Raw genomic sequence first — 53820 nt, forward strand, 5'->3', positions numbered from 1 at the left:
CCGCCTGCGAAGTCCAGGGCCTGCCGGTGCGCACGACGATCTCCGAGTACGCTCCGGGCCAGGTCGAGCTGACCCTGGAACATCGTTTCGACGTCATGCAGGCCATCGACGAAGGCGTGCGCTACAAGCGCCTGGTAAAGGGCGTGGCGAACAAGCACGGGCTGCAGGCCTGCTTCATGGCCAAGCCGTTCGGCGACTGCGCCGGCTCCGGCATGCACCTGCATGTCAGCCTGGCCGACGAGCAGGGCAACAACCTCTACGCCAGCGAAGACATTCACGGCACTCCACTGCTGCGCCACTCCATCGGCGGCATGATGGCGCGCCTGCTGGATTCCCTGGCGATCTTCTGCCCCAACGCCAACTCCTTCCGCCGATTCCAGGCCAACAGCTATGCGCCGCTGGCCAAGAGCTGGGGAGTGAACAACCGCACCGTGTCGTTCCGCGTACCTGGCGGTCCGGCGAAAAGCCGGCACATCGAGCACCGCATCTGCGGCGCCGACGCCAACCCGTACCTGGCGGCAGCGGCGATCCTCGCGGCGATCCACGAAGGTATCCGCGAGCAGATCGATCCGGGCGCGCCCATCGTCGGCAACGGCTACGAGCAGGCCACCGAGTTCCTACCCACCGACTGGCTTACCGCACTGCGCGCTCTGGAGGCTTCGACCTGGGCCCGCGAGGCGCTGGGCGAGGAATTCCTCAAGGTGTTCCTGGCGATCAAGTGGGAGGAGTACCGCCAGTTCATGGGCGAAGTCGGCGAGCAGGACTGGCGCTGGTATCTGCATCACGCGTGATTCGTGCGGCAATACGGCGGATAACCGCGAGCGGTTATTCGCCGCCACCCCTCCCACGGTTCGCAGCCCCCACTGACACACGACAGCCTTACGAAAAATTTACCCTGTCAGACTGAAGAATCTGGTCTTTTCTTGGTCTGTAATTGCACGGGGCGCAGACGCGTCTCGTGGTCAAAGCGGCGCCGCCGGTACTGCCTGCCGGCCGCCGTCCTCTCTCAGGCAGGGAGAATCCGTAGACAATGAGCACTCCCGTCGTACTGATCACCGGCGCTGCCGGTGGCCTCGGAAAAGCCATCGCCAAACGTTTCGCCCAAAGCCACTGGCGCATCGCCGCAACCGACGTGGACAAAGCCGGCCTGCATGCGCTCAACGCCCAGGTGCCGCTGGACGCCACCGCCGTAGGCGACCTGCGACGCGCCGACAACTGCCACAGCCTGATGTCCGACATCCTCGCCCGCACGGGCCGCCTCGACGCCCTGGTGAACGCTGCCGGCGTCTGGCGCGAAGGCCCGGTGGAGGACTTCAACGAAGACGACTTCGACCTGGTGATGGGCGTGAACCTCAAGGCCGCGTTCTACATGTGCCAGGCGGCGACGCCTTACCTCAAGGAGAACCGCGGCTGCATCGTCAACATCTCCAGCGACTCCGGCCGTCAGGCCTATCGCGGCTCCGCAGCCTACTGCGCGAGCAAGGCGGCGCTGACCATGCTCACCCGAACCCTGGCACTGGAACTGGCCGAGTCCGGCGTGCGGGTCAACGCCATCTCGCCTGCCGACATCGCCACGCCGATGCTCGACTACCAGGCCGAACGCTATGGCCAGGGTAATCCGGCGGCATACAAACTCGAACTGCTGAAGGACTATCCACAGGGCACGGTGGCGCGCTTCATCCGCCCGGAAGAAGTCGCCGAGCTGGTCTGGTACCTGTGCAAGCCGGAATCCGAAGCCATCACCGGCGCAGACCTGGCAATCGACTTCGGCCTCTCCGCCGGGCGCTGAGCCGGCAGGCGAATGGACGGGCGGCCTTGGGTCGCCCATTTTCATTTCGGGCGTTGATCGGACGACGGAAATACCATTGGTAAATGGCCCACTAGTGCCTGGCGCCAATCGGCGGTATAGAAAAAACTGTGTCGCCTGCCGCACTTTGGTTGTCCAGAGTTAGGCCCTTTCCTTTTCCCAAGACAATTCCGAAGAGAATTCCATGGAACCTGGCAACCACCAGCTCAGCATGACCGTCCTGATGACCCCCGACATGGCCAACTTCTCCGGCAATGTCCACGGTGGCACCCTGCTCAAGTACCTCGACGAAGTCGCCTACGCCTGCGCCAGCCGCTACGCCGGCTACTACGTGGTAACCCTGTCGGTGGACCAGGTGATCTTCCGCGAACCGATCCATGTCGGCGAACTGGTCACCTTCCTCGCCTCGGTGAACTACACCGGCCGCACCTCCATGGAGATCGGCGTGAAAGTGGTCACCGAGAACATCCGCGAAAAGTCGGTGCGTCACACCAACAGCTGCTTCTTCACCATGGTGGCGCTGGATGACGAGCGCAAACCGATCGTCGTGCCGCAGCTCGATCCGCAAACCAAGGACGAGAAACGCCGCTTCGCACAGGCACGACAGCGTCGGCAGATTCGCCAGGAGCTGGAACAGCGCTACAAAGAGCTTCGCGACGAATGACGGACGTTCGCGACATTTCCTGAAAAGAAATGTCGCGTGCCGTGGAAATTCCTTAATGCGTCAACAGGTTACCCTTGCGTGAAAGCAAGGTAGGAATTGATTACTACGCCTAAACTTTTCACACGCGGGTTTGCCCCCGTGACCCACCGTCGAGCGACCCGGTGCTGATGCGCAGTCCGGTCGCTCCCTGAGTGCCCGGAGCCCAGACCATGCATCACACCCCGCTACTGACCACCCTAGCCGTAGGCTTCGTACTGGCCTTCGTCCTTGGCGCCCTGGCCAACCGCCTTCGCATCTCGCCGCTGGTGGGCTACCTGCTCGCCGGCGTGCTGGCCGGCCCCTTCACTCCCGGCTATGTCGCCGACCAGGCGCTGTCCGTGGAGATCGCCGAACTGGGCGTGATCCTGCTGATGTTCGGCGTCGGCCTGCACTTCTCGCTGAAAGACCTGCTGTCGGTCAAAGCCATCGCCATCCCCGGCGCGGTGGTGCAGATCGGCGTTGCCACCCTGCTCGGGCTTGGTCTCGCCTGGATGATGGGCTGGAACTTCGGCGGCGGCCTGGTCTTCGGCCTCGCGCTGTCAGTGGCCAGTACCGTGGTACTGCTGCGCGCGCTGGAGCAGCGCCAGCTGATCGACACCAAGCGCGGACGCATCGCCATCGGCTGGCTGATCGTCGAAGACCTCGCCATGGTCCTCACACTCGTGCTACTGCCGGCGCTGGCCGGCTCGCTGGGCGGCACCTCAGACGGTGGCGACGGCGGCCTGCTGATGCCGATCCTGCTGACCCTGGGCAAGGTCGCCGCCTTCGTCGCGGTGATGATCCTTGGGGGCCGCCGCTTTGTCCCCTGGGTACTGGAGCGCGTGGCCAAGACCGGCTCGCGCGAACTGTTCACCCTGGCCGTGCTGGCCATCGCCCTGGGCATCGCCTACGGCTCGGCGGTGATCTTCGGCGTGTCCTTCGCCCTCGGCGCCTTCTTCGCCGGGATGATCCTCAACGAGTCCGAGCTCAGCCACGAGGCCGCCGAGAACTCGCTGCCGCTGCGCGACGCCTTCGCCGTCCTGTTCTTCGTCTCCGTCGGCATGCTGTTCAACCCGGCCATCCTGATCCACGAGCCGCTGCCGGTGCTGGCGACCTTCCTGGTGATCGTCTTCGGCAAGTCGGTCGCGGCCTATGTCATCGTGCGGATGTTCGGCCACCCCAACAGCACCGCGCTGACCATCGCCGCAAGCCTGGCGCAGATCGGCGAGTTCTCCTTCATCCTGGTCGGCCTGGGCGTGACCCTGAACCTGCTGCCCGAAGCCGGTCGTGACCTGGTACTGGCCGGCGCGATCCTGTCGATCCTGGTCAACCCGCTGCTGTTCATCGCCATCGACCGCCTGCAGGCGCGCCAGGCGCAGAAGGCCGAAGCCGAGCCCGGTGTCGTTCAGGTAGAAGCGCCGGACCTGCCGCCACCGGTGCTGGAGCAGAACCATGCGATCCTCATCGGCCACGGCCGCGTCGGCGCGCTGGTCAGCGAGCGCCTGCGCAAGGACAAGGTTCCGGTGGTGGTCATCGAGGACAAGCGCGAGAAGGCCGCCGAGCTGCGCGAGCACGGTCTCTGCGTAGTGGTCGGTAACGCCGCCAATCCCGAGGTGCTGAACCAGGCCAATATCACCTCGGCGCGCTGGCTGCTGATCGCCATCCCCAACGGCTTCGAGGCCGGGACGATTTCCAGCCACGCGCGAGCGATCAACCCGAACCTGGACATCATCGCTCGCGCCCACTTCGACGCCGAGGTGGATTACCTGGAGCAGAACGGTGCCAACCTGGTGATCATGGGCGAGCGGGAAATCGCCCGCGGCATGGTCGAGCGGGTCGAACGCGAGGAGGCCAGCGCGGCACCTGGCGACGACCACCTGCCGCAGTCGGCCTGACGCCATGCTGCGCCGGCTCTACGACTGGACCATGCGCCTGGCGGGGCATCCGCGGGCGGAGCTGGCGCTGGGCGGGGTGACCTTCGCCGAGAGTTCGTTCTTCCCCATTCCGCCGGACGCGCTGCTGGTGCCCATGGTCCTGGCCAACCGGGCCAAAGCCTGGCGCTATGCGGCGATCTGCATCGTCAGTTCGGTGCTCGGCGGCATCGCCGGCTACTTCATCGGCCTGCTGCTGTTCGAGACGGTGGGCCAGGCGATCCTGGCCTTCTACGGCCTGCAGGAAAACTTCGCCGAGGTCGCCGACCGCTACAACGAACTGGGCTGGCTGATGGTCCTGCTGGGCGGCGGCTTCACACCGCTGCCTTACAAACTGATCACCCTGACCAGCGGGGTGACCCAACTGGACCTGGTGCTGTTCATCGCGCTAAGCGTGGTGGCGCGCACCCTGCGCTTCGCGGCCACCTGCGCCCTGCTGTTCTGGGCAGGGCCCGCACTGCGCGAGGCCATCGAGAAACGCCTGGGCCTGGCGTTCGGCCTGCTCACGGCGATGGTGGTCGGTGGGTTGCTGCTGGGCAAGTACATGCTCTGAGGCAGGGCTCTTTGTAGGAGCGAGCTTGCTCGCGAACCGCCCAGCGCCAGAGCTGGCGGATAATCGGTTCGCGAGCAAGCTCGCTCCTACAGTTCAGCCCTCTCGAATCAGCCCAGCTTCACTGCCTCGAACTTCACCCGCGGGTGGGCGATGCGATCCTGGGCGCGCACCAGTTCCAACTCGTAGCTGCCGCAGGCCTGGGTTTCCAGCAGCACCTCATGCACGGCGGCGGCGCAGAATTCAAAGGCTGTGCGCAGGTCATCGCCCAGCAGCAGACGGGCGAGGAACAACCCGGAAGTCAGATCGCCCACGCCCACCGGCTGGCGCGGGAAGGCCAGCAGCGGGCGGCGCAGGTGCCAGGTCTCATCGAGAGTCACCAGCAGCATCTCGAAGGCGTCCGCCGGCTTGCCCGGGTAGTTCAGGTGCTTCACCAGAATCGCCTTCGGGCCTCGCACCAGCAGGCCGCGGGCCATCGCCGCGCAGTCTTCCAGGGAAGTCGGCTGGCGGTCGCAGAAGCTGTCCAGCTCCAGTTGGTTCGGGCACAGGTAGTCGGCCACGGCGGCCGCTTCGTGGAGGAGGAATTCGCTGACTTCCGGAGCAACGATGCAGCCTTTCTCCGGATGGCCCATCACCGGGTCGCACAGGTACACCGCTCGCGGGTTAACCTCGCGGATACGCTTCACCACTTCGAGGATCGAGCGGCCCTGCGCCGCGCTGCCCAGGTAGCCCGAGAGCACCGCGTCGCAGTTGCCCAGCTCGCCGATGGCGGCGATGCCGTCCACCAGTGCGGGAATCTGCTCCGGCGGCAGCACCTGGCCCGTCCAGTGGCCATACTGGGTATGGTTGGAGAACTGCACGGTGTTCAGCGGCCAGACGTTCACCCCGATGCGTCGCATGGGGAACTCGGCGGCACTGTTGCCGGCGTGGCCGAAGACGACGTGGGACTGGATGGCGAGAACGTGGGGAGTGCGCGGCATAACGGTGTCCTGCTACAGAATGGGGCAGTATGGGGCGCAATTCACAGGCTGTGAACATCCGGCTCTCGCCGCCCGACGGCGGAGTGAGTAAGCTGGTGCGCCGATTCCGAGGAAGCTGAAGTGGACCTGGGCAATCTTTTCATCTTCATGCTGGTTGTCGCGGGCGCCGCCTGGTGGTGGCGTGCCCATGGCATCCGCGAACGTGCGCTGGTCCTGGCCAAGCAGCACTGCGCGCGAGAGGGCGTGGAGCTGCTCGATGACGCCATGGCGCTGCAGCGCTTCCGCTTCCAACGCGACGGCCGCGGCAACCTGCGCCTGGCCCGCGAATACGCTTTCGAGTTCACCGCCACCGGGCAGGAGCGCTACGCCGGCAGCATCGCCATGTTCGGCCAGCACCTGGGCCGCGTCGAGCTGGCACCGTTCCGCATGGAGCCCGAGCAGCGCGCACCGGCGTCCCCGGTCGCCACCTTCCACCCCGCCGCCGCTCCGGTGGACGAGGAGATCATCGACGCGGTGTTCGACGACACGCCACCGCCGCGCCCCCGTGGCGAAGTGGTGCGCCTGGACGAATGGCGCCGCGCGCATCAGGGCAAGAAAGTCGGCGACTGAGCGCAATCAGCTCGGTTCGTCTTCGGTCCGTTCACGTAGTTCGACGACTCGCGCCAGCACCTGGCGCAGCTGCGCATTCATCAGTGTGCCGACGGTCCGACCGAGGAACCAGCAACGCCAGCGATAAAGGAAGAATGCTCGACGCTGCTGATTGCGCCGGCACTTCTCGAACAGCCAGTCGGCATCGAAGCCGGTCCACTCTCCCGCGGTCGCCAGGGCATTCGGGTAGACCACCGGGACCACCTCCAGGCAATAGATGGCTTCCAGTTCGACCAGGGGGAAATCGCTGACCGCCAGCGTGCGGGCGATGTAGTTGATGTCTGCCTCGGTCGTCTCGGTGTCCAGCCACAGCTCGGACAACGCCAGCCAGACGGACTCGCGGGCCGGGTCGTTCATTCGTGGCTCAGCAGGAAGCGCGACACGCGCGCGGCGCTGTCCTCGGGGAATTCCTGCATGAAGCAGTGGCCGCCATCGACGCACTGGCCGCTCACCACCTTGTTCACTGCACACCAGCGCGCCACCGACTTGGGCACGAACGGGTAGGTACGCTCGCCAAACAGCACCTGGGTCGGCGTCGCCACCTTGGCCAGTGTCGGCCACAGGCGCTTGGGGAAGGAGCTGAAGATTTCCGCCTCGCGGCTGGGCCGGCATTTCAGCTCGACGCCCGCCTCGGTGCGCTTCAGCGCGTTCTCCACATAGGCCCATAGCGCTTCGTCGGTCCAGCCCTTGAAGATGCCGCGGCCGTGCAGGCCGGTGTAGGCCGCCTCGCGGTCCGGCCACTGGCTGCGCCGCGAGCGCGCCTTCTGCACCATGGTGCGGCGCTTGTGCAAGCCGAGCACTTCAGAGAGCGCCATCACGCCGATCATCGCCGGGGTGAACAACACCGGATCGAGCAGCACCGCGCGGCGGAACAGCTCGGGATGACGACCGAGGATCAGGCTGGTGAGCACGCCGCCAAAGCTGTGCCCGGCCGCGTAATGCGGCACGTCGCCGAACACTTTGCTGCCGGCCTGGAAGGCTTCCACCGCCATCTCGGCGTTGCGGTTCCAGCCGTGGAAACGTCCGCCGTGGTCACTGTCGCCATGGCCCTGCACGTCGCACAGCCAGAGGTCGAAATCCTGCGCCAGTACTTTCAGCATCGGCTCGTAGGCGCGGCCGCAGAAGCCGTTGCCATGCAGGAAGTGCAGCAGCGGCTTGCCGCTGGGCTCGCTGCGCCAGCCGCGCAGGGTGAAACCGGCGGACCCTTCGTGGGTCCAGGGCGACAACTGCATCGAAGCTCTCCATCGGGATGCCGGCAGTGTAGCGAGGCGGCGGGGCGCCGGACCAGCTCGCGGCCGTGCTATTGTCGCCAGCCGTTGGTCGAACCCCGTCGAACATGTCGCCTACCCGCCCCTTACGCCTGCTGCTGATCTGCCTGCTCCTGCTGGCCGGGCTGGTGCTGTCGGTGTTCTGGGCCGGCGAAAAGGCGCGGCACCGCGCGCTGCTCGCCGAAGCGGAAGCCGCCCATGAGCAACTCGGCCTCTACGCCAACTCCCTGCACACCCTGATCGAACGCTTCCGCAGCATCCCCGCCGTGCTCGCGCTGGACCCGGAACTGCGCGCGGCCATGCGCGGCCCGGTCACCGGCGAGCTGCAGCACCGGCTCAACCTCAAGCTGCAGGAAATCAATGGCGCGGCGCGCTCCTCGACCCTGGAGCTGCTGGACCACACCGGCCTTGCCGTGGCTGCCAGCAACTGGAACCTGCCGGTCAGCTACGTCGGCCACAACTACGGCTTCCGCCCCTACTTCCGCCAGACCATCGCCCAGGGCGCCGGGCGCTTTTACGCGGTCGGCGTGACCAGCGGGATTCCCGGCTACTTCCTGTCCAACGCCCTGCGCGACGACGACGGCACCTTCCTCGGCGCCATCGTGGTCAAGCTGGAATTCCCCGACCTCGAGCGCCAGTGGAGCCAGACCCCGGACGTTGTGCTGGTGAGCGACAGCAAGGGCGTGGTGTTCCTCGCCAACCACCCGCGCTGGCGCTACCGCGAACTGCAACCGCTGGACGCCGTGGCCCGCGCCGAGATGGCCGACACCCGCCAGTACCACAAACAGCCGCTCAGCGCGCTGCCGCACCGGACGCTGGAAACCCTCGGCGAGCACGCGCGCATGGTTCGCGTCGACGGCCAGGACATCAGCGGCGACTACCTCTGGCAATCGGTCGGCCTGCCGGAAGACGAGTGGACCCTGCACCTGCTGCGCAATCCCCACGGCGTGCAGTCCGACGTCACCAGCGCGCGGCTTGCTGCTGCCGGGGTCTGGCTGGCGCTGGTGTTCCTCGTGCTCTGGCTGCAACAGCGCCGCCGCCTGGCGCGCCTGCGCCAGCGCAATCAGGAAGAGCTGGAACGCCTGGTGGAGCAGCGCACCGCCGCCCTGCGCACCGCTCAGGACGGCCTGGTGCAGGCGGCCAAGCTCGCCGCGCTGGGGCAGATGTCCGCCGCGCTGGCCCATGAGATCAACCAGCCGCTCACCGCGCAACGCATGCAGCTCGCCAGCGTGCGCCTGCTGCTCGACGCCGGCCGCCAGGACGATGCCCGCGCGGCGCTGGTGCGCGTGGATGAACTGCTCGAACGCATGGCCGCGCTCACCGGCCACCTCAAGACCTTCGCCCGCAAGACGCCTGGCGGCCTGCGCGAACGCATCGAACTGGGCCACGTGATCGAGCAGGCCTTGCAGCTGCTGGCCGTGCGCATCCGCGCCGAAGGTGTGGAGATCAGCCAGGACCTCGACCTGCCCGCCTGGGTACTGGGCGATGCGATCCGCCTGGAACAGGTGCTGGTCAACCTGATCCGCAACGCCCTCGACGCCGTCTCCCACACCGACCAGCCGCAGATCCGCCTGACCCTGCGCCGCAACGGCGAACACTGGTACCTGGAAGTCGCCGACAACGGCCCCGGCATCGACGAAGCCCATCTGGCCAGCGTCTTCGACCCCTTCTTCACCACCAAGCCGGTGGGCGAAGGACTGGGCCTGGGGCTGGCGGTATCCTATGGCATCGTCCACGAACTCGGCGGGCACCTCGGCGCCGCCAACCAGCCCCCCGGCGGCGCGGTGTTCCGCCTCAGCCTGCCGGCCGCCAGCGAAGAAAGAAGACCATGAGCGAGACCATCCTCTTCGTCGACGACGAAGCCGCCATCCGTGACGCCGTGCAGCAATGGCTGCAACTCTCCGGCTTCGATGTGCGCCTGTGCGGCAGTGCCGACGAGTGCCTGAAAAGCGTCTCCCGCGAGCTGCCCGGCGTGGTCATCAGCGATGTGCGCATGCCCGGCACCGACGGCCTGGCCCTGCTCGAACGCCTGCAGCAGATCGACCGCGATCTGCCGGTGATCATGGTCACCGGCCATGGCGATGTGCCCATGGCGGTGCAGGCGATGCGCCAGGGCGCCTACGACTTCATCGAGAAACCCTTCACCCCCGAACGCCTGCTCGACAGCCTGCGCCGCGCCCTTGAGAAACGCCGGCTGGTGCAGGAGAACCGCCAGCTGCGCGAACAGGCGGCGCTCAAGGACCAGATCGAATCGCGCCTGCTCGGCGTCTCGCGGCCCATGGAAACCCTGCGCCGACAGATCATGGCGCTGGCCGGTACGCCGGTGAATGTGCTGATCCGCGGCGACACCGGCAGCGGCAAGGAACTGGTCGCGCGCTGCCTGCACGACTTCGGCCCACGCGCCGGCAAGCCCTTCGTCGCGCTGAACTGCGCGGCGATTCCCGAGCAGTTGTTCGAGACCGAACTGTTCGGCCACGAAAGCGGCGCCTTCACTGGCGCCCAGGGAAAACGCATCGGCAAGCTGGAGCACTCCAACGGCGGCAGCCTGTTCCTCGACGAGATCGAGAGCATGCCGCTGGCCCAGCAGGTGAAGCTGCTGCGCGTGCTGCAGGAACAGCAACTGGAGCGCCTGGGCTCGAACCAGAGCATCAAGGTGGACCTGCGGGTGATCGCCGCGACCAAGCCTGACCTGCTCGAGGAAGCCCGCGCCGGGCGTTTCCGCGAGGACCTCGTGTACCGCCTGAACGTCGCCGAGCTGCGCCTGCCGCCGCTGCGCGAACGCCGCGAGGATATCCCGCTGCTGTTCGAGCACTACGCCCTGCTGGCCAGCGAGAAATTCGGCCGCGAAGCCGCGCCGCTCTCCGCCAGCGAACTGGCGCGCCTGCTCGCCCACGACTGGCCGGGCAACGTGCGCGAACTGGCCAACGCCGCCGAGCGCCATGTGCTCGGCCTGGACCGCGCCGAGCTGCCGATCGAGCCCGCCGGCAACGGCCTGTTCGAACGCATGGAAGCCTATGAGGCAGAGTGCATCCGCCAGGCACTGGGCCAGTGCAAGGGCGACATCAAGGCGGTGATGGAGCTGCTCGGCCTGCCGCGCCGCACCCTCAACGAGAAGATGCAGCGCCACGGGCTAAGCCGCGGGGATTACCTGAGCGAGGACTGAGCCAGTTCTTCGGCGAAGAACCAGCCGGTGCACCAGCGCGCCAGCGGCCAGAGCAGCGCCAGCAGCAGGATCGCCGGCGGCAGCAGGTAGAGCGGCAGGCTGCTGGAGTTCAGCGAGCTGTAGGCGGCGAAGGCCACGAGGATCGAGACCAGAGCGATCGCGACCACCCACAGCACCAGCAGCACCAGCGCACAGCCCAGCACCCGACCGGCCGCGAAGCGCACGACCTGCGCTGGCAGACGCGTGTGCACCGCCGCCATGACAATGGCGAAGGGCAGCACACCGCCCGCCAGCAGGAACACCGATTGCCAGCCGTCCGCGCCGCTGTAAAGGTAAAGCACCCCATAGCTGAGCGCGGCCAGCGCCTTGTAGATCAGCGCGCTGAAGCAAAGCGCCACCCCCAGCGATACCTGCCAGGACGGCAGCGCAAAGGTCTCGCCGGGCGCCAGCTGCTGGGAGCGTGAACGCGCCAGTGACAGCACCCCCCAGAGCGGTAACAGGCAACCCAGAACTAGATTGATCAGCGAATTGGCCTGGCCGTAGAGGACCATCCAGAGGGTCCGGGCATCCTGCTCGAACGCCCATTGATAAAAAGACACGCTCAGATAGGACGCGACCGTGCTGACGACCATGGTGGCAATCAGATAGGCCACGCCGAAGCCTACCAGCAATCCGGCCAGCGGCTGGAAGCGGGCGATGCCATGGCGTTCGCGCAGGTGATGCACCATCAGCAGGACCGCCGCCGCATAGAAGACCAGCCCGCCCAGCCAGTTCGCCAGCATCGTGGGCAGGTATTGCGGAAGGCGCTCACGGTAGCTGCCCAGGTCGCCGATCCACTGCACGGCATTGCTGCCGAAGAACGCCACCGCCGCTGCCACGATCATCGCGGCGACGAACTGCAGGGGCTGGTTGCTGGCGGACGGCGCAGCAGCAATTGATGCGCTGAGTGGCGCATGGGGTGTCGCGAAGGGGTTATCGGTGGTCATCTCGGCATCCTTGTCGAATCCGGCTCGTAGCGCGGAGTGCGCCCAGCCTAACAGTCCACCGCCGCTTTTCCACCGGCAAAAAAAAGGCCGCTGAAAGCAGCGGCCTTGAGACGGACATCGATCTGGAGCAATCAAGAATCGACGTCGGGAAGCTTGCCGGCGGTGAGGCCGGTAACGGCGCTGCTCGAATGCCGCGTCGTTGGGTCAAGTATATTGACCGATTGGCCAGGAATACAGATCACCGGCGGCGAAAGACTGTTACAGCTTCTGTAATAGTCATCCTGATGCCGGAAGCGCAGGCAAAAAAAACGCCGCATGTCTTATGCGGCGCAAGGTGTTGAGAAGCCCGGCTCACGCTCCGGGCCTCCCGGGGGAAGCGGCCGATCAGGAATCGGCGTTACTGCCAGCGGCGGCCTTGGCGGTCTGCTCGGCGGACTGGGCCTGCTGCTGGGCAATCACTGCTTCGTTGGCCTTGACCATCTTGTCGGTCATCAGGCGCGATTCTTCGGCGAAGCTCAACTGAGTGAAGGACAGCGAGCAGACGGACAGCAGGGCAGCAACATAAAGCGAACGGGACATGACGGTGATCCTTTCTGAACACCCGATTGGTCGGGGTTGATGAAAGGTTACGGCGCAACAGTCCCTCGAAAAATAGCTAGCTAACCAACAAAGCATTGCCTAAAAAGCAACAATCCGCGCCGATCGTCCGAGAACACCGATATAGAGCGGCTGCGACGATCTGCCACGCTAGCGCCCAAAGCCCGAGACGGCCTTATGCCCAGTTGACGGGATCGTTGAGCGCTGCTTCGTCTTCCTCGAATACCCGCGGCAGCTCAGCCTTGAGGAATTCGACCCAGGTGCGGATCTTCGCGTCGAGGAAGCGCCGCGATGGGTATAGCGCATAGATCTGCCGCACGTGCAGGCTGTGCCGGGGCAGTACGCGTACCAGCGAACGCCGGCGCAAGGCGGGGGCAGCGACGTAGCTGGGCAGCAGGCAGATGCCCATGCCGGCGGCCGCGGCGCCGGTCAGCGCCTCGGCGACGTTGACCATGAAGGTGTCGCGCGGGCGGATCACGCTTTCCTCGTTGCCCTCCTCGAACGCCCAGCCTTCGGGGAAGGTCGGGTCCTGCAGGCGCAGGCACTGGTGCTGGTGCAGGTCGGCGACGCTGGTCGGGGTGCCGCGCCGCTTGAGGTACTCGGGGCTGGCACAGAGCACGCTGTAGATGGTGCCCAGGGTCTGGGCGACGAACTCGGAGTCGGGCAGCTCGCGGTCGCGGGTGATCACCACGTCCTGGCCTTCCTCGAGGATGTCCGGTTGGCGCTGGGCCAGGGTCAGCTCGATGTAGACCTCGGGGAAGGACTCGCAGTAGCGCGAGATCAGCGGGATCAGGTGCTGCTGGCCCAGCCCGGTGAGCGAGTGCACACGCAGGCGACCGCGCGGGTTCAGATGCGCGCCACTGGCTTCGGCCTGGGCTTCATCGACATCGGCGAGGATTTCCCGGCAGCGCAGCAGGTAGCGCTCACCGGTTTCGGTCAGCGCCAGGCGTCTTGTCGTGCGGTGCAGCAGGCGCGCTTCCAGCTGGGCTTCGAGGTCGGAGACCACGCGCGAGACCTGGGCTGTGGATAACCCCAGGGCGTTGGCGGCGGCGGTGAAACTGCCGGCATCCACCACCCGGACGAATGCCCGCATCGCGTGAAGTACGTCCATGCTTCCCCCTGCCTGTTGATCTTGTCGTAGGCGCCTGTAGGAGACGACAACCATTGTTGTCCGCGCCGCAAAACTGAATCGCAGTATAGGGTCGTTTTTTGCCGATTGTTACCACGTATAGTGCCGGACAAGTCGCTGCAGCAACGTTGGGCATACCAGGCTCATCGTACGGCCGCCGATACACCAATCGACGGCCCTCTCCCCCGCGCATACCTGGCTGCAGCGACTGACTTTTTCTCCAGGGGCGGCCATCTTCGGATGACCGCCCTTTTTCGTTTCTGGCGTCGGGGTCTGGTGCGGGGCTTGTCCCCTCACTCCAACCCTCTCCCCCAGGAGAGGGTTGGAGTGAGGGTGAGGGCGGCCGAAAACACCGGAGTAAAGCAGGGTTCGCGAGCAAGCTCGCTCCTACAAGGGAAGAGCCGATCAGCGCGGTAGCGGGTACAGGCGCTCGTCGAACTGCTCCAGGCGCACGAACTCCAGCGGCTGGTCGTTCTCCAGGTGCTGCAGGCGGTCCTGGTACTGGCGCAGGAAGTCCTGGCGCGCGTCGTTGCTGATGTAAGGCACGTGCCAGGCCACGAAGGGCGGCAGCACGCTCATGCCGGTGTAAGCCAGGGTGCCGCGCAGGATCGGCCGCAGCATGTCTTCCAGCGGGCCGTGGATGGCGTCGTCGCCGAACATGTGGTCACGTCCGCCGAGGGTCACGGTTACCAGCGCCTTCTTGCCGGCCAGGCCGCCCTGGTCGTAGAAGCGCTTGCCGCCGTAGCAGATGCCCGAGACCAGCACGCGGTCGAACCAGCCTTTGAGGATGGCCGGCGCGGAGAACCAGTAGATCGGGAAGTTGAAGATCACCAGGTCCGCCCAGAGCAGCTTGTCCAACTCGGCCTGGATATCGGCGGCGATGGTCCTGGCCTTTGCGCCTTCACGCTGCTCCAGGGCGTAGACCAGGTACTCGGGGTTGGCACGGGCGCCAAAGTCAGCGGCGCTGGCCACCGGGTTCCAGTTCATCGCGTACAGGTCGGAGACCTGCACTTCATGGCCCTGGCCGCGCAGGGTTTCCTCGGCGAGTTGGTACAGCGCGGTGCTGAAGGATTGTGGTTCGTTGTGGGCGTGGACGATCAGTACGTTCATGTGGATTCCTGGAAACTCAGTGAGAGGCTGCCCTCACCCCAACCCCTCTCCCGGAGGGAGAGGGAGCTGAAAACATTAGAGTTGGATGGCCTTGAGCTCGACGAACTCGTGCAAGCCCTGCTCGCCCCATTCGCGGCCATTGCCGGACTGCTTGTAGCCACCGAACGGCGCCCGGTAGTTGAAGGCACCGCCGTTGACGAAACATTGGCCGGCGCGCATCTGCCGGGCGAGTCGCAGGCCATCTTCGCGGTCGCCCGCCCAGACGGCACTGGACAGGCCGAACGGCGAGTCGTTGGCGATGGCGATGGCCTCGGCCTCGTCGGCGTAGGGAATCAGGCACAGCACCGGGCCGAAGATTTCTTCGCGGGCGATGCGCATCTGGTTGTTCACACCGGCGAAGATCGTCGGCTGCACATAATGCCCGCGCTCCAGATTAGCCGGGCGCTCGGCGCCGCCGCAGACCAGCTGCGCGCCCTCTTCCTGGCCGACGCGAACGTAATCGAGCACGGTGCGGCGCTGGCCGCCCGAGCACATCGGGCCGAGGAAGCTGTCGGCGTCCAGCGGGTCGCCCATCTTCAGTGCAAGGGTTTCGGTGCGGGCGATTTCCACGGCTTCCGCGTAGCGGCTGGCCGGCAGCAGCATGCGAGTCAGCGCGGTGCAGGTCTGCCCGGAGTTGATCATCACGTCCTGCACGCCGTGGCGCACGGCGGCAGCCAGGTCGGCATCGGCGGTGATCAGGAACGGCGATTTGCCGCCCAGCTCCAGGCACACGCGCTTGACCGTCGGCGCCGCCGCTTCGGAAACCTTGATCCCCGCGCTGGTGGAACCGGTGAAGGACACCATGTCCACGTCTGGATGCCGCGCCAGTGCTTCGCCGACCTTGGAGCCCGGGCCGCTGACCAGGTTGAATACGCCCGCCGGCAGGCCGATGGCGTGGACCATGTCGGCCAGCAGGAAGGCGTGCAGCGGGGTGTCCTGGCTCGGCTTGACCACCACGGTGCAGCCGGCGGCCAATGCCGGGGCGAGCTTGCCGATCAACTGGTGCAGCGGGTAGTTCCAGGGGTTGATGAAGGCGCAGACGCCCACCGCTTCCTTGACGATCAGCGAGTTGCCGACCTCGCGGACTTCGTCCATGTGCGCGGCCATGGCGGCGTAGCTTTCCAGGCCCTCGATGGGCCCGTCGACCTGCACCATGCGGCACCACTGGATGGGCATGCCCAGCTCGGCGGTGATCAACGCGGCCATCTCGTCGGCGCGGTTCTTCAGTTGCTCGGCCAGCGCGCGGATGTAACCGGCGCGCACGTGGGACGGAGTCTGCGACCATGCCGGGAAGGCGTGGCGCGCGGCGTCCACCGCGCGGTTCACGTCACCTTCGCCGCCCAGCGGCACGCGGCCGACGCATTCCTCGGTGGCCGGGTTCTGCACCTCGGCCATGCCCTGGCCTTGCGGCGTCACCCAGGCGCCGTCGATGTAGAGCTGGGTACGCTCACGCATAGCGTTTTTCCTTCAGCAGTTCGGCAGCACAGAGTGCGATGCGGCGGCAGGCTTCGCGCAGCGGTTCGGCGCCGAGCACCAGGCCCAGGCGGATGTGCCCGGCGGCGCTGGGGCCGAAGGCTTCGCCGGCCAGCACGGAGACGCCGTGGCGGTCCAGCAGCACGTCAGCGAAATCCTGGGCGGAGAGCCCGGTGGCGCGGATATCGACCATCACAAACATGCCGCCGTCCGGGCGCAGGGCGCGCACGCCGACGCAATCGGCGAGGCAGTCGAGCACCAGGTCGCGGCGCTGGCGGTAGGCCTCGCGCATGGCTTCCAGCTCCGGCAGTTTGGCTTCCAGCGCGGTGCAGGCGGCGTCCTGGATGAAGTCCGGCGAGCCGTAGAGCATGCACAGGGCGAGGTTTTCCAGGTGCGCGCAAAGCTCACGCGGGCCGACCACCCAGCCGACGCGCCAGCCGGTCATGGCGTGGGATTTCGACAGGCTGTTGAGGGTCGCGGTGCGCTCGGCCATGCCCGGCAGGCTGGCGGGGCTGATGTGCTCGCCGTCGAACAGCAGCTCGCTGTAGACCTCGTCGGAAATCATCCACAGGTCATGAGTTATGCACAGCTCGGCCAGCTTCTCCCAGGTCGCGCGCGGCAGGCTGGCGCCGGAGGGGTTATGCGGGCTGTTGATGGCCAGGGCGCGGGTGCGCGGAGTGATCAGCGCGGCAACGTCCTCGGCCTGCACGCGGAAGCCGTGCTCGGAGCGCACCGACACCGGGATGACCTTGGCACCGCAGGCACCGAACACTGCTTCATAGGTGACGTACATCGGCTCGGCGACGATGACTTCGTCGCCCGGATTGAGCACGCACTGCGCCACGGCATAGAGCGCGCACTGGGCGCCAGCCAGCACGACCACATCGTCGCTGGTGACGGCCTGGCAGCTGCGTTGGGTATGACGGCGGGCGATGGCTTCGCGCAGCGAGCGCTTGCCGCGCACGTCCGCGTAGTGGGTGTTGCCGGCCAGCAGGCTGTCGATGGCCGACTGGACGATGGGCACCGGGGTGTCGAAGTCCGGGTCGCCCACCGACAGCAGCAGGATGTCGTCGCCCTGCTCCATGCGCGCCAGGGCGCGGTAGTGGATGTCCCAGGCAGCGGCGCCGTCGCCGGCGATACGTTGGGTGAAGTTCGAGTAGCGCATGCTGTGCTTCCTTCAAGGCACCGGAGCCCGTGGGCTCCGGCGGGTGCAACGGGTCCTACTGGGCGCAGGCGTGTTTCAGCTCGATCAGGGTGACGCCCGGATGGGCGAAGCCGGTGCGCAGGTCGCGCTCCAGTTCGTCCAGGCTCTGCGGCTGACGCATCTCGCAACCGTAGGCGCGGCCGAGCAGGGCGAAATCCGGGTTGCGCGGCAGGACGCCGATGGGCTCGATGTCCAGGCCGATCATGTCGTCGCGGATCTGCCCCAGCGCATCGTTGTTCCACAGCAGTACCACCAGCGGGCTGTCCAGCTCTTCGGTCGCAGTGGCCAGTTCCTGCGCGGTGTAGAGGAAGCCGCCGTCGCCGACCAGCACCAGGCCCGGGCGCTCCGGCGCGCCGAACTTGGCGCCGATGCCAGCGGGCACGCCGTAGCCGAGGGTGCCGTAGCCGGTGGGGTGCAGCCAGCCACGCGGTGCCTTGCTCGGGTACAGGTAGTTGGCGGTGTAGGCCAGCTGGGTCATGTCGCTGGCGATGAAGGCGTTGTCCGGCAGGACCTTGGCGATGCGTTCCAGGATCGACTTGTGGATAAGTTGCAGCGGCGCGTGGCCGCCGTCGATCTGCGCAAGCAGTTCGGCAATGCGCGACTGCGCTTTCGCCGCATCCCGACTCGCGCTCGGCAGCGCGGCGAGCAGCGCCTCGGCGGTGGCCTTCGAATCGCCCAGCAGCGCCACGGCGCTCGGGTAGAAGTCGTTGAACTTGCGCGAGTCGACGTCGACGCGGATCACCTCGCCGGTGACCGGCAGGCGGTCGCGCCAGAAGTCGGTGTCGGCCATTTCGGTGCCGATGGCCAGGACCACATCGGCCTCGGCGATCATGTCCCAACCGGCCTGGGTGCACAGGGTCGCACCCGCGGCGAGCGGCGCTTCCGGCGCCAGCAGGCCCTTGCCGGCGACGCTGGTGAACAGCGGCGCGGCCAGGCGCTCGCTGAGCGCGGCCAGGGCATCGGCGGCATGCAGCGCGCCGCCGCCGGCGATGATCATCGGGCGCTGGGCGGCCTGGAGTTTATCCACAGCCTGCTTGAGCGCATCGGCGCTGGGCTGGCCCCGGCCGGCACGGCGCACTACTTCGTGGGTCCAGTCGCGGGCGACCGGGTTGGCCAGCACATCCAGCGGCACGGAGATGTGCACCGGGCGCGGGCGCTCGCTGTCGAACACGGCGTAGGCGCGGGCGATCAGCTCGGGCAGGTCTTCGGCGCTCAGGGCGACGGCGGAAAAAGCGGTGATCGGCGCGGTCATGGCGCGCTGGTCCTGGGTCTCGTGCAGGCAACCCCAGCCCTTGCCCAGGCTGGCGGTGTGGTTGACGCTGGAAATCACCAGCATCGGGATTGAGTCGGCGTAGGCCTGGCCGATGGCGGTGGCGGCGTTGGTCACCCCCGGGCCGGTGATGATGAAGGCCACGCCCGGCTTGCCGCTGACGCGTGCATAGCCGTCGGCCATGAATCCCGCGCCCTGCTCGTGGCGGGTCAGCACGTGGCGGATGCCACTGCCGGGCAGGCCGCGGTACAGCTCCAGGGTGTGCACACCGGGAATGCCGAACACGGTGTCGACGCCGTAGTTGGCCAGCAGGCGTACCAGGGCCTGGCCGCCGGTGAGGGTCTTGTCGTTTTGCATGAACGATCTCCCGAATGGTTCTTCGGCGAATAACCGCGAACGGTTATTCGCCCTACTCGTTTTGGGGCCGACGCCGAATGTCCGGCGTGCGCCGCTTGTTCTCCCTCTCCCTTCAGGGAGAGGGCTGGGGAGAGGGGCGCTATCGATGGCACCGAGTCCCGGCCCACCACCCTCTCCCCCAGCCCCTCTCCCGCAAGTGGGAGAGGGGAGCGTTCGTGTTCTTCCTTCAGGTCCTGCTGCCGATCACTCAGCGGTGCGGATCAGCGCATCCACCGCCACGGCGCCATCGGCGTCCGCCAGCAGCGGGTTCACGTCCAGCTCCAGCAGGGTGTCCACGTGCTCGCAGGCGTAATCGGCGACAGCGCGGATGGCCTCCACCAGCGCCTCCAGGTTCACCGCCGGGCGCCCGCGGAAGCCGGTGAGCAGCGGCGCGCTGCGCAAGCCCAGCAGGGCATCGCGGATCGCCGCGTCGGTGGTCGGCAGCAGCAGGCTGCGGCTGTCCTTGAGCAGCTCGACGAGGATGCCGCCGGCACCCAGCACTAGCGCCAGGCCGAAGCCGTTCTCGCGCTTGATGCCGACGATCAGCTCGGCCAGTGGCGGATTGGCCATGCGCTCCAAAAGCACCTGGTCGAACGGCACGCCGGGGGCGTGGCGGGCGATGTTCTCGCGCATGTCGAACAGCGCGGCTTCCAGCGCCGCCTCGTTGCGCAGGTTGAGCGCCACGCCGCCGGCCTCGGTCTTGTGCGGCAGCTGCGCGCTGACCACTTTCAGCGCCAGGGGGAAGCCGACATCGGTGGCGGCTTCACGTGCCTGCGCCGGGGTGCTCAAGGCTGCGCGCGGCAGCGGCAGGCCGAAGGGTTTCAGCACCTGCTTGGATTGCCACTCGTCCAACATCCGGCCTTGGCTTTCCAGCGCCTGCGGGCAGAGCGGCACCAGCGCGGCTTCGCCACGGGCCAGCAGCGCTTCGCGGCACTGCCGGTAGTGAGCGATCCGGCCCCAGGCGGCGAGGCCGTCTTCCACGCCTTGCAGCGCAGCGACGCCGTGGGCGTGCAGCAGTTCTCGGGCGTGCTTGGGCAGCAACTCCGGCAGCGCGGAGGCGATGAAGCCAACCTTGCCGTGGCGCTCCAGCGCGGCGCAGTAAAGCTCCAGCAGCAGGTCGCACTGCGGGCGCTCACCTGTTTCCTCGCCGGGGTAGTCCAGCACCAGCAACGCTGCATCGGCTTCGGTCTGCAGGGCGCTGTCGAGCATGCGCTCCAGCGCCGGGCCGTCGCCCCAGATGGCGGTGGTGAAGTCCAGCGGGTTGGCGATATTGGCGTAGTCCGGCAGGACCTGGGCCAGCTCGGCGCGCTGCGCGTCGACCAGCTTGGGCAGGCTCAGGCCGTTGCGTTCGGCGTAGTCGGCGATCAGCCCGGCGTCGCCACCGGAGCAGGCCAGCGCGGCAAGGCTGGGGCCAGCCGGCAAGTTGCCGCAGGCGGCCGCCTTGAGGGTTTCGATGAAGCTCACCGGACCGCTGACGCGGATCACCCCGAGGCGATCGAATAGCGCGTCGTACAGCGCGTCGGAACCGGCCAGGGAGCTGGTGTGGCTGAGCGCGAGTTCGGCGCCGATCTCGGAAACGCCGGTCTTCAGGGCGATCACCGGGATGCCTTTCTGCAGCGCCTTGAAGGCGGCGCGGGCGAAGCCGGGGACGTTCTTCAGGCCTTCCAGGTGCAGGCCGATGGCGGTGACGCGCGGCTCGTCGAGCAGCACGTCCATCAGTTCGGCCACACCCAGCTGCGCTTGGTTGCCCACCGAGGCCATGTAGGCGATGGGCAGCGAGCGGTCGCTCATGGACAGGTTGTAGGCGAAGTTGCCGCTCTGGGTCAGCACCGCTACGCCCTTCTCCACCAGGTGCCCGCCGTGGGCCACCGGCCACAGCGCGGAGCCGTGCAGGTAGTCGAGCAGGCCGTAGCAGTTGGGGCCGAGCAATGCCATGTCGCTGGCGCTGGCGAGCAGGCGGCGCTGCAGGGCTTCGCCCTCGGCGCCGGTCTCGGCGAAACCGGAGGCGTAGCAGATGGCGCCGCCGGCGTCCTTCGCCGCCAGTTCGGCGACGGCCTGCAGGGTCAGGTCGCGGTTGGTGGCGACGAACACCGCATCGGGCCCTTCGGGCAGTTCGGCGATACTGCGGACGCAGGGCACGCCTTCGAGTTCGTCGTATTGCGGGTTGACCAGCCACATCGGGCCAGCGAAGCCGCCTTCGGCGCAGCGCTTGAGCGCGCGCGCCATGCTGCGACCGCCGATGAAGGCCAGGTGCCGGGGCGCCAGCAGGCGCTGGAGGTTTTCGCGTTTCATCGCACAGGCCTCAACGCAGCAGCGGACGCAGCAGTTCGCGGGAAATGATGTGGCGCTGGATTTCCGAGGTGCCTTCCCAGATGCGCTCGATGCGTGCGTTGCGCCAGATGCGTTCCACCGGACCTTCGTCCATCAGGCCCATGCCGCCGAAGATCTGCACGGTCTCGTCGGCGACCTTGCCCAGCACTTCGCTGGCGAACAGCTTGGCCATGCCGGCCTCGCCGTCGGTCATGCTGCCGCGGTCCATCTTCCAGGCGGTGTGCAGGGTCATCAGCTCGGCGGCGCGGATCTGCGTGGCCATATCGGCGAGCTTGAAGGAGATGCCCTGGTAGCTGCCGATGGCGGCGCCGAACTGCTTGCGGTCGGCCGACCACTGCAGCGCCAGGTCCAGCGCGCGCTGGGCCTGGCCGACGCAGTTGGCGGCGACCATCACGCGGCCGGCGGTGAGCCAGGCGTTGGCCACTTCCCAGCCCTTGTCGACTTCGCCCAGGACCTTGGAGGCCGGCACGCGGCAGTCGTCGAAGAAGATTTCGTAGGTGTGGTAACCCTTGTTGCTCACGCATTTCGGGCCACGGCGCACGGTCATGCCGGCGGTGCCCTTGTCCACCAGGAAGGCGGTCACGGCGTTGCGCTTCTTGCCGTTGCGCTCGAAGGTGTCGGTGACCGCGAAGACGATGGCGAAGTCGGCGTGGCCGGCGTGGCTGATGAAGTGCTTGGAGCCGTTTATCACGAAGTCCTCGCCATCACGCACGGCGCGGGTCTTGATCGAGTTGGCGTCGGAGCCGGCGCCCGGTTCGGTGAGGGCGAAGCAGTCGATCTTCTCGCCCTGCACCACCGGCAGCAGGTAGTCCTGGATCTGCTCGCCCTTGCAGGCCATGAGGATCTTCGAGGGGCGCGCAACGAACACGTGCAGCGCCCAGGAAACCTTGGACAGCTCACGCTCGACCAGCGCCTGGGACAGGTAGTCCAGGCCGCCGCCGCCCACTTCCTCGGGCATGTTGAAGGCATAGAAGCCGGCCGCCAGGGCCTTGCCGCGGATCTGCGCGGCCAGCTCCGGGGACACCGCGTCGGCGCGGTCCACTTCTTCCTCGTAGGGCAGCAGCTCTTTCTCGACGAAAGCCTTGACCGCCTCGACGAGCATTTCCTGTTCCTGGGTCAGTTGGAAGTCCATCACATCACCTGCAGCCGTCAGCGGCCTTTGAATTGGGGGGAACGTTTCTCGGCCACGGCGCGCAGCGCCTCGGCGGCATCATCACTGCGGCCGCAGAGCAGCCCGGCGGCCTGTTCGGCCTCCAGTTGCTGGGCCAGGGTGCGGGCGGCACCGTCGCGCATCAGGCGCTTGGTCTGGGCGAAGGCGAAGGTCGGGCCGGCAGCCAGGCGCGCGGCGAATTCGCCGACCTGGGCCTGCAGCTGATCGTCGGCGACCACTTCGCCGACCAGGCCGGCCTGCAGCGCGCGCTCGGCGTTCCACAGTTCGTCGAGGAACAGCAGGCGCTTGGCCGCTTCGCTGCCGATCAGGCGCGGCAGGTGCCAGCTGGCGCCGGCGTCCGGGCAGTAGGCCATGCCGGTGTAGCCGGCCTTGAAGCGCGCGGAGGCCCCGGCGATGCGGAAGTCGCAGCACAGGGTCAGGTCCATCCCGGCGCCGACGGCGGTGCCGTTGACGGCGGCGATGGTCGGCTTGTCCAGGCCATGCAGGCGGCGCATCAGGGCGTGAGCGGTTTCGGTCCAGCCGTAGGTTTCCAGTTCGCCACGGGCTTCGGCCTCGGCCCATTCGGCGAGATCAGCGCCGGCGCAGAAGCTGCGGCCTTCGGCGCTGAGCACGATGACGCGTACGGCCTCATCGACTTCATAGGCGTCGAGCAGGGCCAGCAGGTTCTTGAGCGTGGGGATGTCGAGCGCGTTGCGCTGCTCGGGGCGGTTCAGGGTGATCCAGGCGATACCGTCCTGGACCCGGCTGAGCGGGGATGGCTGAGTCATGCTGCCCTCGTTCTTGTAGTCGTTTGCTGAGGCGGATGAAGCGTTGGAGTCAATACTAAACAAGTGTTCAGTAAGACGGCAATCCACCCGAAAGGGTGGCTTGTAACGCCCTGCCAATCGACGGGAAGGCCGCGCGGCGCGGGGGCTGAGGGGTTTTGCGGGGAAGTCGCTGCGGGTTTGTTACAACTTCGAACAATCGTTCAGCAAGACACGGGCTGGTGGAATACCTGTAGGACCGAGGGGGCGCCCAGCCCTTGTTCGCGAAAGGATTAGCCGGCGGCTCTGGAGCTGGGCGGGTTCGCGAGCAAGCTCGCTCCTGCGAAGAACCGCGAAGCCAAAGCAAAAGCCCCGCAGTTCGTAGGGCGCATAACCTGGGACAAGTTTTCCGCCGGCCCTGCGGCGGATAACGCTGGCGCGTTATCCGCCCTACAAAAAGCCAAAAGCCCCGCGATGCGGGGCTTCTGCGGAGCGTAAAGGCTCAACCGAGGCTCGGTACCGCCTCGTCGGTCAGTACCTGCCCACGTTTGCGCTTGAGCAGGTAGTAGGCGAGGTAGCAGGCCGCCATGAAGCCGAAGCCCCAGTACAGCGACGGACGCTGGGTCGGGTCCATGGCGAGGAACACGAACAGCGAGCAGCAGATCGCGATGCACGCCAGCGGGATCAGTGGGAAAAGCGGTGCGGCGTACTTCAAGTCGGCCACGGTGCCGCCCTTGGCCATGTGCTCGCGGCGGAAGCGATACTGGGCGTAGGCGATGACGATCCAGGTCACGGTGCCGGCCATCCCGCTCACCGCCATCAGCACCATGAACAGGGTGTCGGCGGCGACCACGCTGGTGAGCAGCGAGAGCAGGGCGAAAGCCAGGCTGATCAGCAGCGCATAGAGCGGCACACCACGGGCGCTGAGTTTGGACAGCTTGCGCGGCGCCATGCCGGTCTTGGACATGGCCCAGAGGATGCGCGTGGACGCGTAAAGGCCGGAGTTACCCACAGACAGGATCGCCGTGAGGATCACGAAGTTCATGATGTCGGCGGCGTAGGGGATACCGACCATGTCGAACACCTGCACGAAGGGGCTTTCCATCAGCCCGGCCTGCTTCCACGGCACGATGCAGGACAGCACGGCAATCGCCAGCACGTAGAAGATCAGCACGCGGAACACCACGTTGCGCACGGCGCGGGGGATGCTCTTCTCCGGCTGGTCGGTCTCGCCGGCGGCGACGCCCATGATCTCGCAGCCCTGGAAGGCGTAGACCACCGTCATCATCACCGCGAACACCGCGGACAGGCCGTTGGGGAACAGGCCGTCGCTGACCAGGTTGGACAGCCCCGGCGCGGCCGCGCCGTCGTTCAGCGGGATGGCGCCGAAGATCACCAGCAGGCCGACGACGATGAAGCCGAGGATGGCCGCGACCTTGATCCCGGAGAACCAGTATTCGGCCTCGCCGAAGGCGCGGGTGGCCAGGGCGTTGAGGGAGAACAGCACGACTACGAAGAAGCCCGACCAGAGCCAGATCGGCACCTCGGGGAACCAGCGGGTCATCAGCATGCCGGCGGCGGTGAACTCCAGGCCGACGGTGGAGGCCCAGCTCATCCAGTAGACCCAGCCGATCATGAACCCGGTGGCCGGGCCAATGAAGCGCGTGGCGTGGGCCTGGAAGGAGCCGGAGACGGGCATCTGCACCGACAGCTCGCCCAGACAGACCATCACCAGGTACATCAGCAGGCCCGCGACCAGGTAGGCGAGGATGGCGCCCATTGGGCCGCCGGAACTGATGGTGACGCCCGAGCCCATGAACAGGCCGGTGCCGATGACGCCGCCCAGGGACAGCATGAAAATGTGGCGGCTCTTGAGCGCGCGGGTGAGCTGGATCTTCTCGCCGCTGCCGGCGTGATGGGACTCAGACATGGCGCACCTCCAGGGAACGGGGGGCGCGGCTGAGCGGAACTCTACGTTGGATCATTATTGTTATCTCCAATCAATCAGAGGCCGTGGCTCGGGCACGGATGCCACCGGATTATTGGAAGGCGATGTAAGGCGGGGTTGTTCGCCAGGATCGAAGTTGTAGAAAGATGTAAGAATTTTGTGCAGGCCGCGTGGGGCGGGGCCTCAGCGCTCCTACAATGTTTGGCGCTCCCTGCTACTCGAGTTCGTAGGGCGCATAACGCGCCAGCGTTATCCGCCGCGGCAGATGGCGGATAACCTGTTCCAGGTTATGCGCCCTACGCCTGAGAACTCCTCAGGAGTTCTGCGGCAACCGCCCTCTCCCGCTCCAACCGCGCCACCCAATCACCGGATAGCGCACCTGTCAGCGCCGCCGCTTCCAGCTCACCCAGGCAATCTCCCAACCCGCGCAAACCCATGGACCGGCAACTGCCCGCCAACCGGTGGGCAAGGCTAGCGGCCTCTACCACATCGTGCTGGCGCAACGCCTCCAGCAGCAGCGGCCATTGCTCGTCGAGCAGCTTCCACAGGCTGGCGAGCAGCTCGTTCAGCTTGTGCTCGCCCAGCAGGCGACGATGGGTATCCAGAACCTGGCGATCCAGTGGGCCGTTATCCACAGCCGCGGGCAGCAGTTCCCAGGCGACACCGGACAGTGCGCGGCGCAGGTCATCCACGCGCAACGGCTTGCCGAGCACGCCCTGCATGCCGGCCTCGAAATAGCGGCGGACCATGCCCGGCTGCACGCTGGCGGTGAAGGCATGGATCGGCGTGGTCGCGTTGAGTCCGCCAGTCTGCGCGCGGATCGCCCGACACAGGTCGAGGCCGGTCATCCCAGGTAGATGCATGTCCAGCAGGATCAGATCGAAGCGCCGCGCGGCGGTGAGCGCCAGCGCGGGTTGCGCATCGTCGGCGAGCTGCACGCGGTGGCCGTCGCGCTCCAGTAAAGCCTGGGCGACTTCGCGGTTGAGGGCGACGTCTTCCACCACCAGCACCTCCAGCGCAGGGACCGGTTCGGCGGCCACGCTGGAGCGCGGTACCACGCCCGGCGCCAGCTCGATTTCGAACCAGAAGGTGCTGCCCTCGCCCTCCAGGCTTTCCACGCCGATCTCTCCACCCATGGCCTCGACCAGCCGCTTGCTGATCGCCAGTCCCAATCCGGTGCCGCCGTAACGCCGCGCCACCTCGTCGCTGGCCTGGGTAAAGCGCTGGAAGATCTTTTCCTGCTGCTCGGCGGAGATGCCGATACCGTCGTCGGTCACGCTGAAACGCAGGCGCTGTCCGGCTCCGTTGTTCTGCAGCACGGCGACCTCCAGCAGCACCTCGCCCTCTTCGGTGAACTTCACTGCGTTTGCCAGCAAGTTGCTCAGCACCTGACGGAGGAACTGCTCGGCGCCTCGGCAGCCGTCCTGCACCTGCGGTTCGACGCGCAGGCGCACGCAGGTGCCGTTGTCCTCGGCGCGCGGCTCCAGCAGGGTAACCACGTCATCGAGCAAGCGGCGCAGGGAGAAGTCCACCGGCTCCGGCTGGCTGGCGCCGTCTTCCAGCTTGGCGAAGTGCAGCACCTCGTTGAGGATCGCCAGCAGCCCTTCGCCAGCGGTGGACAGCGCCTGCAGTCGGCGCTGGTCCTGCTCGCCCAGAGGCGCAGCGCGCAGCAGCTCGGCCATGCCGAGAATGCCGTTGAGCGGCGTGCGGATTTCGTGGCTCATGGTGGCGAGGAAGCGGCTCTTGGCGCGGTTGGCGGCCTCGGCCTCCTCCTTGGCGCGGCGCAGGCTGGCGGTGCGCCGCTCGACCCGACGCTGCAGCTCGTCGCGCTTGCTCTGCAGCGCTTCGCGGTCGGCTTCGCGCCGGCGCAGTTCGGCGCGCAGGGCACGACGCAAACCGTCGAGGGCATCGGCGACGGTGTCGATCTCGTCCTCTTCACCTGAGCGTTTCTTGGCCAGCGCCAGCTCGGTACCCAAATCGCCGCCGGTGAGCCCCCGGACGAAGTCGGCCATTGCGCGCAGGTGGCGGGTGACCAGGCTGTGGAACAGCCAGCTCAGCGCCACCGCCAGGCCACAGAGGAACACGCCCATCCACAGCAGACTGGTCAGCCCGCCGTGGAGCAGGCGCAGGTAGACGGCGCCCAGGTCGATGCTGATCTCCAGCTCGCCCAGGTCACGGCGCTCGCCGTCCGGCGGCTGGAAGGCCAGGGCGTAGTGCTCGACACGGAATGGCCCGCGCTTCTCATCGGCGTCCTGCACCAAGTTGAAGTCGGCGCTGCGCAGGCGCACCTGGGCGATGTCGGGGAAGTCGGCCAGGCCGTGCAACTGTACGTTGAGCTGCTCCTGGTTGAGGTCCCACAGGCTGCGTTCGAAGCTGGCCAGATAGCCGACGCGGATCAGCTCCAGCCGGGTGTCGATGTCGCGCATCTCGCGGCGGTATTCGAAGTACAGCTGCACCGTGCTGGCCAGTACGGTGAAGCACAGGCTGAACAGCAGCACCCGCAGCAGCAGGCGCCGGGCCAGGCCGCCGGGCAGCCTCAACGCGGCACCCCGTCACCGGCAAGCATGGCGCGGTAGTCGCGCTCGCTCTGCTGTAACCAGCGGGCGACGCTGCCGTCGTCTACGCGCTTCTTCAGCAGCGCGTCGATTTCGTCCATCCGCGCCGCCAGCGGCGAATGGCGGGAGACGGCGATGCGCAGGTAATCCACGGTGAGCGGCCGGGGCAGCGCGGCGATGTCCTGGCCGCCGGCCAACTGTTCGACGAACAGGGTGCCGGTGCGCCGCTCATGAGCGATGAAGTCGATGCGCTGACGGATCAGCTTGCCGAAGTTCTGGCGGCTGTCGGAGACCCATTCGACATTGCCGTGCTCGGCGACGAAACGGTCGAACTCCGGCCCGTAGCTCTCGCCGAACAGCAGCCCGCCACGGTACTTGGCGAGGTCGCCGAGCTGGTCGAAACGCACTGGCTTGCGGCGGTTGTAGAAGATCGCGACTTCCTCACGCAGCACCGGCACGCGGGAGAACAGCAGGCCATCGTCGCGCTGCGGGGTCTGGTAGGCGAGCACCACATCGACGCGGCCTTCGGCGGCGTCCAGCAGACAGCGCTTCCAGTTGCCCAGCACCACAGTCTGCACTTCGTAGCCCAGCCCGCCAAGCACACTGCGCACGGTCTGCGGCGCCAGCCCGCGCACTTCGAGGCCGTCGCTCCAGGAAATGGGCGGGTAGACGGGATAGTCGCAGTAGCGGATGGGCTGGGCGGCACAGGCGACGCTGCCGAACAGCACCAGGCACAGCACGGCCAGCCAGCGCATGGCTCAGGCGTCGGCGGGCGGGGCGGTGAACAGGTAGCCGGCGCCGTGGATGGTGATGATCAGTTCGGGCTCGGCCGGGTCGTCGCGCAGTTTGCGGCGCAGGCGGCCAACCAGCACGTCGATGGAGCGGTCGTTGGGCAGCCATTCGCGGTTGCGGATCTGGTCCATCAACTGGTCGCGGCTCAGGGTGTGGCCGGTGTTGCGCAGGAACACGCAGAGCAACTGGAACTCGCCGTGGGTCAGCGGGGTTTCGCTGCCACCGGCGTCGATCAGGCGACGGCGGTCCGGGTCCAGCGTCCAGTGGGCGAAGCGCTTGTGGTTCTGTCGGCTGCCGCCATGGACAGGCGCGGCGGCGGGCTGCCGGGCGTGGCGCACCCGACGGATCAGGTTCTTCGCGCGGGACACCAGTTCGCGGGGGTTCAGCGGCTTGATCACATAATCATCGGCGCCGCATTCCAGGCCGACGATGCGGTCGATGTCGTCGTTGCGCCCGGTGATCAGGATGATGCCGACCTCCGAGCGCACCCGCAGCTCGCGGGTCAGGGTCAGGCCATCCTTGCCGGGCAGGCGGATATCGAGCATCACCAGGTCGATGGGCTGCTCGGCCTGCTCGGCTTCGGCGAGGCTCGCCTCGGCCTGTTCGGCGGTGCCGGCGCAAAGCACGTCATAGCCTTCCTCGCCGAGATAGGCCTGGAGGAGCTCGCGAATCACCGGATCGTCGTCGACGATCAGTACACGGGAAGTCATCGCAATACCCTGCTGAGGCCGCCGCTCGTGACGGGGCCGTTCTTGTTATGCGTGGAGGTAGAGCTGTAGGAACTGTCCTGCAGATGGCGGCAGGTTACCGCCCGCTGAACAATCGATCAACAGGCTCCCGACGCCCGACAGAAGCGCTGCCGGCCACCGTACTGGAGGCCATCTACCCAGGCTTCGCAGATCTGCACGCCCTGCTCCGGGGTGAAGGTATTGGGGTTCAGACCGGACTCCAGCCACAACCCATCGAGCAAGGCGCTGAGGGCAATCGCGGCCAGTTCCGCGTCGAAATCGGCCCAGTCCTGCTCCTTCGCCAGTTCATTCAGTGCCTGCGTCAGCAGCGCGCGGTACTCACCGTAGGAATGATCGTGCGCCTTGTTGATTTCCTCAGCCGTCTTCACCGCGCCCCAGAACGCCAGCCAGGCATCCAGCAGCTGCGGGTCGAGCAGCTCGGCGGAAAACGACGCACGGAAGAATGCCGACAGCCGCGCGCGGGCATCCGGCGCCGCCTCGGCGATGGCCTCGCGCAGCAGCTGCATGACCCGCCCGGTAACGGTCAGGTAGGCCTCGGCCACCAACTCGTCCTTGCCCGAATAGTGGTGGTTGATCAGCCCCACCGAAACCCCGGCCTCGGCGCAGATCTTGCGTATGGAGGCTCCCTGGAAGCCATGGCGTTTCAGGCACGCGAGGGTGGCCTCGATCAGCAGCGCCTTGCGCTGCTCCGGCTCCAGTCGGGTAAAGCGGACTTCCTCGTTCATGCCTGGCTCCTAAGGTTTCAGGTGGCCAATCTGAACGATTGTTCGATTAGGCGCCAGTACCTACCCGTTCGGGGAATGGCCGGGGAACTGGCCCTGGTCGAGAGTGGCTTCATCCGCGATATCTCCAATCCATAACAAAATCAAAGGTGGGACTGACATGCAGAAAACGCTCGCAGCAGTACTCAGCGCGGCGCTGGCGACCTTGCCGGCACTGGGTCACGGGGAGGATGCCGAAGGCGCGAAGACGCTGCGGCTGTATAACTGGACCGACTACATCGGCGAACACACCATCGCCGACTTCGAGAAGGAAACCGGGATCAAGGTGGTCTACGACACCTTCGATTCCTACGAAACCGTGCAGGGCAAACTGCTGCCCGGCCGCTCGGGCTACGACCTGGTGGTGCTCAACGCCGCCCTGGTGCCGCCGCTGCTCAAGGCGGGCGTGTTCCAGCCGCTGGACAAGTCCAAGCTGCCCAGCTGGAACAACCTCGATGCGGACGTGCTCAAGCACCTGGACCACTACGATCCGGGCGTGAAGTACTCGGCGCCCTACACCTGGGGCAGCAACGGCATCACCTACAACATCGACAAGATCAAGCAGCGCATGCCGGACGCGCCGATCGGCTCGCTGGCGATGCTGTTCGATCCGAAGATCGTGTCGAAATTCGCCGATTGCGGGGTCACCATCATCGACTCCCCCACCGACGTGATCCCGCTGGCCCTGGCCTACCTCAAGCGCGACCCCAACAGCGCGCTGCCCGAGGACCTCAAGGCCGCCCAGGACCTGCTGCAATCGATCCGCCCGTACATCCGCAAGTTCGACTCCACCAGCTACCTGAACGGCCTGGCCAACGGCGACCAGTGCATGGCGATGACCTGGTCCGGCGACTACGCCACCGCCCAGGCCCGCGCCGACGAAGCCGGCGCCAAGGTCAAGCTGGGCTACTTCGTACCCAAGGAAGGCTCGCTGATCTGGTTCGACGACTTCTACATCCCGGCCGACGCGCCGCACGTGGCGAATGCCCACAAGTTCATCGAATACATGCTGCAGCCCAGGGTGGCTGCCGGCGTCGCCGACTACATCCGCTACGCCTCCAGCAACGCCGCCGCCACCCCGCTGCTGGCCGCCGAAGTGCGCAACGACCCGGCGATCTACCCCGACGCCGAGACCCGCGCCCGGCTGTTCACCCAGAAAGTGCAGACCCCCAAGGCGACCCGCCTGATCACCCGCACCTGGAACGCGGTGAAGACCGGGACCTGATGGATCGCCAACCAAACGCCCCGGCCTGAGCGCCGGGGCACGGGGAGAAGGCTCTCCCCCACACGAATAATCGAAACACCGAGGTAAAGCAGATGACCACTCCAACCCCAGCCTTCTTCGCCCAGTTCAACGACGAGCAGCTGGTCGCCGCCGACAAAGCCCACTACATGCACGGCTATCACGTGTTCGACGATCACCGGGTCAACGGTGCGCTGAACATCGCCGCCGGCGAGGGCGCCTACATCTACGACACCAAGGGCAATCGCTACCTGGACGCAGTGGGCGGCATGTGGTGCACGAACATCGGCCTGGGCCGCGCGGAAATGGCCGATGCCATCGCCGAGCAGGTACGCAAACTGGCCTACTCCAACCCCTTCTGCGACATGGCCAACGTCACCGCCATCCAGCTCTGCGAGAAACTCGCCGAACTGGCGCCGGGCGACCTCGACCACGTGTTCCTCACCACTGGCGGCTCCACCGCCGTGGACACCGCCTACCGCCTGATCCAGTACTACCAGAACTGCCGCGGCAAGCATGAGAAGAAGCACATCATCAGCCGCGTCAACGCCTACCACGGCTCGACCTTCCTCACCATGTCGCTGGGTGGCAAGGTCGCCGACCACCCGGCCGAGTTCGACTTCCTCAAGGACGTCATTCACCACATCTCCTGCCCCAACCCCTACCGCGCACCGGAAGGGATGACCGAAACCGACTTCCTCGAATTCCTGGTCAAGGAATTCGAGGACAAGATCCTCGAACTGGGCCAGGACAAGGTGGCCGCCTTCTTTGCCGAGCCGATCATGGGCTCGGGTGGCGTGATCATCCCGCCCAAGGGCTACCACCAGCGTATGTGGCAGGTCTGCCAGCAGTACGACGTGCTCTACGTCGCCGACGAGGTGGTGACCTCCTTCGGCCGCCTCGGCGCCTTCTTCGCCTCCGAGGACGTGTTCGGCATGCAGCCGGACATCATCACCACCGCCAAGGGCCTGACCTCCGGCTACCTGCCGCTGGGCGCGTGCATCTTCTCCGACCGCATCTGGAAGGTGATCGGCGAGGCCGACAAGGGCCGCTGCTTCGCCCACGGCTTCACCTACAGCGGGCACCCGGTGAGCTGCATCTCGGCACTGAAGAACATCGAGATCATCGAGCGCGAGAATCTTCTGGAGCACGTGAAGGACGTCGGCGGCTACCTGGAGCAGCGCCTGCAGGAACTGGCCGACCTGCCGCTGGTGGGCAGCGTGCGTTGCCAGAAGCTGATGGCGTGCGTCGAGTTCGTTGCCGACAAGCGCAGCAAGGTGCTCTTCCCCGAGGAGCTGAACATCGGCGAGAAGATCCACCTGCGCGCCCAGGCCAAGGGCCTGCTGGTGCGGCCGATCGTGCACCTGAACGTGATGTCGCCGCCGTTGACCATCACCCGCGAGCAGGTCGACGAGATCGTCGACACCCTGCGCGAGTCGATCCTCGAAGCCGCCGAAGACCTCAAGCGCAGCGGTGATTACGCGGGGCACTGATGATCGATCCGAGGATTTTGCCTACACCCCGGCAGCCCTTTAGACTGCCGGACATGAGCGAATCCCAGGCGCTGAGCGAAACCTCCGACGCACCCGCCCTGCATGCCTGGCATGCGGGACTGGCGCGCGCACTGGCCAGCGTCGGCGAAGTCGCCTTCGTCGAACGCCTGGCCGACGCCCTGGGCTGCCTGGTGCCGGTGGAGTCGGTGATGCTCGGCCTGGAACAGCGCGGTCAGCCGCCGCAACCGCTGTACCAGCGCGGCGTCCACCCGGACCACCACGAGGCCCTGGTCGACCGCTACTACGCCCGCGGCTACCTGCTCGACCCCTTCTGCCTGGCCATGGAAGACGGCCTCACCGAAGGCTTCTACCCGCTGGCCGACATAGCCCCGGACGATTTCTTCGCCAGCGAGTACTACAAGACCTACTACCTCAAGTTCGGCTGCACCGAGGACTGTCACTTCATCATCGACCTGGGCGAGACGCGCAAGGTCTCGCTGTGCCTGTACCAGGGCGAGAGCGGCGCACGCTTCAGCGAGACCCAGCTGGACCTGCTGGCCACCGCCCTGCCGCTGGTGCGCGAGCTGTTCCGCCAGTTCGAGCGTAATGGCGGGCTGGACCTGCTGCTGGCCGGGCGCGGCGTGAAAGTCAGCGCGCCGGACGCCCAGGCGCCGCTGAACCGGCATATCCGCGCGGCCTTCATGAACTTCGGCGCCGACCTGCTCACCGAGCGCGAACGGGAAATCGCCCACCTGCTGTTGCGCGGCCACTCGGTGAAATCCAGCGCGCGGGTGCTGGATATCTCGCCGGAAACCGTGCGCATGCACCGCAAGCACCTCTACACCAAGCTGGCGATCAACTCCCAGGCGGAGCTGTTCTCGCTGTTCATCGACTGGCTCACCGGCGGTGTGAGCGCGGCCTGACACCTGCGGTTCCCGCCAAGCTCACGACCGTACGGATTTCGATACCAACCGATGCGGCGGCGCACGCGGAAATCTGCCAACCTATGGCCTTTCCCGCTGTCTGACCCGTGCCCCACCACCAGGAGAGCTCCCCGATGCCCCGCCGCTGGCTACCCGCCTTGCTGTTGGCCGCCGCCCTGCCGCTGCACGCCGCCGAATCCAAACCCACCTACGGCCCGGAACTGGAGCGCTTCAACTACTCCTACCCGGTCGGTCACTACAGCTTCGCGTCCCAGGGCCACCACATGCACATGGCCTACATCGACGTGAAGCCCAAGAAGCAGCCCAACGGCCGCACCGTGGTGCTGCTGCACGGCAAGAACTTCTGCGCCGGCACCTGGGAAACCACCATCGCCGCCCTGAGCGACGCCGGCTACCGCGTGGTCGCGCCGGACCAGATCGGCTTCTGTAAGTCCACCAAGCCCGAGCGCTACCAGTACAGCTTCCAGCAGCTGGCGACCAACACCCACGCGCTGCTCGAGCACCTGAAGATCGGCAAAGTCACCCTGCTGGGCCACTCCACCGGCGGCATGCTCGCCACCCGCTACGCGCTGATGTACCCGCAGCAGGTCGAGCAACTGGCCATGGTCAACCCCATCGGCCTGGAAGACTGGAAGGCCCTGGGCGTGCCCTACCGCACCCCGGACCAGTGGTACGAGCGCGAACTGAAGACGAGTGCCGAAGGCATTCGCCAGTACGAGCAGGCAACCTACTACGCCGGCCAATGGAAACCCGAGTACGACAAGTGGGTGAACATGCTCGCCGGTCTGTTCAACGGCGCCGGTCACGAGCGCGTGGCGTGGAACTCGGCGCTGCTCTACGACATGATCTTCACCCAGCCGGTGGTCTATGAATTCGGCCAGCTGAAGATGCCGACGCTGCTGCTGATCGGCACCAGGGACAACACCGCCATCGGCAAGGACCTGGCCCCGGACGACCTGAAGGCCAAGCTGGGCAACTATGTCGAACTGGGCAAGTCGACCGCCAAGGCCATCCCCAACGCCACCCTGGTGGAGTTCGACGACCTGGGCCACGCGCCGCAGATCCAGGACCCCAAGCGCTTCCACGAGGCGCTGCTCAAGGGGTTGGCGGAGCTCAAGCGCTGATCTGTGCCCAGGGCTGAGCGATCGCGGACGGAGTCCGCTCCTACGTTTCCTTGCAGCATCGGCGCAGGGGCTCCCCTCACCCCAGCCCTCTCCCGGAGGGAGAGGGAGCCGGTTGTGCCGGCTGATGCCACGGGTTCATCCTGCGCCGGACGGTCCCCTCTCCCTCTGGGAGAGGGTTAGGGTGAAGGCCAGCCGTGGCACCGGGCCCGACCTGTAGGAGCGAGCTTGCTCGCGAACCCTTCCCGGCGACTCGGGTACTGGGCGGTTCGCGAGCAAGCTCGCTCCTACGAAGAGCAGTCTTGGCACCTGCAGAATCGCGCCCATGGGCGCACCTACAGGTGCACATCATCGCCGGCCCCAACAAAAACGCCGGCTCCCCTCGCAGGTAGCCGGCGTTTTTCATTCGGGCGGGCAATCAGCCCAGGTTCTTGCCCAGCAGCGCGTGGTACAGCTCACTGTCGCCGAGCACGCCGACGACGCGGCTCTGCTCCTGCAACACCAGCTTGTGACCGGTCTGGTAGCGAATCTGCAGCGCGTCGCGCATGCGGATGTTGACGTCAACCAGGGTTGGCTCGTGCTTGAGCTTTTCCACCGGGTCGCCCGGACGCCATTGCTGCAGGTCGATGATGTTGCTGCCCTGGCGAGCGGTCTTGATCTGGTTCGATTCGGTCAGGCCCAGCCAGCAGTCGCGGCCCTGGTCGAAGCACACCTCGTCGGCCTGGCGGCGGCACTGGTCCAGGCCACGCATCAGGCTGGAGCCGCACAGCACGTTGAGCGGGTTGGTGTGGGCGACGAAGGTGCGCACGTAGTCGTCCGCCGGGCTGAGCACGATTTCCTCGGGCTTGCCGTGCTGGATGATGCGGCCGTCCTTCATGATGGCGATGCGCGTACCGATCTTCAGCGCCTCGTCCAGGTCGTGGCTGACGAAGACGATGGTCTTGTGCAGCTGCCGTTGCAGCACCAGCAGTTCATCCTGCAGTTGCTGGCGGATCAGCGGGTCCAGCGCAGAGAAGGGTTCGTCCATCAGCAGGATGTCGCCGTCCATTGCCAGCGCGCGGGCCAGGCCGACGCGCTGCTGCATGCCGCCGGAGAGCGAATCCGGGCGCTTATCGCGCCATTGCGACAGGCCGACCAGTTCGAGCTTCTCGTCGATCACCTTCTTGCGTTCGTTGGCCGGGCGACCCTGCATCTCCAGGCCGAAGCCGATGTTCTCGGCCACGGTCAGCCAGGGCATCAGTGCGAACTTCTGGAACACCATGGCGATGCGCTTGGTGCGCATGGTCTTGAGCACCGCCGGCGAGCAGTTGGCGATATCCACCTGCTGGCCTTCGTGCTCGATCAGCAGCTTGCCGCGGCTGACCCGGTTGAGGCCGTTGATGCAACGCAGCAGGCTGGACTTGCCCGAGCCCGACAGGCCCATCATCACGCAGATTTCGCCGCGTTCGACATCCAGGCAGGCATCCTCGACACCCAGCACCTGGCCGGTGCGCTTGAGGATTTCCTCGCGGCCCAGGCCCTGATCCAGCAGCTTGAGCGCTTCCTTGGTGTGGGTGCCGAAAATCACATCCACATGTTCGAATCGAATCGCCGACATAGTACTTACCTCCCCCGCAGCGAACGTTGCTTGCACACCCGGTCGAGCAGGATGGCGAGCAGGACGATGGCCAGACCGGCCTCGAAGCCGAGGGAAATGTCCGCCGTGTTGAGCGCGTTGACCACCGGCTTGCCGAGGCCATCAGCACCCACCAGCGCGGCGATAACCACCATCGACAGCGACAACATGATGCATTGGGTGATCCCCGCGCCGATGCTTGGCATGGCGTGCGGCAGCTCGATGCGCGTCAGCAGTTGCCAGCGTGAGCAGCCGAAGGCCTTGCCGGCGTCCAACAGCTCCGCCGGCACATCCTGGATACCCAGGCAGGTGAGGCGGATGGGCGCGGCGATGGCGAAGATCACCGTGGAGATCAGACCCGGAACCACACCCAGGCCGAACAGGGTCAGGGTGGGGATCAGGTAGACGAAGGTGGGCACCGTCTGCATCAAATCCAGCAGCGGCCTCAGCCCGGTGTAGAACCAGGGCTTGTGCGCCGCCAGGATGCCCAGCGGCACCCCGACGGCAATACACACCACCGTGGCGAAGATCACCTGCGCCAGGGTCTCCATGGTTTCCTGCCAGTACCCCAGGTTGAGGATCAGCAGCAGCGAGGCCAGGGCAAATACGGCAAGCCCCCAGCTGCGCTGGATGTAGAACACCAGGAAGACCAGCAGCGCGATCAGCGCCAGCGGGTTGAACCAGAGCAGGCTGTTGGTGACGCCGTGGATGAGGAACTCGAGGGTGTCGGAAATCTTGTCGAACACCGACGCGCCATGTTGCGTGAGCCAGTCGACGAAGGCGGCGATATGCTCGCCCAGCGGTAACTTGTGGTCAGTCAGAAACATAATGCGGGCCCATCAGAAGCTTGAGGAATCGGCCAACGGCAATGCTTTCGGCACTTACTTAGCGAATGCCACCTTGGCTGCCGCCAAGGCCGGTTTGCCGTCACGGGTGGTCACGCCGGCGAGCCAGGCGTCGAGCAGTTCCGGATGGTCCTTCAACCAGGCTTTTGCCGCCTCTTCGGGCTTCTTGCCCCCGTTGAGCACGGCGTCCATGAGTTTGTTTTCCATTTCCAGGGTGAAGGTCAGGTTGGTCAGCAGCTTGCCGACATTGGAACATTCCTGGACGTAGCCCTTGCGGACGTTGGTGTAGATGGTCGCGCCGCCGTAGTTGGGGCCGAACACATCGTCCCCGCCTTCGAGGTACTTCATCTTGAAGCGGGTGTTCATCGGATGCGGTTCCCAGCCCAGGAACACGATCCACTGGTTGCGGCGGTCGGCGCGCCCGACCTGCGAGAGCATGCCCGCCTCGCTGGACTCCACCAGCTTGAACTTGCCCAGGTCGAACTGGTTCTTGTCCAGCATGCCCTGGACCAGGCGGTTGCCATCGTTGCCCGGCTCGATGCCGTAGATCTTGTTGCCCAGCTTGTCGGCGTACTTGCTGATATCCGCGAAGGATTTCAGCCCGCCGTCGTAAGCGGCCTGAGTCACGGCCAGGGTGTACTTGGCGCCCTCGAGGTTGGCTTTCACCGTCTCCACCGAGCCATTGTCGGCGTAGGGCTTGATGTCGTTGGCCATGCTCGGCATCCAGTTGCCGAGGAAGACGTCGAGATCCTTGTTCGCCAGCGACTTGTAGGTCACCGGCACGGACAACATGGTCACCTTGGTGGTGTAGCCAAGCGACTCGAGCACCTGACGGGTAGTAGCGGTGGTCACGGTGATGTCGGTCCAGCCGACGTCGGAGAAGCGAACCGTGCCGCACGACTCAGGTTCAGCGGCCTGAACCGCCAGCGGTGCGCAAACGGACACAGCAGCCAGCAGCAAAGACTTGCAACCTTTCATGAGCGTACTCCTCTGCGGGGTGGGGCGACGGCGCTGCGCGCATGGGGCGCGGCGGTCTGAAAATTATTGGTGGGACCTCAGGTACAGGTCCTTTTGTTGTCATTTCGTAAACGATCATGGAGCAGGAAAATTTCGTCGCCTACCGGGTGGGTCGCATCCAGTGCAGGCGAAGTCGTATTCAGCACCAGCCATGTCGCATCCAGTGGAAAGGCCCGGTTCCAGCGACTTGCAGAGGCCCGGATCATTCCATGGCGGCGGTTTTCTGGCCCCCTGGCGCCGCACCCGATGCGCTCGGAGCGACACCCTGCAGCCAGCCGTCGAGTACCTGCGGGTTGGCCTTCAGCCAACTCTTGGCGGCCTGGCGGGGATTGCGTCGCTCGTTGAGCACCGCATCCATCAACTGGTTCTCCATCGCCAGGTCGAATTTCAGGTTGTTCAGCAGCCGCGCGACATTGGGGCACTCCTGAAGATAGCCTGCTCTGACGTTGGTGAAGACCGTCGCACCGCCATAGTTGGGACCGAAGTAGGAATCCCCTCCCTCCAGATAGTTCATTTGGATTCGGGTATTCATCGGGTGCGGCTCCCAGCCCAGGAACACGATGGGCTGCTTCAAGGCCCCGGCTCGCTTGACGTAGGCCAGCATGTCGGCCTCGCTGGATTCCACCAGTTTGAAGTCACCCAGGCCGAAGGCTTTCTCCTTGATCATCTTCTGGATCAGCTGGTTGCCGTCGTTGCCCGGCTCGATGCCGTAGATACGCCCGCCCAGCTGCTCCTTGAATTTTGCGATATCGGCAAAAGTCTTCAGGCCCGCCTCATAGGCATAGCGCGGCACCGCGAGGGTGTACTTGGCGCCTTCGAGGTTGGCGCCCACGGTTTCCACCTGGCCCTTGTCGGCAAAAGGCTTGATGTCGTTCGCCATGCTCGGCATCCAGTTACCGAGGAACACGTCGATCTTCTTCTCCGACATCGCCTTGTAGGTATCCGGCACCGACAGCCGCACCACCTGCGTGCGGTAGCCCTGGTGGCTGAGCACCAGGCGGGTCACCGCAGTGGTCACGGTGATGTCGGTCCAGCCGACATCGGCGAAGCGCACCACGGCGCAGGATTCGGGTTCGGCGGCGCGCGCAGCGCCCGGAAGCACTACGGATAAGGTCACGGATAACGCCAACAGCGACGACACAAGACTCTTCATGAGACCAGCCTCTGACTGCGGAGAATGGGGGTGGATACGGGCGAACGCGGCCGTTCGTCGGTGGCGGATCATGGAACAGCGAAGCCGCCCACGCCTATCGACCGGTCGTGGTTCATGGCGCTCGCGTCGTAAAGAGGCAAGCTTTCGTCGGCCCCGGAACAGGTGGCTGCACGCCCCGCATCGACAGGGTGCGCGGCGGCGTTATTGGATACGGCCGCGTCGTCGATGGACGCAGCCGGCGCCGGACTTGGGTCGATCATGGCCGGGCATCGCGGGCACAGGGACGTGCCTCTCCCCTCCTTCAAGGACGTGCAGCTCGCCCGGAGTCCGGCATGGCAATCAGTGTGTTCGACCTGTTCAAGATCGGTATCGGCCCTTCCAGTTCGCACACGGTCGGCCCCATGCGCGCCGCCGCGCTGTTCGTCGGCGCCCTGCGCGAGCGGCAGATGCTCGAACGCACCAGCCGCGTGGAAGTGCGCCTGTACGGCTCACTTTCCGCCACCGGCGTCGGCCACGGTACCGACCGCGCCGTGATCATGGGCCTGATGGGCGAATGGCCCGACCGCATCGACCCCAGCCAGATCGAACCGCGCATGGCGCAGCTGCGCAGCAGCGGCGAACTGCTGCTGGCCGGCAGCCGGGCGATCCCCTTCGACTGGGTCCGCGACATGCGCCTGCTCGAAGAAAACCTGCCCTACCACCCCAACGCCATGCGCCTGACTGCCATCGAAGGCGACCACGTGCTGCACAGCGACACCTACTACTCCATCGGCGGCGGCTTCGTGGTCGACGAGGAACAGGCCGCCTCCGGCAGCCTCGACACCGACAACACCGTGCTGCCCTATGACTTCGCCAGCGCCGCCGAACTGCTCATGCTCTGCCGCCGCCACAACCTGCGCGTGTCCGAGCTGATGATGGCCAACGAGCGCATGTGGCGCAGCGAAACCGACATCCGCGAAGGCCTCAAGACCATCTGGCAGGCCATGCGCGACTGCGTCGACAACGGCCTGCGCCACGAAGGCATCCTTCCCGGCGGGCTCAACGTGCAGCGCCGCGCCGCGCGCCTGCACCGCAACCTGCAGGAAATCGGCAAGCCCAACGTCATCGGCTCGACCCTCTCCGCCATGGAGTGGGTCAACCTCTTCGCCCTCGCGGTGAACGAGGAAAACGCCGCCGGCGGGCGCATGGTCACCGCGCCCACCAACGGCGCAGCCGGCATCATCCCCGCAGTGCTGCACTACTACATGCGCTTCAACCCCGACGCCAGCGACGACGACGTCACCAACTACCTCCTGGCGGCCGCTGCCGTCGGCATCCTGTGCAAGAAGAACGCCTCCATCTCCGGCGCCGAAGTCGGCTGCCAGGGCGAAGTCGGCTCCGCCTGCGCCATGGCCGCGGCGGGCCTCGCCGAAGTGCTCGGCGCCTCCCCCGAACAGGTGGAGAACGCCGCCGAGATCGGCCTGGAACACAACCTGGGCCTCACCTGCGACCCGGTCGGCGGCCTCGTCCAGGTGCCCTGCATCGAGCGCAACGCCATCGCCGCGGTGAAGGCCATCAACGCCGCGCAGATGGCCCTGCGCGGCGATGGCCAGCACTTCATCAGCCTTGACCAGGTGATCCGCACCATGCGCAACACCGGCGCCGACATGCACGACAAGTACAAGGAAACCTCGCGCGGCGGACTGGCCGTCAGCATCATCGAATGCTGACCCCCAATCGACCACGCCAGCCCCGGCGCGCCCCCTGATGGCGCAAACGGTACGCCCGTCCCGACAGCACAAGGGGCGTTACCGTTCCGCGCAGGGCACCGCCGGTCGCGTGACCGGTGAGTGCTACCAAAAACCCCAGGCCCCGATCCATGCGTATTTGCGACCTGCGAGGCGTCGCAATCCAGGCCTGCAAAAGCGGCATTCCCATGCCGCTTTCTTTTTTAATTGAACGGCCATTCAACCTAGGCACGGCATTTGCCTTGCTAATAGACAGAGAGAACAGAGGAACAGCCCGGGCTCAGCCCGAGGTGGACTCCCGAACAGAACAACAAGCATAAAAAACGCCTCCCGTGAGGCGACTGTGACTAGCGTGAGGTGATCGAATGAACGCGTTCAACCCCGGAGTTCCCCCGCAAAACCGAGCTCCGCAGTCCATCGGCTTCCTGCTGCTGGACAACTTCACCCTGATCTCCCTGGCCTCGGCGGTGGAACCGCTGCGCATGGCCAACCAGCTCTCCGGACGCGAACTCTACCGCTGGCACACCCTGAGCCTTGATGGCCGCCAGGTCTGGGCCAGCGACGGCCTGCAGATCACCCCCGACGCCGCCTGCGACAGCGCCCCGCAGATGGACACGCTGATCGTGGTCGGCGGCGTCGGCATCCAGCGCAGCGTCACCCGCGAACACACCACCTTCCTCCAGGCCCAGGCGCGCCTGGGTCGCAAGCTCGGCGCCGTATGCACCGGCAGCTGGGCCCTGGCCCGCGCCGGCCTGCTCGACGGCTACGACTGCTCGGTGCACTGGGAATGCCTGGCCGCCATGCAGGAAGCCTTCCCCCGCGTGGCCATGAGCACCCGGTTGTTCTCCATCGACCGTAACCGCTTCACCTCCTCCGGCGGCACCGCGCCGATGGACATGATGCTGCACCTGATCGGCCGCGAGCACGGTCGCGAACTCTCCGCGGCGATCTCCGAGATGTTCATCTACGAGCGCATCCGCAACGAACAGGACCACCAGCGCGTGCCGCTCAAGCACATGCTCGGCACCAACCAGCCCAAGCTGCAGGAAATCGTCGCGCTGATGGAAGCCAACCTCGAGGAGCCCATCGACCTCGACGAACTGGCCGTCTACGTCAACGTCTCGCGCCGCCAACTCGAGCGCCTGTTCCAGAAGTACCTGCACTGCTCGCCGTCGCGCTACTACCTCAAGCTGCGCCTGATCCGCGCGCGCCAGTTGCTCAAGCAGACCTCGATGTCGATCATCGAAGTCGCCTCGGTCTGCGGCTTCGTCTCCACCCCCCACTTCTCCAAGTGCTACCGCGAATACTTCGGCATCCCGCCGCGCGACGAGCGCCAGGGCCAGCCCATCGGCCAGCCGGTCATGGTCATGCCCATCCCACAGGATCTGGCCCTCATGCCAAACTCCTCGGCCATCTCGGCCCTCAGCCAGGCCCAGGGCGAATCCACCTTCGCCAGCGTGCGGGTGCTCTGACGCCCCTCTGGAGCAACACAAAGGGGAGGCCACCGGCCTCCCCTTTTTTATTACTGTGACGCATGACTCCCCATCATTCAGATTCGTCTGAATCGCAAAGCGCCGAGAATCTCGCAGTCTCCGAACGGTCGGCCCAAGCCGGCAAGCTTCGGAGCCACGAGACACATGGATACCGCCCTCGAATATCTGGCGCGGCGAACGCGGGAGCTGTACCGCACGGCCATCGAGCTGAACCGCTCGACGCTGACCGGCATCCAGCTGCTGCGCCAACTCGAACGCCTGCGCCCGGAAATCTTCGACGTCAGCCGCCAGCTCGGCGACCTCCTCGGCGAGCAGACCGACGCGCTCGCCCAGGCCCGGGCCGACAAGGCGCAAATGCTCATCCTCGCCCTCCACCGCCGGCTGCTCAGCGGCTACTGGCACCTGCTGCGCACCCGCCGCGCCGAGCGCAAGACCGCAGCACTGCTGATGCAACGCATGGTGCGCAGCCTCCAGGAAATCCACTTCAACTGCCTGCAGAACCAGCATCCGGCACCGCCCGGCCTGTGGCACCTGCTGCACCAGCTGTACGGGCGCGCCCTGCGGCTGGAAGTCCAGCACCTGCCCATCAGCGACGGCGAAGCCTTCGAGCAGCGCAGCCAGACCATCGCGGGTGGTTATCTGCATTGCCTGCTCATCGCGGGCTCCAGGCCTCTGGAGATTCCTGCTCAGAGCCTCCCGGCGCTGATCGAATCTACCCAGACATTCGCCTCCATCGTGCACATCCGGCCGGAACAGCCGGGCGACACCTGGCGGCTCGACCGAGAGAGCGACCGTCCCTTCCGCGATCCGGGCGCCGCGAGCAGCAGCAGCAGCAGCAGTGGCCTTGCCCTGAAGCTCGACGAACTGCTGGACATGCTCAAGCGCTTCGTTGCAGCCAGCAACGGCGACGCGGGTTTCGATCTCAACGCCCATCTGCTCGCCTGCTGGAGCACGGCAGAGGCGGCCCCGGGTCCCTGGCAGGTCTGCCGCGGCATCCCGGCCCTGCTCGCGCACCTCGGCGTCGCCGAGGGCACCGGCCTCGATGCCCGTCACTTCGAGCGCCAGCAACACGAGAGCGACGTCTGGTCCCACCACTCCAGTGGCCGCGGCGGGCTGGACGAGACGGTCGCGCATCAGGACGACATCGAGTTCAGCCGCCCCTCGCCCAAGCCCAGCGCACCAGCCACCCTGCAGTTGAAGCAGCCTCGTACCACCGGGCAGTACTTCAGCGGCAACTGGGATGACTCGCCGCCACCAATGGCCGGCGAATTGCTCGGCATCCGGCCATCTCCCCAGGAATCCTGGCGCCTGGCACAGGTGGAAAGCCTGCGCCTGCTCGGCGGCGACCGCTATGAACTGCGCGGCGCCTGGCTGTCCACGCAACCACGACCGTGCCGCCTCAGCCTGCGCAGCAAACTGCAGGAGAGTGCGCCTCGCCACGCGCTGCTGCTCCCCGACACGAACAACCTGCGCGTCGTCTGCCCGACACTCCCCCTCGACGCAGGGAGAAAAGTGACGGTAGAGGAACAAGGTCGACGCTACCTGGCCTTGCTAGGAGATCCGGTTGGCGACGCCTTCCCCCTCACCCCGCTGGAAGTGGCCGCCGACCTGCCCTGAGCAGCGCTCCGGCCCTAATCCGTCAATGCCAGGCCCAGTTCGAGTTCTGGTACAACCGCGTGCGCGCCCATCAGAACTTGAATGAGCGTGCGCCGAGGGAGGTATGGCGCGGGATTGATTTGTACCGACGAGGGTCGCAGCGGGCCGAATCATTAAAGCCGTGGGATGGATTCTCGGATCAGGTGCATTGCGTAGGCGCCATCGCCCAGGCGCTTCCAGGCCTTGTCGGCGTCGAAGCCGAGCTTGTCGAGCAGGTAGCCGGAGTTGAGGAACTTGCCCAGGTCGGTGAGGGCCGGGTTACTTTCGATGAGGTAGTTCGCGCCGGGATCGGTGGCGCGGATGAACAGGCCGTACTGGCCTTGCGGCAGGCGGAAGGTGTCGGCAGCGGTCGGGTCGACGGCGGCGAAGGGCACGCCGGTGTAGTCGACGGGGATGAAGCTGATCTGTTGGCTGCCGTCAGGGGCGGTGCGAGTGACGGTCTCCGATGCGCAGTCGTTGTATCGGGCCGAGCATGAACGGAGGGGGTTCGGGCGGTAGGGAGTTACAGCGGTAGAAACAATTAGCCCCGGCAGTGCCGAGGCTATTTATGTGCCTCGCTTTATGGCTTTGTATTCCACGGGGAACGCATTTGAGATAGCCCTTTCTCCAAATTTCCCGTTTCATAAAGCTCTTTGAAGATAACTTCTGCTACTGAGATGTCAGTGCAAACCATTCGAGAGTCGAACTCATCACCACCAAATTGAACTGGAAGACAGCGGTTCGGGCGGTAAATCGCAGGCAATAAAAACCCCAGCTCATTGGCTGGGGTTTTTATTTACATAGACCCTCGATATCGAGGGTCTTCCCGCATAATTCTTAGAACTTCAGACCAACCAAACAAAACTCCTGGAACACGAACCTCAGTAATAAGCCTTGCTCTCTCTGAAAGCGGAAAATCATCCATTGCCTTCTTGCAATAAGAATAAAACAGATTGAAGCAGCTCTCATCAACATAATCCAAGACGATGAAGCTTTGCCCCTGTTCATCAAGCGGTGTATAGATTGCTTTCAGACAACACTGCTCATCATCTTTGAACAGCTTCCTTGTAGCTTCAACAATACAGTCAAAGACCCCACCAGAAGCAGACCAGCCCGTACCATCGCCTATAGAAATATACATACCCATGGGTCACCTCAAAATAAGAATCTTACTCTGCTGCCCAGAAGTGAGATTCGTTATCCATGAATTGACCATGCTTTGGTTAGCAGGGGTTAAATTTCTATAGTCCAACGGAACAATATCAGCCTTCCCGATGTGATCGACAAGTTGCTTCTGATTTTGCGAAGCATTATTTGAGAAGAATTTATTTATCTGAGTCGACCTTGTGCTGTCAGTCCATAGTCTTTCCTGCATAAGGGCCATCAACAAATACGAAGTCGGGGGTTCTTCTGTCCTGGCACTGTCGGTGGATCAACCCTCTTTAAGGTTCCATCCAAGAACTTCTCCAACTGGACAGCCGCCTGACCTTCATGCAATGCAAGCTTTCCCTTGTCAAGATCAAGGCCTAACTCCTGAATCCTGCCTCTGTTGTTGGAGGCAATGGGATTGATTGCATTCAAGCCTGTATCGGAATCTTTAAATACAGGAGTTAGCTCGCGTCCAGCCGTCCCAGCCCCGTTTGCTTCCAGCTTATAAAGCTATGTCCAGAACTCCTTCCCGTCAAAATCTATCCATACCGCTCCGGCAGGGGCTTCAGTTAAAAACCAAAAGCCGAACCCATCAAGATCATCCTCGCCAGGATTGTCAGGCCATGCCTCCTTTAGAACAGCTAGCTGCTCTTGAATGCTGCCCTGAAGAAATACACCATCATTTGCCAGCTTCAGATGTCCCTCTGACAGGAGCCATTCAACAAGAGAAAAGAAAGTCTCAACTCGTTTTTTGTAATCGACAGAAACGCCGGACAACTCAACCGCCATATGCTGCCATATGACCTCCATTGAAAGCCCAAATGAGCTCTTCAACACGTTCTTATAAACCGACTCAATCACTTAAACTTAATCTCCACAGTTCGACCACCATTAATCGTTCAAGACGTTAGGATTTTAGTCGCCAGCGGAAAAATTATCCGAGCTGTTGCGCTGACCATTTGAGGCCAAGGTCCCCTTTTCACTTGTGCGGTCTCCTTTTCGCGCCTAAATTTCGCCTCTGCAAATTATCCAAAACGTCTGCTCAAATATTTCCTGTATCTCTCAGGAGATGAATCTATAAGCTGAGTAACATTCAGATGCTCGGCAGAATACTCATCAACAACTGCTTCAACAAAGTAGTACTGCTCTCCAGGCATGCTGCTCAACTCATTAACGCTAGCTCTTAATAGATCCGCCATCTCGTCAATAGAGACCTTATGCGAAACATAACGCGCCAACTCTTCGTATGCCGAGATATAAAGCTCATCATTAACAACACCTTCGACGCCATTAAACTCCTGAAGAATTTCAACAAGCTGCTCCGAGGAAAACAGCTGCAAGGAGAGAATCCACGAAATAAACTTTAAAAACGCCTCAGTACTGGAGAGCATTATCCAAATCCTTTATCAACTCGCGCGCATAATCAACATCTCTTTGGCTGTAGGGATACGAACCTGGAGGTTGATTGTCCGCATTTCTTACAAAATTATTCAACCGAGTCTGAACTTCTCGAGCTTTTTGCTCATGAGAAGCTTCAGATAGCAGGTCTCCTGTTTGCTTTTCGTACCTCAATGCGTCTGCTACTCCTCCATTACCCACCCGCGTACCGGTTTTGTCCTTTCCGAAGTAGGAGGTAAGTATCTTTTCCAACTGAGGACTATCGGCTTGCTTATACATAGGGCCGAAACCACCAGTGTAACCTTTTGAACTGACCTCACCTGCTCCCGCACCTGCCGCCCCAAATCTTAGGAATCTACCCAAAAAGCCCGCAATACCAAGGCCCAGCGCTTCACCGCCCATCGTCTCGGCCCAAGCCTTGATGAACTCATTGGCTGGTTGGGCGCCGTCAAAACCAACGCCTTGAGCCAGATCACGCTGGGCCTGAGCCATTTCTTCGGCAGTTGCTCCATTCTTGAGCATGTAGTCATTCAGGGAGCTAGCAGCCTGGCCGTAACTCATCACTCCAGGCGGAGTTCCTTCACCAAGAAAGTTGTTCTCAACCGCCGTCTTACCCGCCCCGGCCGCCGCCGCAACCCCAGCGCTATCCCCTGTCGCCAAGCCACCCGCCATCCCCGCGGCAAGCGTGGAAAGCGCCGAAACGATCTGTCGTTCGCTTTCTGTAAGATCGCTGGCGTTCTTGTTCGGGTAGAGGCTGGCGGCAATCAGCTCTCCCGTCGCAGCCCCCGCAGCACCCGCCACGCCGGAGTTGCCCTGAGCGTTGGCTACGATGGCCCCAAGCACCGCCTGGGCCATGATGCGGGCGGTGTCGTTATCGCCGGTCTGCTGCTTGATCAGTGTTGCCACATAGGGCGCTGAGGCACCGGCCACGGCCCCGCCAATATCTCCACCGGCCAGGTATTGCAGGGCGGCGGTGACGGCCTGGGCGGCTTTCTGGTATTCGCTGCCGGCGCCGTATTGGCGCATCACATCCTGATAAGCGGCGGTCGCTTCCAGTTGTTTCTGCGTGGGGTTGTCGATGCCCTGTTCTTTCAGTTCCTTGCGCCCGGCGTCCTTGGCGTTGATCTCGCCTTGAGTCCGGATGATGTCCATCGCCTGAGTGCCAATCTCGGCAATCAACTGCACTTCCTTCAGCCAGCGCTGTTCCTTCTCCTTGTCGAAGATCGGGCTGATGCTGCCGTTGGCGTGTTCGACGTCGCTGCTCAGGCCGGCGACGTCCTGTTGCTGGGCTTCGCCATTGCGGATTTCGATCGTGCCGGCGCTGATCGCCGAGCGGGTGGTACCGCTGTCGCTATCGCATCATTAGTTAGCGAAATATTTGATTCAAACTTCTCAACACATCCAAGACTATCTGTCTGATAGGTCTTTTGCCCGTCAACTTTGTAAGCCGTGCTTGGCTCCAGCTTATTAGCTCTTTCGTCCATGCGCCCTTGCCGCCAGAGCTTACTTCCACTTCCCGCAAAGTTTTCCCAGCCCCTTTTGCTACAATTTAACCAGCCAGAATAAACCTTTTCCAGTCCAGCAGAGCTTTCTCAAAATCATCAATATTCATATTTAAAAAGTACTCGTCGCCATACAGAGAGTATATTCTCGCAATATTACCACTCAATTTCACCCCCCAACTTTCACGACTCCAGTCCGAGTTTTCAACTGTTCCCCGCCTCACCAGCTCTACCTTAGATAATCCTTCATCCAGCCAACCTATGGTATTTGCATACTCTTGGCCGCCATGATCAGTGAGCACACATGCCAAAAGATCCACCCCTTCATCATTCAAAACATCCGATTGGCAGTATGGCTCTCGATTACCCCCATCGCCTTCCCAAAAAAATCTAATTTCCATCCAACCATTCCACCTATAGCTTTGGATAAACAGTGGTTTTAGGGATAAGGTAACCTTCCACTTTCACGCCGCTTGACGTCGTTCCGGTCCATTTATTTCCTACAACCGTCTTGTTCTGGCAAAAAAAGGGGACAGTTTTATTTTCGGTGCTCTAATCCTGACCCTGCATCTAGCTTTAGAGAAGAAAAATAAATCTGTCCCCTTTTTAGGTCCCCTTTCATTCTTCTATGTCCAAATTTCTGAGCCGTCGTCATATATCCAAACCAGCCCGCCCGGTATCCATGAAACACCATCTTTTCTAATCCAAAATAAATCCTCATTCATATCAGCAGCGTCGGGCCACGCAAGCTCAAAGGATTTTATCTGATCAGAAATTTCTCCCTCCAGAAAAACACCGCACGCCAATCTCGCCCGCCCCTCGCTCAATACTCGCGAAAGAACTTCCAAAAAACCTTCCTTGCGCTCTGTAAACGTAGCACCTTCTAACATACTGCAAACGCTCAGCCATAAAGCATCAATCGAAAGTCCATAGCTCCACTCAAGCACACTTTTATATTCATCATCAGTTATCGACATCGTCACTTAAATTTCACCTCAACTTTAGGAGCCTTGATCCCTGGCGCACCAATTATATCTATCGTCCACTTCGCCCCTGTTTCAGCGCCTGAGGAAGAGCCGCTACGAAGATTCAACTTAACTCCATCGCTTCGTACCAAAGTATACAACTCATGAAGCTGACCTCTAATCTCAATATTTTTTGGGACAGGCAACTCGCTCACACCTGCCAAGTTAGAGAAATAGCTTTTAACCATATCATCAGAAGCACCTATATACACTGGAGCATTTTTACTAACAACCGGATCTGCCCTTAAAACTACTCCATTAATACTCAGCGTAAAATCTTTAGGAAGGGTAGCTTTATCTGCAAATTGGCTGATTAGCTCACTCATACTTCTCTGGGACTTAATACTCCTCTCGGCCTCAGACAATGCTGAAAGATTTCCGCCGACCTTGGGCTGTAAGCCATTACTTGTTTCCAAGTACAGCTTTCCGTCAGCCGCCAATACTTCCGTGTTACCTGTCTTGGTATTGATTACCCTACGATAGCCATCTGGTAATCCTGCAGTCGCGGCAAATCCGGAGCCCGCTGTAGATCCTTCGCGATATCCGATTGGAAGCGTCGCGGCTGCATCTGCCCCTGCCGATACCTCCTTACCAATCAGGCCACCAAAGCCTCCCATACCTAGCGCAGTACCACCAGCCGTTGCCGCACCGAAGGGAACCTCGGCCCCCGCCAAACTCGCTTCAGTGCAGACAGCCGGGTTGGCTATACAGGCCATTAGCAGTTCCGGGCCTAGAGCCGCTGCTACCGGAGCCCCTACGCCCATTAGGACGGAAAGCATCACGCCATTCGCACCGCCGCCTTCTTCAAAGATTTTTTCGGCATATTTGGCGCGGCAACTTTCTGTCGACATACCACCGCAATTGCCGGCGGCGGCGAACTCTTCGACTTTTCTGTCTAGGTAGAGACGACTGCCTAGATCATTGTTTTCCACAGCTGTTTTGCCAGCTCCGGCGGCCGCGAAAGCACCGGCGCTATCGCCGCTAGCGAGGCCTCCGGCCATACCCGCAGCCAGAGTCGAAAGAGCAGATACGATCTGGCGTTCTTTTTCGGTGAGCTGGTCGTGAGGCTTGTTTGGGTAGAGCTGCTTAGCAATCAGCTCCCCCGTCGCAGCCCCCGCTGCACCAGCCATGCTGGAGTTGCCCTGAGCGTTGGCTACGATGGCACCAAGCACCGCCTGGGCCATGATGCGAGCGGTGTCGTTATCGCCGGTTTGGTCCTTGATCAGTTTCGCGATGTAGGGTGCCGAAGCGCCGGCCACTGCACCGCCGATGTCCCCTCCGGCCAGGTATTGCAGGGCGGCGGTGACGGCCTGGGCGGCTTTCTGGTATTCGCTGCCAGTGCCGTATTGGCGCATCACATCCTGATAAGCGGCGGTCGCTTCCAGTTGTTTCTGCGTGGGGTTGTCGATGCCCTGTTCTTTCAGTTCCTTGCGCCCGGCGTCCTTGGCGTTGATCTCGCCTTGAGTCCGGATGATGTCCATCGCCTGAGTGCCAATCTCGGCAATCAACTGCACTTCCTTCAGCCGGCGCTGTTCTTTCTCCTTGTCAAAGATCGGGCTGATGCTGCCGTTGGCGTGTTCGACGTCGCGGCTCAGGCTGGCCACGTCTTGCTGTTGGTTGGCACTGTCTCGAATGTCGATGGTGCCAGCGCTGATGGCCGAGCCGGTGGTGCCGCTGGCGCTGTCGCCGTGGTTGTAGGCGACGATCATGCCGCTGGGCATGTTGCTGATGAATTGGCCGCTGCCGTCGCTGGCGCTGCTGACGCTGACGCTCTGTTGCTGGCTCTTGTAGTCGGCCTTGTTCTCCAGGCTGCTCCAGCCCAGGGTGCCGGTGCTCAGGCGGTTCTTGTCGGCGTCGGCGGTGCTGGCGATGACGCTGCCGTCCAGTTGCGTGTGGTTGCCCACGGTGATCTGGAAGCCATCCTTGCCCGCGTATAGGCCGGTTTGCTCCTGCACGCTTTTGTAGTTGGAGTCGATCTTGCTCTGGCTGGCGCTGACGTTGGCGCTGCCGCCGCTACCGATGATGGCGACGCTGCCGCCGCCGCTGACGTTCTTCTGCTTGGCGTCGTAGTGGTCGCTGTCTTGCAGGCTATTCAGGGTCAGGTCGCGGCCGACGTTGGCGATGATCTGCTCGCCGTTGACCTGGGCCCCAATCAGGGAGGTATCGCGCCCGCTGACCAGCGAGACTTTGTTGCCGGCATCGAGGGTGGTTTCGGTCCAGGTGGTGCCGGTGCCGATTTCCTTGCCAGAGCCTTGGTTGGCATTGGCGAAGATGCTCAGGCCTACGCCGTTGTCCGCGCTGTAGCCCAGGCTGATGCCCACTGCGCCGCCGCTGATCTTGTTCTTGCCGTCGAGCTTCTGGGTGTTGGCGGCGGCTTCCAGGGTGATGTCGCGGTTGGCCGCCAGCAGCATGTCGTTGCCAGCCTTGAGCTGGCTGCCCTGGATGCGGATGTCGCCGTCCTGCCCCACTGCGCCGCTGCCGGTGGCGAGGATGTTGAGGTTGTTGCCGGCGCTCAGGCTGCTGCCCTGGCTGACGCTCTGCTGCTGGGTCTGCTGCGAGCTGGACTTCTGCGAGCCGAGCGAGGCGCTGATGCCGAAGAACTGGCTGACGCCGCCTTCTGCCGTGCCTTGCTGGGCTGCCTGCCAGGCTTGCACGCCGGTCAGGCCAGCCTTGATGCCTTGCAGGGCGGAGACGCGAGAGTCGTCTTCGCGCCTGGCTTCCTTGGCGGTCTGGTAGCCCGCGTCCATCGCGCTGCCGACGCTGCCGGACAGGGCCAAGGTCAGGCCGCTGCTCTTGCTCTTGTAGGTCTGCTCACTGTGGTTTTCGTTCTGCGCCGCCAGGATGCTGACGTTCTGCCCGTTAAGGTTGATGTCCTTGCCGGCGATGACGTCGGAGCCACGGATGGTGAGGTCTTTGCCGGCCTGGATGTCGACGTTGCCGAGCACGCTTCCGATGGTGCTGCCGCGGGTTTGCTCGGTGTGGTTGGTGTCGGTGGCCTTGCTGCTGGCCGAGCCGAGGGTGAAGCCGATGCCGCCGCTGCTCATCACGCCGGATTTCTTTTTCGATTCGGCGTGACGGGTGTCGGTGCTTTCGGTGGCGCCGTCGATCAGGACGTTGCGCCCGGCGAGCAGGCTGGTGCCGTTGGTGGAGGCGACGTCGCTGCCGCTGACACCGATGTCCTGGCCGGCGCGGATGGCTATCTTGTCGGCGCTGACCAGCGAGCCAGCCTGGGTGGTGTAAAGGCTGCTGTCTTCGGTTTTCTTCTCTGAGCTGGAAAGCAGCCCACTGCTGCGCTTGGTCTTGCTGAGCGAGTGGCTGTCCGTTTCGGCTGCCGACTGCAGATTCACGTCACGGGCCGCGTAGAGGTAAGCCTCGTTGCTGGCACTGATGGTGCTGGCGGTGAGGTTAAGGTCCTGCCCCGCCATCGCCAGCAGATCGCCACCGGAAACAAGTTCAGCGCTGGTTTGCCGGGTTTGCCCTGTCTGCTCCTGGGTTCGGCTGTTGCTTGTCTTGCTGCGCACCTCGACGTTGGCGCTGTCTTCGACGGAGCGCAGGTTGATGTCACGGCTGGCGCTGGCGGTCAGGTCGCCCTTGGCGCTGGCCTTGCTGCCGGTCACGTTCAGGTCACGCCCGGCATCAAGGGTCAGGCTGCCGCCCGCACTGAGGCTGGAGCCGTGGTTCTGCTCGACGGTGGTAGTGGTGACGTGATGGCCGCCTTTCTGCACGTCACGCAGGCGGCTGGCGTCGGTGACGGCTTCGAGGTTGATATCGCGGCCGGCGCTGACGTAGGCGTCGCCGCCGCTGCTGACGGCGCCGCGGTTGGTGATGTCGCGGGCGGCGTCCAGGCTCAGGTCGCTGCGGGCGGTGATGCTGGCGCCGGCGTCGAGGAAGCTCTTGTATTCGCTGCCGCCGATGCTGGCTGTGACGGCGGTGCGGTCGTTGACGATATCGCCGCGCAGGGCGGTGAGGTCGATCTGGTCGCCGCGGATCTGCCCGGCGAGGGCGTTGCGGATGCTGTCGCCGGCCAAGAGGCTGACGCGCTCACCGGCGTCGACCAGGCCGCCCTGGAGGATGCTGCCACCGGCCACGGCGTTGAGGTCGTGGCTGGCGCGCAGGGTGCCGACGTTGAGCAGGTCGCCACCGGCCATGAGGTTGAGGTCGCGACCCTGGATGAGGC

Annotated in this window: 47 protein-coding genes (1 of these 47 cut by a window edge); 15 read left to right on the forward strand and 32 right to left on the reverse strand. The window is 64.4% G+C overall.

What is annotated here, in order from left to right:
- The 5 genes from IB274_RS24735 to IB274_RS24755 all read left to right on the forward strand — a co-directional run.
- Window positions 1–791 carry the 3' portion of a glutamine synthetase family protein gene (locus tag IB274_RS24735; RefSeq protein ID WP_192435482.1) on the forward strand. It extends 577 nt beyond the left edge of the window, so 791 of the gene's 1368 nt are visible here — the last part of the coding sequence; its start codon lies beyond the left edge, outside the window; its stop codon occupies window positions 789–791.
- A gap of 239 nt (window positions 792–1030) precedes the next feature.
- Window positions 1031–1789 (forward strand): SDR family NAD(P)-dependent oxidoreductase, encoded by a 759-nt coding sequence (locus IB274_RS24740; protein ID WP_192435483.1) that lies wholly within the window; start codon window positions 1031–1033, stop codon window positions 1787–1789.
- A 202-nt stretch (window positions 1790–1991) separates the two neighbouring features.
- Entirely contained in the window at window positions 1992–2471 is a 480-nt protein-coding gene (locus IB274_RS24745; protein WP_192435484.1) for an acyl-CoA thioesterase, read from the forward strand.
- 209 nt (window positions 2472–2680) lie between these two features.
- Window positions 2681–4384: a YbaL family putative K(+) efflux transporter gene (gene ybaL / locus IB274_RS24750; RefSeq protein ID WP_192435485.1), complete on the forward strand. Its 1704-nt coding sequence runs from the start codon at window positions 2681–2683 to the stop codon at window positions 4382–4384.
- A 4-nt stretch (window positions 4385–4388) separates the two neighbouring features.
- Entirely contained in the window at window positions 4389–4973 is a 585-nt protein-coding gene (locus IB274_RS24755; RefSeq protein ID WP_192435486.1) for a YqaA family protein, read from the forward strand.
- A gap of 107 nt (window positions 4974–5080) precedes the next feature.
- On the opposite strand, the gene pdxY is transcribed toward IB274_RS24755, so the two are convergent.
- Window positions 5081–5950, reverse strand: a complete 870-nt coding sequence (gene pdxY, locus IB274_RS24760; protein ID WP_192435487.1) for a pyridoxal kinase PdxY — start codon at window positions 5948–5950, stop codon at window positions 5081–5083.
- A 120-nt stretch (window positions 5951–6070) separates the two neighbouring features.
- Between pdxY and IB274_RS24765 the strand changes: the two genes are divergently transcribed.
- Complete coding sequence (locus IB274_RS24765) at window positions 6071–6559, forward strand: DUF3301 domain-containing protein (protein WP_192435488.1); 489 nt, start codon at window positions 6071–6073, stop codon at window positions 6557–6559.
- 6 nt (window positions 6560–6565) lie between these two features.
- Here IB274_RS24765 and IB274_RS24770 read toward each other — a convergent pair whose 3' ends face one another.
- Both IB274_RS24770 and IB274_RS24775 read right to left on the reverse strand, forming a co-directional pair.
- Window positions 6566–6955, reverse strand: a complete 390-nt coding sequence (locus IB274_RS24770) for a hypothetical protein (RefSeq protein ID WP_192435489.1) — start codon at window positions 6953–6955, stop codon at window positions 6566–6568.
- Window positions 6952–7830 (reverse strand): alpha/beta fold hydrolase, encoded by an 879-nt coding sequence (locus tag IB274_RS24775; RefSeq protein ID WP_192435490.1) that lies wholly within the window; start codon window positions 7828–7830, stop codon window positions 6952–6954. The genes IB274_RS24770 and IB274_RS24775 overlap by 4 nt, the downstream gene beginning before the upstream one ends.
- Window positions 7831–7934: 104 nt before the next feature.
- Here IB274_RS24775 and IB274_RS24780 point away from each other — a divergent pair, with 104 nt between their 5' ends.
- Both IB274_RS24780 and IB274_RS24785 read left to right on the forward strand, forming a co-directional pair.
- Window positions 7935–9698 carry a sensor histidine kinase gene (locus tag IB274_RS24780; RefSeq protein ID WP_192435491.1) on the forward strand — a complete coding sequence of 588 codons (1764 nt, stop codon included), beginning with the start codon at window positions 7935–7937 and terminating at the stop codon, window positions 9696–9698.
- Window positions 9695–11029: a sigma-54-dependent transcriptional regulator gene (locus tag IB274_RS24785; protein ID WP_192435492.1), complete on the forward strand. Its 1335-nt coding sequence runs from the start codon at window positions 9695–9697 to the stop codon at window positions 11027–11029. The genes IB274_RS24780 and IB274_RS24785 overlap by 4 nt, the downstream gene beginning before the upstream one ends.
- Here IB274_RS24785 and IB274_RS24790 read toward each other — a convergent pair.
- From IB274_RS24790 to IB274_RS24860, 15 genes are all read right to left on the reverse strand, one after another.
- Window positions 11011–12015: a hypothetical protein gene (locus IB274_RS24790; protein ID WP_192435493.1), complete on the reverse strand. Its 1005-nt coding sequence runs from the start codon at window positions 12013–12015 to the stop codon at window positions 11011–11013. The two genes, IB274_RS24785 and IB274_RS24790, sit on opposite strands and share 19 nt — an antisense overlap.
- A gap of 384 nt (window positions 12016–12399) precedes the next feature.
- Window positions 12400–12594 carry a hypothetical protein gene (locus IB274_RS24795; protein WP_045213909.1) on the reverse strand — a complete coding sequence of 65 codons (195 nt, stop codon included), beginning with the start codon at window positions 12592–12594 and terminating at the stop codon, window positions 12400–12402.
- Window positions 12595–12787: 193 nt separating this feature from the next.
- A complete protein-coding gene (locus IB274_RS24800) occupies window positions 12788–13723 on the reverse strand; it encodes a LysR family transcriptional regulator (RefSeq protein ID WP_081519060.1) in 936 nt (311 codons plus the stop codon).
- A gap of 423 nt (window positions 13724–14146) precedes the next feature.
- Window positions 14147–14851: an NAD(P)H-dependent oxidoreductase gene (locus tag IB274_RS24805; protein ID WP_192435494.1), complete on the reverse strand. Its 705-nt coding sequence runs from the start codon at window positions 14849–14851 to the stop codon at window positions 14147–14149.
- Window positions 14852–14926: 75 nt separating this feature from the next.
- Complete coding sequence (locus tag IB274_RS24810) at window positions 14927–16345, reverse strand: aldehyde dehydrogenase family protein (RefSeq protein ID WP_192435495.1); 1419 nt, start codon at window positions 16343–16345, stop codon at window positions 14927–14929.
- Window positions 16338–17528: a pyridoxal phosphate-dependent aminotransferase gene (locus IB274_RS24815; RefSeq protein WP_192435496.1), complete on the reverse strand. Its 1191-nt coding sequence runs from the start codon at window positions 17526–17528 to the stop codon at window positions 16338–16340. Before IB274_RS24815 ends, IB274_RS24810 begins: the two co-directional genes overlap by 8 nt.
- Window positions 17529–17583: 55 nt before the next feature.
- Window positions 17584–19194, reverse strand: a complete 1611-nt coding sequence (locus IB274_RS24820; protein WP_192435497.1) for a 5-guanidino-2-oxopentanoate decarboxylase — start codon at window positions 19192–19194, stop codon at window positions 17584–17586.
- A gap of 243 nt (window positions 19195–19437) precedes the next feature.
- Window positions 19438–21525 (reverse strand): acetate--CoA ligase family protein, encoded by a 2088-nt coding sequence (locus IB274_RS24825; protein WP_192435498.1) that lies wholly within the window; start codon window positions 21523–21525, stop codon window positions 19438–19440.
- A 10-nt stretch (window positions 21526–21535) separates the two neighbouring features.
- Complete coding sequence (locus IB274_RS24830) at window positions 21536–22696, reverse strand: acyl-CoA dehydrogenase family protein (RefSeq protein WP_192435499.1); 1161 nt, start codon at window positions 22694–22696, stop codon at window positions 21536–21538.
- A gap of 17 nt (window positions 22697–22713) precedes the next feature.
- The gene (locus IB274_RS24835) at window positions 22714–23502 is read right to left on the reverse strand and encodes an enoyl-CoA hydratase/isomerase family protein (RefSeq protein ID WP_192435500.1); all 789 of its coding nucleotides are present in this window, start codon (window positions 23500–23502) and stop codon (window positions 22714–22716) included.
- A 478-nt stretch (window positions 23503–23980) separates the two neighbouring features.
- Entirely contained in the window at window positions 23981–25408 is a 1428-nt protein-coding gene (locus IB274_RS24840; protein ID WP_192435501.1) for an amino acid permease, read from the reverse strand.
- A 314-nt stretch (window positions 25409–25722) separates the two neighbouring features.
- Window positions 25723–27966, reverse strand: a complete 2244-nt coding sequence (locus IB274_RS24845) for an ATP-binding protein (RefSeq protein WP_192435502.1) — start codon at window positions 27964–27966, stop codon at window positions 25723–25725.
- On the reverse strand, window positions 27963–28736 hold the full coding sequence (locus IB274_RS24850; RefSeq protein ID WP_192435503.1) for a substrate-binding periplasmic protein: 774 nt from the start codon (window positions 28734–28736) through the stop codon (window positions 27963–27965). Before IB274_RS24850 ends, IB274_RS24845 begins: the two co-directional genes overlap by 4 nt.
- Before the next feature lie 3 nt (window positions 28737–28739).
- Window positions 28740–29489, reverse strand: coding sequence for a response regulator (locus tag IB274_RS24855; protein WP_192435524.1), 750 nt, complete (start codon window positions 29487–29489; stop codon window positions 28740–28742).
- Window positions 29490–29599: 110 nt separating this feature from the next.
- Entirely contained in the window at window positions 29600–30247 is a 648-nt protein-coding gene (locus tag IB274_RS24860; protein WP_192435504.1) for a TetR family transcriptional regulator C-terminal domain-containing protein, read from the reverse strand.
- A gap of 157 nt (window positions 30248–30404) precedes the next feature.
- Here IB274_RS24860 and IB274_RS24865 point away from each other — a divergent pair, with 157 nt between their 5' ends.
- The 4 genes from IB274_RS24865 (at window position 30405) to IB274_RS24880 (ending at window position 35087) form a co-directional block, all read left to right on the forward strand.
- Window positions 30405–31508 carry a polyamine ABC transporter substrate-binding protein gene (locus tag IB274_RS24865; RefSeq protein WP_192435505.1) on the forward strand — a complete coding sequence of 368 codons (1104 nt, stop codon included), beginning with the start codon at window positions 30405–30407 and terminating at the stop codon, window positions 31506–31508.
- 92 nt (window positions 31509–31600) lie between these two features.
- Window positions 31601–33019: an aminotransferase gene (locus IB274_RS24870; protein WP_192435506.1), complete on the forward strand. Its 1419-nt coding sequence runs from the start codon at window positions 31601–31603 to the stop codon at window positions 33017–33019.
- 53 nt (window positions 33020–33072) lie between these two features.
- Complete coding sequence (locus IB274_RS24875) at window positions 33073–33942, forward strand: helix-turn-helix transcriptional regulator (RefSeq protein ID WP_192435507.1); 870 nt, start codon at window positions 33073–33075, stop codon at window positions 33940–33942.
- Window positions 33943–34076: 134 nt separating this feature from the next.
- Window positions 34077–35087: an alpha/beta fold hydrolase gene (locus tag IB274_RS24880; RefSeq protein WP_192435508.1), complete on the forward strand. Its 1011-nt coding sequence runs from the start codon at window positions 34077–34079 to the stop codon at window positions 35085–35087.
- Window positions 35088–35502: 415 nt separating this feature from the next.
- Here the strand turns inward: IB274_RS24880 and choV are convergent, their stop codons facing one another.
- The 4 genes from choV to IB274_RS24900 all read right to left on the reverse strand — a co-directional run bounded on the left by choV (window position 35503) and on the right by IB274_RS24900 (window position 39714).
- Window positions 35503–36681, reverse strand: coding sequence for a choline ABC transporter ATP-binding protein (gene choV / locus IB274_RS24885; RefSeq protein WP_192210512.1), 1179 nt, complete (start codon window positions 36679–36681; stop codon window positions 35503–35505).
- A 5-nt stretch (window positions 36682–36686) separates the two neighbouring features.
- The gene (choW, locus tag IB274_RS24890; RefSeq protein ID WP_081519043.1) at window positions 36687–37526 is read right to left on the reverse strand and encodes a choline ABC transporter permease subunit; all 840 of its coding nucleotides are present in this window, start codon (window positions 37524–37526) and stop codon (window positions 36687–36689) included.
- A 54-nt stretch (window positions 37527–37580) separates the two neighbouring features.
- Window positions 37581–38522, reverse strand: coding sequence for a choline ABC transporter substrate-binding protein (locus IB274_RS24895; RefSeq protein ID WP_045213872.1), 942 nt, complete (start codon window positions 38520–38522; stop codon window positions 37581–37583).
- Between the two features lie 241 nt (window positions 38523–38763).
- Entirely contained in the window at window positions 38764–39714 is a 951-nt protein-coding gene (locus tag IB274_RS24900) for a choline ABC transporter substrate-binding protein (RefSeq protein ID WP_192435509.1), read from the reverse strand.
- A 332-nt stretch (window positions 39715–40046) separates the two neighbouring features.
- Between IB274_RS24900 and IB274_RS24905 the strand changes: the two genes are divergently transcribed.
- The 3 genes from IB274_RS24905 to IB274_RS24915 all read left to right on the forward strand — a co-directional run bounded on the left by IB274_RS24905 (window position 40047) and on the right by IB274_RS24915 (window position 44551).
- A complete protein-coding gene (locus IB274_RS24905) occupies window positions 40047–41423 on the forward strand; it encodes an L-serine ammonia-lyase (protein ID WP_192435510.1) in 1377 nt (458 codons plus the stop codon).
- Window positions 41424–41806: 383 nt separating this feature from the next.
- Window positions 41807–42913, forward strand: coding sequence for a GlxA family transcriptional regulator (locus IB274_RS24910; protein ID WP_024766695.1), 1107 nt, complete (start codon window positions 41807–41809; stop codon window positions 42911–42913).
- A gap of 165 nt (window positions 42914–43078) precedes the next feature.
- Window positions 43079–44551 (forward strand): hypothetical protein, encoded by a 1473-nt coding sequence (locus tag IB274_RS24915; RefSeq protein ID WP_192435511.1) that lies wholly within the window; start codon window positions 43079–43081, stop codon window positions 44549–44551.
- 152 nt (window positions 44552–44703) lie between these two features.
- Here the strand turns inward: IB274_RS24915 and IB274_RS24920 are convergent, their stop codons facing one another.
- From IB274_RS24920 to IB274_RS24960, 10 genes are all read right to left on the reverse strand, one after another.
- Complete coding sequence (locus IB274_RS24920) at window positions 44704–44964, reverse strand: hypothetical protein (RefSeq protein ID WP_192435512.1); 261 nt, start codon at window positions 44962–44964, stop codon at window positions 44704–44706.
- Between the two features lie 185 nt (window positions 44965–45149).
- Window positions 45150–45332 (reverse strand): DUF6911 family protein, encoded by a 183-nt coding sequence (locus IB274_RS30205; RefSeq protein ID WP_412548446.1) that lies wholly within the window; start codon window positions 45330–45332, stop codon window positions 45150–45152.
- Between the two features lie 33 nt (window positions 45333–45365).
- Window positions 45366–45716 carry a hypothetical protein gene (locus tag IB274_RS24925; RefSeq protein WP_192435513.1) on the reverse strand — a complete coding sequence of 117 codons (351 nt, stop codon included), beginning with the start codon at window positions 45714–45716 and terminating at the stop codon, window positions 45366–45368.
- 3 nt (window positions 45717–45719) lie between these two features.
- The gene (locus IB274_RS30210; protein WP_192435514.1) at window positions 45720–45953 is read right to left on the reverse strand and encodes a hypothetical protein; all 234 of its coding nucleotides are present in this window, start codon (window positions 45951–45953) and stop codon (window positions 45720–45722) included.
- A 275-nt stretch (window positions 45954–46228) separates the two neighbouring features.
- Window positions 46229–46579 carry a DUF596 domain-containing protein gene (locus IB274_RS24935; RefSeq protein WP_318652921.1) on the reverse strand — a complete coding sequence of 117 codons (351 nt, stop codon included), beginning with the start codon at window positions 46577–46579 and terminating at the stop codon, window positions 46229–46231.
- Window positions 46580–46743: 164 nt separating this feature from the next.
- Window positions 46744–47109, reverse strand: a complete 366-nt coding sequence (locus tag IB274_RS24940; protein WP_192435515.1) for a hypothetical protein — start codon at window positions 47107–47109, stop codon at window positions 46744–46746.
- Window positions 47093–48295 (reverse strand): VENN motif pre-toxin domain-containing protein, encoded by a 1203-nt coding sequence (locus IB274_RS30000; protein ID WP_318652922.1) that lies wholly within the window; start codon window positions 48293–48295, stop codon window positions 47093–47095. Before IB274_RS30000 ends, IB274_RS24940 begins: the two co-directional genes overlap by 17 nt.
- Window positions 48296–48665: 370 nt before the next feature.
- Window positions 48666–49019 carry a hypothetical protein gene (locus tag IB274_RS29750; RefSeq protein ID WP_225615013.1) on the reverse strand — a complete coding sequence of 118 codons (354 nt, stop codon included), beginning with the start codon at window positions 49017–49019 and terminating at the stop codon, window positions 48666–48668.
- 225 nt (window positions 49020–49244) lie between these two features.
- Window positions 49245–49595, reverse strand: coding sequence for a DUF596 domain-containing protein (locus IB274_RS24955; RefSeq protein WP_412548449.1), 351 nt, complete (start codon window positions 49593–49595; stop codon window positions 49245–49247).
- A 2-nt stretch (window positions 49596–49597) separates the two neighbouring features.
- Window positions 49598–53671, reverse strand: a complete 4074-nt coding sequence (locus IB274_RS24960) for a hemagglutinin repeat-containing protein (protein WP_318652923.1) — start codon at window positions 53669–53671, stop codon at window positions 49598–49600.
- Window positions 53672–53820 lie beyond the last annotated feature (149 nt).

Origin of the sequence: Pseudomonas sp. PDM18 (genome assembly GCF_014852585.1) — a bacterium.
In the GTDB taxonomy this organism is placed as follows: domain Bacteria; phylum Pseudomonadota; class Gammaproteobacteria; order Pseudomonadales; family Pseudomonadaceae; genus Pseudomonas.

Bases quoted from the DNA above. Each gene is read 5' to 3' on its own strand.
- IB274_RS24740 (WP_192435483.1), top strand. From the start codon at position 1,031: ATGAGCACTCCCGTCGTACTGATCACCGGCGCTGCCGGTGGCCTCGGA.
- IB274_RS24745 (WP_192435484.1), top strand. From the start codon at position 1,992: ATGGAACCTGGCAACCACCAGCTCAGCATGACCGTCCTGATGACCCCC.
- ybaL (WP_192435485.1), top strand. From the start codon at position 2,681: ATGCATCACACCCCGCTACTGACCACCCTAGCCGTAGGCTTCGTACTG.
- IB274_RS24755 (WP_192435486.1), top strand. From the start codon at position 4,389: ATGCTGCGCCGGCTCTACGACTGGACCATGCGCCTGGCGGGGCATCCG.
- pdxY (WP_192435487.1), bottom strand. From the start codon at position 5,950: ATGCCGCGCACTCCCCACGTTCTCGCCATCCAGTCCCACGTCGTCTTC.
- IB274_RS24770 (WP_192435489.1), bottom strand. From the start codon at position 6,955: ATGAACGACCCGGCCCGCGAGTCCGTCTGGCTGGCGTTGTCCGAGCTG.
- IB274_RS24775 (WP_192435490.1), bottom strand. From the start codon at position 7,830: ATGCAGTTGTCGCCCTGGACCCACGAAGGGTCCGCCGGTTTCACCCTG.
- IB274_RS24780 (WP_192435491.1), top strand. From the start codon at position 7,935: ATGTCGCCTACCCGCCCCTTACGCCTGCTGCTGATCTGCCTGCTCCTG.
- IB274_RS24785 (WP_192435492.1), top strand. From the start codon at position 9,695: ATGAGCGAGACCATCCTCTTCGTCGACGACGAAGCCGCCATCCGTGAC.
- IB274_RS24790 (WP_192435493.1), bottom strand. From the start codon at position 12,015: ATGACCACCGATAACCCCTTCGCGACACCCCATGCGCCACTCAGCGCA.
- IB274_RS24795 (WP_045213909.1), bottom strand. From the start codon at position 12,594: ATGTCCCGTTCGCTTTATGTTGCTGCCCTGCTGTCCGTCTGCTCGCTG.
- IB274_RS24800 (WP_081519060.1), bottom strand. From the start codon at position 13,723: ATGGACGTACTTCACGCGATGCGGGCATTCGTCCGGGTGGTGGATGCC.
- IB274_RS24805 (WP_192435494.1), bottom strand. From the start codon at position 14,851: ATGAACGTACTGATCGTCCACGCCCACAACGAACCACAATCCTTCAGC.
- IB274_RS24810 (WP_192435495.1), bottom strand. From the start codon at position 16,345: ATGCGTGAGCGTACCCAGCTCTACATCGACGGCGCCTGGGTGACGCCG.
- IB274_RS24815 (WP_192435496.1), bottom strand. From the start codon at position 17,528: ATGCGCTACTCGAACTTCACCCAACGTATCGCCGGCGACGGCGCCGCT.
- IB274_RS24820 (WP_192435497.1), bottom strand. From the start codon at position 19,194: ATGCAAAACGACAAGACCCTCACCGGCGGCCAGGCCCTGGTACGCCTG.
- IB274_RS24825 (WP_192435498.1), bottom strand. From the start codon at position 21,525: ATGAAACGCGAAAACCTCCAGCGCCTGCTGGCGCCCCGGCACCTGGCC.
- IB274_RS24830 (WP_192435499.1), bottom strand. From the start codon at position 22,696: ATGGACTTCCAACTGACCCAGGAACAGGAAATGCTCGTCGAGGCGGTC.
- IB274_RS24835 (WP_192435500.1), bottom strand. From the start codon at position 23,502: ATGACTCAGCCATCCCCGCTCAGCCGGGTCCAGGACGGTATCGCCTGG.
- IB274_RS24840 (WP_192435501.1), bottom strand. From the start codon at position 25,408: ATGTCTGAGTCCCATCACGCCGGCAGCGGCGAGAAGATCCAGCTCACC.
- IB274_RS24850 (WP_192435503.1), bottom strand. From the start codon at position 28,736: ATGCGCTGGCTGGCCGTGCTGTGCCTGGTGCTGTTCGGCAGCGTCGCC.
- IB274_RS24860 (WP_192435504.1), bottom strand. From the start codon at position 30,247: ATGAACGAGGAAGTCCGCTTTACCCGACTGGAGCCGGAGCAGCGCAAG.
- IB274_RS24865 (WP_192435505.1), top strand. From the start codon at position 30,405: ATGCAGAAAACGCTCGCAGCAGTACTCAGCGCGGCGCTGGCGACCTTG.
- IB274_RS24870 (WP_192435506.1), top strand. From the start codon at position 31,601: ATGACCACTCCAACCCCAGCCTTCTTCGCCCAGTTCAACGACGAGCAG.
- IB274_RS24875 (WP_192435507.1), top strand. From the start codon at position 33,073: ATGAGCGAATCCCAGGCGCTGAGCGAAACCTCCGACGCACCCGCCCTG.
- IB274_RS24880 (WP_192435508.1), top strand. From the start codon at position 34,077: ATGCCCCGCCGCTGGCTACCCGCCTTGCTGTTGGCCGCCGCCCTGCCG.
- choV (WP_192210512.1), bottom strand. From the start codon at position 36,681: ATGTCGGCGATTCGATTCGAACATGTGGATGTGATTTTCGGCACCCAC.
- choW (WP_081519043.1), bottom strand. From the start codon at position 37,526: ATGTTTCTGACTGACCACAAGTTACCGCTGGGCGAGCATATCGCCGCC.
- IB274_RS24895 (WP_045213872.1), bottom strand. From the start codon at position 38,522: ATGAAAGGTTGCAAGTCTTTGCTGCTGGCTGCTGTGTCCGTTTGCGCA.
- IB274_RS24900 (WP_192435509.1), bottom strand. From the start codon at position 39,714: ATGAAGAGTCTTGTGTCGTCGCTGTTGGCGTTATCCGTGACCTTATCC.
- IB274_RS24905 (WP_192435510.1), top strand. From the start codon at position 40,047: ATGGCAATCAGTGTGTTCGACCTGTTCAAGATCGGTATCGGCCCTTCC.
- IB274_RS24910 (WP_024766695.1), top strand. From the start codon at position 41,807: ATGAACGCGTTCAACCCCGGAGTTCCCCCGCAAAACCGAGCTCCGCAG.
- IB274_RS24915 (WP_192435511.1), top strand. From the start codon at position 43,079: ATGGATACCGCCCTCGAATATCTGGCGCGGCGAACGCGGGAGCTGTAC.
- IB274_RS24925 (WP_192435513.1), bottom strand. From the start codon at position 45,716: ATGGGTATGTATATTTCTATAGGCGATGGTACGGGCTGGTCTGCTTCT.
- IB274_RS30210 (WP_192435514.1), bottom strand. From the start codon at position 45,953: ATGGCCCTTATGCAGGAAAGACTATGGACTGACAGCACAAGGTCGACT.
- IB274_RS24940 (WP_192435515.1), bottom strand. From the start codon at position 47,109: ATGCTCTCCAGTACTGAGGCGTTTTTAAAGTTTATTTCGTGGATTCTC.
- IB274_RS29750 (WP_225615013.1), bottom strand. From the start codon at position 49,019: ATGGAAATTAGATTTTTTTGGGAAGGCGATGGGGGTAATCGAGAGCCA.
- IB274_RS24955 (WP_412548449.1), bottom strand. From the start codon at position 49,595: ATGTCGATAACTGATGATGAATATAAAAGTGTGCTTGAGTGGAGCTAT.